This window comes from Desulfitobacterium chlororespirans DSM 11544, assembly GCF_900143285.1.
Taxonomy (GTDB): Bacteria; Bacillota; Desulfitobacteriia; order Desulfitobacteriales; family Desulfitobacteriaceae; genus Desulfitobacterium; species Desulfitobacterium chlororespirans.
The window spans coordinates 526,365-584,035 of the sequence record NZ_FRDN01000004.1 but is presented as its reverse complement, the minus strand read 5'-3'; the positions used below and the strand labels follow the sequence as shown (position 1 = coordinate 584,035).

Annotated in this window: 48 protein-coding genes, 2 pseudogenes and 1 riboswitch (2 of these 51 cut by a window edge); of the genes and pseudogenes, 40 read left to right on the top strand and 10 right to left on the bottom strand. The window is 46.9% G+C overall.

Features of this window, described 5'->3' with window-relative positions:
* Both BUA14_RS05550 and BUA14_RS05545 read right to left on the bottom strand, forming a co-directional pair.
* A protein-coding gene (locus tag BUA14_RS05550; protein ID WP_427846679.1) for a catalase crosses the window boundary here: on the bottom strand, positions 1–1,117 show its 5' portion. Its footprint begins 944 nt before the window's first position; 1,117 of the gene's 2,061 nt are visible here — the first part of the coding sequence; its start codon is at positions 1,115–1,117; the stop codon falls past the left edge of the window.
* Between the two features lie 111 nt (positions 1,118–1,228).
* A complete protein-coding gene (locus BUA14_RS05545; RefSeq protein ID WP_072771654.1) occupies positions 1,229–2,497 on the bottom strand; it encodes a D-alanyl-D-alanine carboxypeptidase family protein in 1,269 nt (422 codons plus the stop codon).
* A gap of 240 nt (positions 2,498–2,737) precedes the next feature.
* On the opposite strand from BUA14_RS05545, the gene BUA14_RS05540 reads away from it, so the two are divergent.
* The 5 genes from BUA14_RS05540 (at position 2,738) to BUA14_RS05520 (ending at position 7,647) form a co-directional block, all read left to right on the top strand.
* Positions 2,738–3,280, top strand: a complete 543-nt coding sequence (locus BUA14_RS05540; RefSeq protein WP_072771653.1) for a DUF4256 domain-containing protein — start codon at positions 2,738–2,740, stop codon at positions 3,278–3,280.
* Between the two features lie 63 nt (positions 3,281–3,343).
* Positions 3,344–3,946 (top strand): class I SAM-dependent methyltransferase, encoded by a 603-nt coding sequence (locus BUA14_RS05535; RefSeq protein WP_072771652.1) that lies wholly within the window; start codon positions 3,344–3,346, stop codon positions 3,944–3,946.
* Between the two features lie 62 nt (positions 3,947–4,008).
* Positions 4,009–4,620 carry a DNA-3-methyladenine glycosylase gene (locus BUA14_RS05530; protein WP_072771651.1) on the top strand — a complete coding sequence of 204 codons (612 nt, stop codon included), beginning with the start codon at positions 4,009–4,011 and terminating at the stop codon, positions 4,618–4,620.
* Between the two features lie 325 nt (positions 4,621–4,945).
* A complete protein-coding gene (locus tag BUA14_RS05525; RefSeq protein WP_072771650.1) occupies positions 4,946–6,310 on the top strand; it encodes an MATE family efflux transporter in 1,365 nt (454 codons plus the stop codon).
* A 188-nt stretch (positions 6,311–6,498) separates the two neighbouring features.
* Positions 6,499–7,647: an MFS transporter gene (locus BUA14_RS05520; RefSeq protein ID WP_178371632.1), complete on the top strand. Its 1,149-nt coding sequence runs from the start codon at positions 6,499–6,501 to the stop codon at positions 7,645–7,647.
* Positions 7,648–7,660: 13 nt separating this feature from the next.
* On the opposite strand, the gene BUA14_RS05515 is transcribed toward BUA14_RS05520, so the two are convergent.
* On the bottom strand, positions 7,661–8,521 hold the full coding sequence (locus BUA14_RS05515; protein WP_072771649.1) for a LysR family transcriptional regulator: 861 nt from the start codon (positions 8,519–8,521) through the stop codon (positions 7,661–7,663).
* A 340-nt stretch (positions 8,522–8,861) separates the two neighbouring features.
* Here BUA14_RS05515 and BUA14_RS05510 point away from each other — a divergent pair, with 340 nt between their 5' ends.
* Positions 8,862–10,772: an FAD-binding protein gene (locus tag BUA14_RS05510; protein WP_072771648.1), complete on the top strand. Its 1,911-nt coding sequence runs from the start codon at positions 8,862–8,864 to the stop codon at positions 10,770–10,772.
* A gap of 216 nt (positions 10,773–10,988) precedes the next feature.
* Here BUA14_RS05510 and BUA14_RS05505 read toward each other — a convergent pair whose 3' ends face one another.
* Complete coding sequence (locus BUA14_RS05505; RefSeq protein ID WP_072771647.1) at positions 10,989–11,822, bottom strand: MerR family transcriptional regulator; 834 nt, start codon at positions 11,820–11,822, stop codon at positions 10,989–10,991.
* A 302-nt stretch (positions 11,823–12,124) separates the two neighbouring features.
* Here BUA14_RS05505 and BUA14_RS05500 point away from each other — a divergent pair, with 302 nt between their 5' ends.
* Together BUA14_RS05500 and BUA14_RS05495 are read left to right on the top strand one after the other, a co-directional pair.
* Positions 12,125–14,281 (top strand): FAD-binding protein, encoded by a 2,157-nt coding sequence (locus BUA14_RS05500; protein ID WP_072771646.1) that lies wholly within the window; start codon positions 12,125–12,127, stop codon positions 14,279–14,281.
* Between the two features lie 43 nt (positions 14,282–14,324).
* Positions 14,325–16,571 carry an oxidoreductase gene (locus tag BUA14_RS05495; protein WP_072771645.1) on the top strand — a complete coding sequence of 749 codons (2,247 nt, stop codon included), beginning with the start codon at positions 14,325–14,327 and terminating at the stop codon, positions 16,569–16,571.
* 229 nt (positions 16,572–16,800) lie between these two features.
* Here BUA14_RS05495 and BUA14_RS05490 read toward each other — a convergent pair whose 3' ends face one another.
* Positions 16,801–17,763, bottom strand: coding sequence for a DMT family transporter (locus BUA14_RS05490; protein ID WP_072771644.1), 963 nt, complete (start codon positions 17,761–17,763; stop codon positions 16,801–16,803).
* A gap of 139 nt (positions 17,764–17,902) precedes the next feature.
* Positions 17,903–18,052, bottom strand: a riboswitch (FMN riboswitch).
* Between the two features lie 142 nt (positions 18,053–18,194).
* On the bottom strand, positions 18,195–18,899 hold the full coding sequence (locus BUA14_RS05485; RefSeq protein ID WP_242954573.1) for a VanZ family protein: 705 nt from the start codon (positions 18,897–18,899) through the stop codon (positions 18,195–18,197).
* A 302-nt stretch (positions 18,900–19,201) separates the two neighbouring features.
* Here BUA14_RS05485 and vanX point away from each other — a divergent pair, with 302 nt between their 5' ends.
* From vanX to lepB, 16 genes and pseudogenes are all read left to right on the top strand, one after another.
* The gene (gene vanX / locus BUA14_RS05480) at positions 19,202–19,810 is read left to right on the top strand and encodes a D-Ala-D-Ala dipeptidase VanX (protein WP_072771643.1); all 609 of its coding nucleotides are present in this window, start codon (positions 19,202–19,204) and stop codon (positions 19,808–19,810) included.
* 155 nt (positions 19,811–19,965) lie between these two features.
* The gene (locus tag BUA14_RS05475) at positions 19,966–21,327 is read left to right on the top strand and encodes a UDP-N-acetylmuramoyl-tripeptide--D-alanyl-D-alanine ligase (protein ID WP_072771642.1); all 1,362 of its coding nucleotides are present in this window, start codon (positions 19,966–19,968) and stop codon (positions 21,325–21,327) included.
* Between the two features lie 92 nt (positions 21,328–21,419).
* Complete coding sequence (gene vanK-I / locus BUA14_RS05470) at positions 21,420–22,547, top strand: peptidoglycan bridge formation peptidyltransferase VanK-I (protein WP_084078450.1); 1,128 nt, start codon at positions 21,420–21,422, stop codon at positions 22,545–22,547.
* A gap of 35 nt (positions 22,548–22,582) precedes the next feature.
* The gene (gene vanW, locus BUA14_RS05465) at positions 22,583–23,413 is read left to right on the top strand and encodes a glycopeptide resistance accessory protein VanW (protein WP_072771640.1); all 831 of its coding nucleotides are present in this window, start codon (positions 22,583–22,585) and stop codon (positions 23,411–23,413) included.
* A 13-nt stretch (positions 23,414–23,426) separates the two neighbouring features.
* On the top strand, positions 23,427–24,452 hold the full coding sequence (gene vanI / locus BUA14_RS05460; protein WP_072771639.1) for a D-alanine--(R)-lactate ligase VanI: 1,026 nt from the start codon (positions 23,427–23,429) through the stop codon (positions 24,450–24,452).
* Positions 24,453–24,649: 197 nt separating this feature from the next.
* The gene (gene vanR / locus BUA14_RS05455) at positions 24,650–25,348 is read left to right on the top strand and encodes a VanR-ABDEGLN family response regulator transcription factor (protein ID WP_072771638.1); all 699 of its coding nucleotides are present in this window, start codon (positions 24,650–24,652) and stop codon (positions 25,346–25,348) included.
* A complete protein-coding gene (vanS, locus tag BUA14_RS05450) occupies positions 25,326–26,471 on the top strand; it encodes a vancomycin resistance histidine kinase VanS (RefSeq protein WP_072771637.1) in 1,146 nt (381 codons plus the stop codon). Before vanR ends, vanS begins: the two co-directional genes overlap by 23 nt.
* 285 nt (positions 26,472–26,756) lie before the next feature.
* A complete protein-coding gene (locus BUA14_RS05445) occupies positions 26,757–27,629 on the top strand; it encodes a carbohydrate ABC transporter permease (RefSeq protein WP_072771636.1) in 873 nt (290 codons plus the stop codon).
* A gap of 24 nt (positions 27,630–27,653) precedes the next feature.
* Entirely contained in the window at positions 27,654–28,538 is an 885-nt protein-coding gene (locus BUA14_RS05440; protein ID WP_072771635.1) for a carbohydrate ABC transporter permease, read from the top strand.
* A gap of 93 nt (positions 28,539–28,631) precedes the next feature.
* Positions 28,632–29,798, top strand: coding sequence for an efflux RND transporter periplasmic adaptor subunit (locus tag BUA14_RS05435; RefSeq protein ID WP_072771634.1), 1,167 nt, complete (start codon positions 28,632–28,634; stop codon positions 29,796–29,798).
* Positions 29,795–31,225: an ABC transporter permease gene (locus BUA14_RS05430; RefSeq protein WP_072771633.1), complete on the top strand. Its 1,431-nt coding sequence runs from the start codon at positions 29,795–29,797 to the stop codon at positions 31,223–31,225. The genes BUA14_RS05435 and BUA14_RS05430 overlap by 4 nt, the downstream gene beginning before the upstream one ends.
* Positions 31,194–32,300, top strand: a complete 1,107-nt coding sequence (locus BUA14_RS05425; RefSeq protein WP_018305059.1) for an ABC transporter ATP-binding protein — start codon at positions 31,194–31,196, stop codon at positions 32,298–32,300. The genes BUA14_RS05430 and BUA14_RS05425 overlap by 32 nt, the downstream gene beginning before the upstream one ends.
* 33 nt (positions 32,301–32,333) lie before the next feature.
* Positions 32,334–33,713: an ABC transporter substrate-binding protein gene (locus BUA14_RS05420; protein WP_072771632.1), complete on the top strand. Its 1,380-nt coding sequence runs from the start codon at positions 32,334–32,336 to the stop codon at positions 33,711–33,713.
* A gap of 264 nt (positions 33,714–33,977) precedes the next feature.
* Positions 33,978–34,678, top strand: a pseudogene (locus tag BUA14_RS05415) (response regulator).
* Complete coding sequence (locus BUA14_RS05410; RefSeq protein WP_072771631.1) at positions 34,675–35,742, top strand: sensor histidine kinase; 1,068 nt, start codon at positions 34,675–34,677, stop codon at positions 35,740–35,742. The pseudogene BUA14_RS05415 and the gene BUA14_RS05410 overlap by 4 nt, the downstream one beginning before the upstream one ends.
* Positions 35,743–35,860: 118 nt before the next feature.
* On the top strand, positions 35,861–36,436 hold the full coding sequence (gene lepB / locus BUA14_RS05405; protein WP_072771630.1) for a signal peptidase I: 576 nt from the start codon (positions 35,861–35,863) through the stop codon (positions 36,434–36,436).
* Positions 36,437–36,564: 128 nt separating this feature from the next.
* On the opposite strand, the gene BUA14_RS05400 is transcribed toward lepB, so the two are convergent.
* The gene (locus BUA14_RS05400) at positions 36,565–37,470 is read right to left on the bottom strand and encodes a LysR family transcriptional regulator (RefSeq protein ID WP_072771629.1); all 906 of its coding nucleotides are present in this window, start codon (positions 37,468–37,470) and stop codon (positions 36,565–36,567) included.
* 764 nt (positions 37,471–38,234) lie between these two features.
* On the opposite strand from BUA14_RS05400, the gene BUA14_RS05390 reads away from it, so the two are divergent.
* The 9 genes and pseudogenes from BUA14_RS05390 to BUA14_RS05355 all read left to right on the top strand — a co-directional run bounded on the left by BUA14_RS05390 (position 38,235) and on the right by BUA14_RS05355 (position 48,074).
* Positions 38,235–39,602, top strand: a complete 1,368-nt coding sequence (locus BUA14_RS05390) for an MFS transporter (RefSeq protein ID WP_072771627.1) — start codon at positions 38,235–38,237, stop codon at positions 39,600–39,602.
* 53 nt (positions 39,603–39,655) lie between these two features.
* A complete protein-coding gene (locus BUA14_RS05385) occupies positions 39,656–41,743 on the top strand; it encodes an alkaline phosphatase family protein (protein ID WP_072771626.1) in 2,088 nt (695 codons plus the stop codon).
* Between the two features lie 299 nt (positions 41,744–42,042).
* On the top strand, positions 42,043–44,085 hold the full coding sequence (locus BUA14_RS05380) for an alkaline phosphatase family protein (protein ID WP_242954562.1): 2,043 nt from the start codon (positions 42,043–42,045) through the stop codon (positions 44,083–44,085).
* 110 nt (positions 44,086–44,195) lie between these two features.
* Positions 44,196–44,690, top strand: coding sequence for a hypothetical protein (locus BUA14_RS05375; RefSeq protein ID WP_072771625.1), 495 nt, complete (start codon positions 44,196–44,198; stop codon positions 44,688–44,690).
* Between the two features lie 12 nt (positions 44,691–44,702).
* Positions 44,703–45,536 (top strand): ABC transporter ATP-binding protein, encoded by an 834-nt coding sequence (locus BUA14_RS05370; RefSeq protein ID WP_072771624.1) that lies wholly within the window; start codon positions 44,703–44,705, stop codon positions 45,534–45,536.
* Positions 45,526–46,497: a hypothetical protein gene (locus BUA14_RS05365; protein WP_072771623.1), complete on the top strand. Its 972-nt coding sequence runs from the start codon at positions 45,526–45,528 to the stop codon at positions 46,495–46,497. The genes BUA14_RS05370 and BUA14_RS05365 overlap by 11 nt, the downstream gene beginning before the upstream one ends.
* 75 nt (positions 46,498–46,572) lie before the next feature.
* A complete protein-coding gene (locus BUA14_RS05360; RefSeq protein WP_072771622.1) occupies positions 46,573–46,899 on the top strand; it encodes a thioredoxin family protein in 327 nt (108 codons plus the stop codon).
* Positions 46,900–46,958: 59 nt separating this feature from the next.
* Positions 46,959–47,166 (top strand): annotated as a pseudogene (locus tag BUA14_RS28420) (hypothetical protein); the annotation flags it as partial.
* Positions 47,167–47,360: 194 nt separating this feature from the next.
* Positions 47,361–48,074, top strand: coding sequence for a TVP38/TMEM64 family protein (locus BUA14_RS05355; RefSeq protein ID WP_072771621.1), 714 nt, complete (start codon positions 47,361–47,363; stop codon positions 48,072–48,074).
* A 107-nt stretch (positions 48,075–48,181) separates the two neighbouring features.
* Here the strand turns inward: BUA14_RS05355 and BUA14_RS05350 are convergent, their stop codons facing one another.
* Positions 48,182–50,050, bottom strand: a complete 1,869-nt coding sequence (locus BUA14_RS05350) for an MDR family MFS transporter (RefSeq protein ID WP_072771620.1) — start codon at positions 50,048–50,050, stop codon at positions 48,182–48,184.
* A gap of 460 nt (positions 50,051–50,510) precedes the next feature.
* Between BUA14_RS05350 and BUA14_RS05340 the strand changes: the two genes are divergently transcribed.
* From BUA14_RS05340 to BUA14_RS05310, 7 genes are all read left to right on the top strand, one after another.
* A complete protein-coding gene (locus BUA14_RS05340) occupies positions 50,511–51,011 on the top strand; it encodes a GNAT family N-acetyltransferase (RefSeq protein WP_072771619.1) in 501 nt (166 codons plus the stop codon).
* Positions 51,004–51,771, top strand: a complete 768-nt coding sequence (locus tag BUA14_RS05335) for a sulfite exporter TauE/SafE family protein (RefSeq protein ID WP_072771618.1) — start codon at positions 51,004–51,006, stop codon at positions 51,769–51,771. Before BUA14_RS05340 ends, BUA14_RS05335 begins: the two co-directional genes overlap by 8 nt.
* A gap of 97 nt (positions 51,772–51,868) precedes the next feature.
* Positions 51,869–52,147, top strand: coding sequence for a type II toxin-antitoxin system Phd/YefM family antitoxin (locus BUA14_RS05330; RefSeq protein WP_072771617.1), 279 nt, complete (start codon positions 51,869–51,871; stop codon positions 52,145–52,147).
* Positions 52,144–52,455 carry a type II toxin-antitoxin system RelE/ParE family toxin gene (locus BUA14_RS05325; RefSeq protein WP_072771616.1) on the top strand — a complete coding sequence of 104 codons (312 nt, stop codon included), beginning with the start codon at positions 52,144–52,146 and terminating at the stop codon, positions 52,453–52,455. Before BUA14_RS05330 ends, BUA14_RS05325 begins: the two co-directional genes overlap by 4 nt.
* Before the next feature lie 329 nt (positions 52,456–52,784).
* Positions 52,785–53,483 (top strand): TetR/AcrR family transcriptional regulator, encoded by a 699-nt coding sequence (locus tag BUA14_RS05320; protein ID WP_072771615.1) that lies wholly within the window; start codon positions 52,785–52,787, stop codon positions 53,481–53,483.
* A complete protein-coding gene (locus BUA14_RS05315) occupies positions 53,473–54,171 on the top strand; it encodes an ABC transporter ATP-binding protein (RefSeq protein WP_072771614.1) in 699 nt (232 codons plus the stop codon). The genes BUA14_RS05320 and BUA14_RS05315 overlap by 11 nt, the downstream gene beginning before the upstream one ends.
* Positions 54,171–56,420: an ABC transporter permease gene (locus tag BUA14_RS05310; RefSeq protein WP_072771613.1), complete on the top strand. Its 2,250-nt coding sequence runs from the start codon at positions 54,171–54,173 to the stop codon at positions 56,418–56,420. Before BUA14_RS05315 ends, BUA14_RS05310 begins: the two co-directional genes overlap by 1 nt.
* Here the strand turns inward: BUA14_RS05310 and BUA14_RS05305 are convergent.
* Positions 56,342–56,923 (bottom strand): Hsp20/alpha crystallin family protein, encoded by a 582-nt coding sequence (locus BUA14_RS05305; protein WP_486598956.1) that lies wholly within the window; start codon positions 56,921–56,923, stop codon positions 56,342–56,344. The two genes, BUA14_RS05310 and BUA14_RS05305, sit on opposite strands and share 79 nt — an antisense overlap.
* A gap of 476 nt (positions 56,924–57,399) precedes the next feature.
* Positions 57,400–57,671 carry the 3' portion of a GNAT family N-acetyltransferase gene (locus BUA14_RS05300; RefSeq protein ID WP_072771612.1) on the bottom strand. Its footprint extends 220 nt past the window's final position, so 272 of the gene's 492 nt are visible here — the last part of the coding sequence; the start codon falls outside the window, past its right edge — the gene reads right to left on this strand; its stop codon occupies positions 57,400–57,402.

Sequence of the window (57,671 nt, the reverse complement as noted above, 5' to 3'; positions counted from 1 at the left end):
AGTTGGGACCTCCCAGACGGGAGAGCTGAGTGTCCAGATAGGAGAACAACCGACCCTGGAGCAAAGGATCATTGCTGAAATCAATGCCGGGTACCACATTGGCCGGACAAAAAGCCACCTGTTCCGTTTCGGCGAAAAAATTGTCCGGGTTCTGGTTCAGTGTCATCTTGCCGATTTTCTGAACGGGGATTAATTCCTCAGGCCAAAGCTTGGTGGGATCCAGAATATCGAAATCAAACCTGAACTCATCATCCGGTTTCAGCACCTGAATGCCGAGTTCAAATTCGACGGTCTGGCCCTGTGCAATAGTCTCCCAAAGGTCCCTGCGGTTGAAATCAGGATCCTTGCCGGCCACCTTCTGGGCTTCATCCCAGACCAGGGAATGGACACCCAGAACAGGCTTCCAGTGAAATTTTACAAATTTAAATTCACCTTTGGCGTTGACCAGACGGAAGGTGTTGATGCCAAAGCCTTCCATCATGCGAAAACTTTTGGGAACAGCGCGGGGAGACATCAGCCACATGACATTGTGCATGGTCTCCGGAGTATTCACCACAAAGTCCCAGAAGGTGTCGTGGGCTGAGGCCGCCTGGGGCATCTCATTGTTGGGCTCAGGTTTTAGGGAATGGATGAGATCGGGGAACTTAATAGCATCCTGGATAAAGAATACCGGCATGTTGTTGCCCACGATATCATAATTGCCTTCCTGTGTGTAGAATTTAACCGCAAAACCACGGACATCCCGCACGGTATCCGAGGAGCCGCGAAATCCTGCAACGGTGGAAAAACGGACGAAGACCGGTGTAATCAGATTGGGATCGCTGAGAAAATGAGCCTTGGTCAGATGAGACAGGTTCTCGTAAACCTGGAAGTAACCATGGGCACCTGAGCCCCGGGCGTGAACAACCCGCTCGGGAATCCGTTCATGGTCAAAATGGGTAACCTTTTCCCGAAAGATAAAATCCTCCATGAGGGTAGGGCCCCGTTTGCCTGCTTTGAGAGAGTCATCCGTATTGCTAACCCCGACCCCCTGGTTGGTAGTGAGATACCCCTTGTTATGACTGACCCGAGCGGCATCAAGATCTAAGGATTTCTGGTTTGTTTGCTGATTCTCCATAGTGTACCTCCCTGTAGAAATTGCCATATAGCCATAGTGTCCCCCAAAAGGGTGAATTCATGTGAACAGTGCTGAAAAAGGCAGCGAATCCGCTGCCTTTAAACACTATCCTTAAAAGAGATCCCTGTCCCGGTATCTTCCGGCTGTCATTTTCCGCTCGATGCTTCGATGTCTTCTTAGATAGGATACTCTCCTATATACCATATAGAGAAATAATAATAAGATTAAGCTAATTGGCGCCACCCAGTTTAAGGACTTTTTACTTTCACTGGACGGCTGCGGGGGTATAACGCTGCTGTCGGCCATTAAGGCAAAGGAATTAAGAACCCTATCCTCCTCTACGGTTTGGACGCTGGTTAGAACCTGATCTTTCATTATTTCTTTGAGCTCGGAAGCAATCGGCAGTACATGAAGGGATATATCCGGGGGGGCGGTACTGCCAATCTCCCTGGTATGGATTATCTCGTCGGTAAGAATGAGATTAACGGGGGTATCACCTACCATTAGACTGGAAAGCGCTGTGCCTTTGGGCTTATAGACTACATTTTCAAAGTTGGTAAAACCATATTCAAAAAGTTTTCTCATATCCGTATAGATACTTGTCTTGCTTGGCGACTTTAAAACAACGCCAAGTAAGGCACGTCCATCTCTCTCAGCAGTGGCGACGTAGGTATTGCCGGCTGAAGAGGTATAACCGGTTTTCATACCGGTTACGGTAGGCTCGGTCCATATAAACTCATTGATGTTATACATTTCCGTGGGAATATTTTCTCTGTTTCTAGGGATAATCTTTGTCTTCGTCTTGACGTAATCTCTGAAAACAGGATTTTGATAAGCAAAACGGGCAATCATTGCCAGATCCCGGGCTGTAGTTAGATGACCGTCCGCGCTTAAACCGCTGGGATTCTTAAAAGAGGTGTTTAATGCTCCGATTTCTTTGGCCTTAGCGTTCATCAAATCTGTGAAGCCTTGGATATCGCCGCCAATATGCTCCGCAATTGCCACCGCTGCGTCGTTAGCAGAGTTAAGCAACAAAGCATAGAGAAGATTTTCCAGGGTCACTTGCTCACCTGGTTCCAGATAGATACGTGTTCCCTGGGTCAATTCCTGATCCAGCACGGAGGGACCGGCGGTCACCAGATCATTTAGATTTCCTTTTTCCAGAGCAATGAGAGCGCTCATAATTTTGGTAGTGCTGGCCGGTTCATAAGGATGATCGGGATTTTTGGCAAATAGGGTCTGGCCTGTGGTAATATCAATTAAAATGGCACCTTCGCTGCTTATTTCCGGAACCGGAACTTTATCTGGAGAGCCGAAGACAGGTACTGCGAAGTTTAGTAGCATAGCCAGGGCTATGAATAGTACTGTAATTAATCTCAAAGCTAAAACCTCCAAGGAACAAAATAATAGTCGATAAGCGTTACCTAAGAAGCTTATCAAAAATTGATAAAATAATCTATCTTACCGTACATATTTTTACCTCTTCAGGGTATGTGGGAGCTACTTAGTGTCCAGTTTATCACACCCACACCACTATCATGGGCATGAAAAATCAGCAATCGAAAAAAATACAAACCATAGTACGGAATTAGATAATGAGATGAAGATGGAGGGATAGCAGTGACAAACAGCGAATTAATCGGACTACTAAAGAAACGCTTTGAGGAAAATATGAACCGGCATAACGGCCTTGAATGGGCTGTAGTGCAGGCAAGGTTGGAAGAGAGTGGGGAAAAACTTTGGTCACTCAGTGAAATGGAAAGAACCGGGGGTGAACCCGATGTCGTTGCTCAGGATGGAGTGACGGGTGAATACATTTTTTACGATTGTTCACCGGAAACGCCAAGCGGACGCAGGAATATTTGTTATGACGGTAAAGGCCAGGAAGAGAGAAACAAGAAAGGAATATTTCCGGAGGGCAATGCCGTTGATATGGCAGCGGCCATGGGCATTGAGCTGCTAACGGAAGAACAATACAAAGAGTTGCAGAGACACGGCAATTTCGATCTGAAGACGTCCAGCTGGCTGAAGACACCTTCCGACATTAGAAAGCTCGGCGGAGCTATCTTTGCTGACCGTCGCTACGACCATGTCTTCGTTTATCATAACAGTGCACCCTCCTTCTATAGCAGCAGGGCATTTCGTGGCTGCCTGAGGGTCTGAATGTTTCAAAAGGCTGTTTAATATAGCAACAACAATTTGCCAAAGTAGATTGGAGAGGTGATCATGGGGAATACGGATAAGTTTGAAATGATAGCTGATAGATATGACACACCTGAAAGAGTCGAAATTGCCAAGGTATCATCAGATGCTATTCGTGAATATCTCGTTGAGGCTAAAAGCAAAAATGCTATTGATTTTGGGTGTGGAACCGGCCTTGTGGGCATGAACTTATTGAATGAGTTTGATTCGATGCTTTTTCTGGATACATCACAAGGCATGATTGAACAAATTAAGCAGAAAATAGCCAGTTCTAATCTACAGAAAGCAACCACATTATGCTTTGACTTTGAAAAAGACAGCTTTGCGGGCTTGCACGCCGACTATATTTTTATGGCTCAGGTGTTGCTTCATATCCCTGATGTTGGATTGGTTTTATCAAGATTGTATGAGGTACTAAAAGAAGGCGGACACTTATTGATCGTGGATTTTGATAAAAATGAAAAAGTAGTTTCCGATCAGGTTCATAACGGATTTGAGCAAGCAGAGCTGGCTGAGCTCATGGCTGAAATAGGCTACAGGAAGATTCAAACCAGGACTTTTTATACCGGAGCTAAATTAATGGGGCAGGAGGCATCTTTGTTTATCCTTGATGGGCAGAAACTCTAAATCTTCTTAATAAGATTGATTGCCCGGGGCAAATCGGGTAAAAAAGCAGAGAGGAAGATATGATGAAACGATTAGGCAGAGAATTCTATAATAGAGATTCATTGATCGTCGCCAGAGAACTGCTGGGGAAGGTCCTCGTACACGAAATAGGAGGGCAAAAAGTTTCGGCAAGAATTGTTGAGACAGAAGCCTATAGAGGTATTGAAGATAAAGCGGCACATTCCTATAGCGGAAAAAGAACGCCAAGAGTAGAGGTGATGTATGGCGGGCCAGGGTTTTCTTATGTATTTATTGTCTACGGTATGCACTATTGCTTTAATGTGGTTACCAGAGAAGAAGGAAACCCGCAAGCTGTTTTGATCAGGGCGGCTGAACCAAGGGAAGGATTTGAGCTAATGGCCCAAAATCGGTTTAAAAAGTCATATCATCAGCTAAACAAGAGCCAAATACTTGGGCTGACGAATGGACCGGGGAAGTTATGCAGGGCCTTATCAATTGATAAAAGCTTAAATGGAGAAGATTTGTGCGGCAGTAAATTATATGTGGAAGAGGGAAACCAGGAAAGCTTGAGCATAGTAACTGCTAAACGGGTGGGAATTGATTACGCTGAGGAAGCTAAAGATTATCCCTGGAGATTTTATATAGAAGATAGCAAGTATGTTTCAGTGAGGTAAAAAACAAGACATAAACACAACTGCTTGGGAAGATAAAGGTTACCACACCAACCTGGTTTTGCTGACGGAAAAAGGTAGAAATTAAAAGTTACCCGATATAATTGTCTTGACAATTATATCGGGGTGGTGTAATAATAATAACTTCCGGACCTGATAATTCAAAGGCATTTATCTTAAATCGGTCCAATAACAAACTTAAAAATGCTTTGATTTAATATTTTTTCGACAAATCCTTGTTGCGACAAGTATATGCCGATAGGTTATAGGAACTTGTCAGGTACCAATATAGTTTAGAATAATAAAAAGAGTTTAGAGGGGACAGATAATGAATAGAAATATGGAAATGCGTGATGAAAAAATCGACAAACTTCTTTGGAAGTTCTCTTTGCCGGCGATTATCGGCATGCTGGTTAATGCCTTATACAATATCGTGGATCGGATCTTTGTCGGTCAGGGCGTCGGCTATATCGGAATTGCCGCCACCACGGTGGCCTTTCCGATTATGATTATCAATATGGCTACTTCGATGCTGATCGCTATTGGCGCCACGGCCCTGATCTCCATCCGACTGGGCGAACAGAAAAAAGAAGAAGCAGAAAAGATTGCCGGCAATGCTACCGGGCTGCTTATTCTGCTGCCCTTGCTACTCACCATTGTTTATCTCATATTTACCGACCCGATTTTGAAATTGTTCGGCGCCAGTGCGGAAGTGCTGCCTTATGCCCGGGATTTTACCCATATTATTATGCTGGGTTCAGTCTCCGGTTCTATTGCCTTTGGCATGAATAACTTTATTCGGGCGGAAGGAAATCCCCGCTATGCTATGCTCACTCAGATCATCGGTGCAGTCTTGAATGTCATTTTGAATTATACGTTCATTTTCAAATTGGGCTTGGGGATCAAGGGCTCAGCTTTGGCTTCCGTCTGCAGTCAAACCGTCTCAGCGCTTTTTGTCCTGGGGTATTACTTTACTAACCGGAGCACGATCAAAATTCACCTTAGAAACCTTAAACCCCAGCCATCTATCGTTTTCGGCATTCTGGTGATCGGCTTTGCTCCTTTCGCTATGCAAATTGCCAACAGTATTCAGCAAACGATTTTAAATAAGACCCTGATGGTCTACGGCGGTGATTTAGCCCTTTCGGCAGTAGGAATCATCATGAGCATCTCTACCATCATCTTTATGCCCATCGTCGGCATCAGCCAGGGTGCTCAGCCGCTTATCGGCTTTAACTACGGGGCCAAGCAGTATGACCGGATCAAAGAAACCTTGAAGAAATCCGTTCTTTTCAGCACCATCCTGGCCGTCGTCGGCTATGTGGTAATCCGGATCTGGCCCTATCAAATTATCGGTCTTTTCAGCAAAGATGATGTGGCTCTTACCCAGCTTACCGTTCATGCCATGTTGGTCTTCTTTGCGCTTTTGCCCCTGATCGGAATTCAAATTCTCTGCTCCAGTTATTTTCAGGCTGTGGGCAAGCCGCTTCAATCCACCTTGCTCAACTTATCCCGGCAGGTGCTGCTCTTCATTCCGCTGCTGCTGATTCTGCCGAATTTTTGGGGAATCGAAGGGGTATGGAGAACAGCTCCCATCGCTGATAGTTTAGCGGTCCTGATTACCTCCACCGTTATCCTTTTCGAGATGAAAAAGCTTCCCAAAAGCGTGCCAATTCCCCAGGAAAGTGTCTAAGCCAAAATCTTCTGCAGCCAATCTCCCGGCTAAGGTGTATGAAAAAATCTCCACCTACTTGATGAAGTGGAGATTTTTTCATTTCCTGACGGGCCGGGTCATGCAAATTCGTCACCAGTGTCGAATTTGGCTTACGCTATCCTAAGATATATTCATAAATAAACTATATGCCAATATAGTGTTTATGGGTGATTAATATTCGAATTAGCTTAAAAGAAGCCATTTATCTTTTTACAGGGTGGCTTACCTTATTTATCATTGGTACTGATTTGTTTGTAATATCTCCCTTGTTACCGTCTATTGCTCAGGAATATGAAATAACTCCTGCTGTTGCAGGATGGCTGGTTACTGTATTTTCACTAATGTATGCCATGAGTGCCCCGCTTTTTGGATGGCTTTCAGACCGCAAAGGCCGCCGTCTTTTGATTGTTTGCGGTTTATTATCCTTTGGCATAGCCAATTTTTTGACAGCCATTTCTCAATCGTTGGCCATGCTAATAACCAGCCGTATTTTTGCTGGTTTATCTGTTGCGTCAATAACCCCTTTAGTCTATGCAATTATTGGCGATACAGCATTACCTGAACGTAGGGGAGTATGGCTTTCTATTGTCGTATCAGGACATCTTACGGCTTTATGGGCAGGAGCACCGATCGGAACTCTGTTGGGACAATTTCTGGGGTGGCGTTCTGTTTTTATTAGTTTAACGATAATTGCTGCTTTACTGTCAATCTTAAACGTCAGAGCCTGGGCATCAATAAATAAAGCACATCCACTAGAAGCACAGACAAAAGGAAGTGCCATAAAAATTATTTCTGCTGTAAGTGTCACTGCTTTTTGGGCAATTGCCATGTATGCTCTTTATGTATTTCTCGGCACGGGATTAGTTTTAGAGAACCATTTTTCTCCAAGTGAACTTGCGGCTTCAATTACTGCCTATGGCATAGGAGCTGTGGTTGGCAGTCTGTCCAGTGGAAGAGTTACAGATAAAATTGGTGCTAAAAAGGTTTCCATATTCAGTACTGCCATGCTGATTGGCATACTTGCTTTATTGGGTTTTTTCTTTACATCGGGAACTTTGGTTTATTTTTTGTTGTTTTTGTGGGCACTGATTGGATATGCTTCCTTTACTTCATACCAAGCCCGTTTGGCGGAAGAATTTCCAGAAACTCGTGGTATGGCCCTTGCCTTAAATAACACAGCCTTATATATTGGGATTACCCTCGGCTCCATGATGGGCGGTTTTATTATTACAAAATGGGGGTTCTTTACTTTGCCATTTATCTGTAGCGGGGCAGCCTTAATAAGCTGCTTAATAAGCGCCAAAAGGAAAATATGAATGACGAATAGTATCATTCATTCTGGCAAACTTCTTTGGCGACTTTAATAAATTTCTCAACAGCAGCCGAGGGGCTTTTACGCCAGATAAGCCCAAAATCCCACTGGAAAGGCACATCAAGAGGAACCGATACAAGTGGGGCAAAATAGGAGGTATAGCAATGGGGTATAAGGTAAATGCCATTTGCAAAGCAAACGTTAAATACGCTCTCGATTTCACATGAGATTTCAATGAATTTAAAACCGGGAACTTCCTGTTCCATAGCCGCTGCTAATTCAGGCATCCAGCTAAGATTGTTCACAACAACTCGTTGATCCGCTAATTCCGACAGGCGGATCATGTTTTTGGCAGCATAAGGGTGTGTTTTGGCCAGCAGGCAAACTCTATGTTGGCGCACCAGGGGAATAAATTCCAAGCCGTGTAAAGATGCCTGGGGTAAATGTGCCCATTCAGAAATATCAGCGACGCCGGAGAGGACATTTTCAATATTAGTCTTATTGCTGGAGGTGATAAATTGCTGTTGGATTTTCGGATGGCGTTCGGCAAAAACACTGTAGACTTTGTGCATGGACAAAGAAAACGGTACCTGCAATATGCGAATAGCCACATCGTTCCCGTCAATTTCTTTACAGTGCGATAAAACTTGCTGAGACAAGGCCAGCATCTGTTGAGCGCCTTTGTAAAACTCTCTGCCCACTGATGTGGGAATGATTCCCTTTGGCGTCCGAATCAGCAATTGCAGACCGGTATCACGCTCAAGTGCATTGATTTGCTTGAGTAATGCCTGGGGAGATATGTATTTAGCCTCAGCTGCTTTGTTAATACTCCCTTTGTCAACAATCGAAATAAAGGAACGCAAATGTTCATTGTTCATTTTTGCATCCTCCGACAATTATTAACCTTCAAGTTTAGATGAACTGTTTACAAAGATTGGTGATGAGCCGGTCTTTTGTATTTATAAGGCCTATTTAGATTAGATATCAGTAATGCTCTTTTTTATAATACGCCAGAAAAATGAGTAAATCAATCGGCAAGCGGGTTACCAGAGCTACGGTTTACAAATAGCTTCTCAACCTTCAGTTTAGTAGTAACCTTTAGGTTGTAACCCTATTAGCACAAATCTGCTACTTCGGCAAATGATAATAAGTTATATTGATAGTGAAATTGGTAACGATATATGGTTGCCGGAACGCAAACTATAGGGAGGATAAAAGATGAAAAATCACATGTCACGCAGAAACTTTCTGAAGGGAGCCGCCACCGGCGCATTAGGGATGGCTACTGTCGGCCTTGTCGGGTGCGGTACTTCAGCAGTGTCGGGGAGCGCTGCCGGCACGGCTTCTCTTCCCTTCGAAAAAACAATATCATGGAATGCCGAATATGATGTCATCGTGCTCGGGCTCGGTTTAGCAGGGGGTGCAGCTGCTATGGCAGCCGCTGACCAAGGGGCAAAAGTTTTAATCATGGAGAAAGCGTCCAAGGGTGAAGACGGGGGCAACAGCAAATATGCCGGCCAAGGTGTTCTCTACGTCAAACCCGAAAACCGTGACGGTGCAATCAAGTATTTTCAAACTATCCGCGGGATGTACAATACCCCGGGCGACGATATCCTTGAAGCATTTACGGATATGATCATTACCAACCAGGACTGGATGATCAAACACGGCGCAAATGCTTTGCATTTTGCTGATGCTATCGGTGAATTCACTGATATTCCGGGGTATGACCTGATGGACTGCTGGTCTATTGACGCTACTATCCATGATGGTAAATTATTTAACTTTGTCCGTAACTATGGGCTTAAGAGTGATTCAATTGACGTATGGTTTGAGGTTCCTGCACAGGCTTTTATACAGGATCCTGAGACCGGAATTGTCCATGGCGTCAGGACTTCCGTAAACGGTCAGGAATACAATATCCGCGCTCTCAACGGTATCGTTCTCTGCACCGGCGGTTTTGAGAATAACATTCAGATGATCCAGGATTACCATCAATTGCCCTACGCATACGCCAAGGGTGGTCTTTACAATACCGGCGACGGAATCAAGATGGCTATGGATATCGGCGCAGACCTTTGGCACATGAGCAACATTGCCGGTCCCGACCTCAATGCGATCGATCCGACCACCAAGCGTGCTTTAGGCTACGCTATGATGGGATATCATCCGCTCCTCTCAACCGCGTTTACCTGTGGGACAGCAAGCATCATTGTCGGTGCGGACGGTACCCGCTTTGTGGATGAAGGCACGATTCCCGGACACGGCTTTATTCATTTCCATGGCATGAAACTCAGAATGCCTGTGTCTCTGCCGGCGTATTGCGTCTTTGACAGCACCGCCATCAATAAAACCATCTATAAAGTGTGGGATAATCAAGACAAGGTGAAGGACGGTACGATTATCACGGCGGACACCCTTGATGAACTTGCGGCCAAATTGGGGCTGCCCGAGGGCAGTCTATCTTCTACGGTCACACAATACAATGAATTTTGTGCCAAAGGCCAGGATGTTGTATTTCACAAGAAAGCCGAATACCTTGTTCCTTTCAGCGGGAAAGGTCCTTACTACGGGTTTGAAGTTTATCCTACTTACACCAATACACAAGGCGGCCCGCGGCGGAGTGCAAAAGGAGAAATTATGAATGTTGCCGGTAAACCTATTCCTCACCTCTACAGCGCCGGTGAGTGCGGTTCAATCTGGGGTGACATTTATCAAGGCGCCGGCAATCTGGCTGAATGCATTTCCTTTGGCCGTATCTCCGGTGCCAATGCAGCCGCCGCCAAAACAGACAACCTGCGTGAATCCGCAATAACCGGTACTCCTGTCAATTTCAATACTGCCGCAGAGGCTGATCATACTACGGCCGCTAATGAATTTATAGGAACCGGAAACGGTATCGGCGGAGACGTAACCGTAAAAATGACTGTAAATGATGGAAAGATAACCTCTATTGATGTATTAGAGCACAGCGAAACAGAAAACATCGGCGGTGCGGCTCTGAATAAGCTTGTAGAACAGGCCCTTACCGCTCAGGGGCCGAAAATCGATGGCGTATCAGGCGCAACCGTTACCAGCGACGCATTTAAAGCTGCATTGACGGAAGCTATGACCAAAGCAGGAATATAGTTCGGCACGGAAAATACTCCGGCTTTATTTGGAGGCTGCTGCCTATTGGAGCAGTATCTAATAAGCGGGTCACCAGGGTGCAGCTGAAGATATGTTTGGACGTGAGAGGGTACTTTCACGTCTTTTTCCTTTTCATTTATCAGCAGATAATAGCTAAAGCCCACCATTGATTGCGCGGACAACGGAGATGGAACCTGGATACGGAGGACAAGGTTTTTAGGTCATGGGTAAACCAGCTCCCTGGACAGGGATGTATATTTCAATATAGGAGATGCGTAGCCCTTTTTTTATCGATGTAAAAATCAACTTGCCGACAATATCTCCCTTAATAATGGCATAGAGATGTTCATCGATATGATTCATGATCAAGGTTCTTGAATTACTTAGGAAATATTCACGATTCGTGCTGGATAATACCGTAGATAAGTAAGTCTGCGGGGGTATATATTCAATATCCTCATTGATTTCCAGATCAACATACTCTAATTCATTTTCCCAAATAGCCTGCCCCCAGTTATAGTCATAACTATTCGGCCCGGATAAAAATTCTGCCGTTTTAATCCTAAAACTAGAAAATGTATATGGTAAGGCGTTCATCCAACTACTTACAGCATTTTCGATGCAGCTATGGTTTAACAATTTATCTTTATCCGTATGCTGCAGGCGATACAGCCCAGGCAGGGACTTAAGTTTAAATTTATGCAATGATGAATTAATGGCGATTATTTCGTTCTGAACCTCTGTCATTTTATTCAGAAGCAGAGTGTTTTTATGAATTTGTTCCTTTAAAGCCTGTTTTGATTCTTCCATTTTCTCAATGACATCTGCCGTCGAATCACTTTCCATGAGTTTTGCCACATCGTCTAAAGGTAAGTTCAGGCTTCTCAGAGTTCTGCTCTTAATAATGGTTCTGGCATCATAATCGTCAAAGTAACGATAATTGTTTTTCTCATCCTTAAGCGGTTCAATGATTTGCAATGATTCGTAATGTTTCAGCGTATCCACTGTAACCCCTAGCAGCTTAGAAAATTCGCCTATACGATATTTCATGACTATTCTCTCCTTGCTTTAAAGAAATCTAAGGGTGTAACTTTATCATACAATATTGTTAAAAAGAGTACAATTAAATATAAATACTTTCACAAATAGTGTTGACTCCTGTGTAACCCCCAAGTTTATGATTTATATAGTGGTACAGCTTTGCATTTAACAATCCAGGAGAACATCGGATCGAGAGAGGAAGGAATTCCCGGATGATTGCGAATGTATGAAAGTGATTTCTGGTATAAGCTGTATCTTTTTATAAGCTCGATTATCAAATCAAGAAGGAGAAGAATGGAAGGAAAGGGAGAATGAAAGGAATGAAAAAGTATTGCTGCACACTCTTGGTCTGCTTGTTGGTACTGAGTCTGGTACTGACCGGCTGTTCCGGCTCCGGAGTTAAAACAGGAACGAAAGCAGGAATTTATACCCCTGGCACCTATACTGCCCAGGCAGCGGGATTCGGCGGCAAGGTCTCCGTCACCATGACGTTTGATGCTAATGCCATCACCGACGTTAAGATTGAGGGAGCTGACGAGACTCCCGCCGTCGGCGGCAAAGCCATCGAAGAGTTTCCCGGGATGCTCATGGAGGCGCAGTCTGCTGACATCGACGGCATAAGCGGCGCGAGCTACACAAGCAAGGCCGTTCTGGCCGCCGCGGCGAACTGCGTGGCCCAGGCCAAAGGGGAGGATCCCAACCAGAAGACCTCTGTAGCCGACGGTACTTACAGCGGTCAAGCCCCCGGTTTCAGTTGGACGGGAATGATTAAGGCGGATGTGACTTTCAAGGATAACGCCATTACGGACATCAAAGTTGTAGAGGAGCAAGAGACCTACACCGGCGAGATTTTCTATACCATTCTTGACAATTATATTCCCCGGATTCTGGAGGCCCAATCTCTGGCGGTGGATGGCATCAGTGGAGCTACCCTCTCCTCCAACGGCGTGCGCGGCTGTGTGGAGCAGGCCATTGAGGCCGCCGGCGGTAGGAGCTCTGAGTGGTACGGCGAAGTAGCGAAGTCCACCAAGATTGTGAAAAAGGAGGGCTACGATGTCATTGTCGTAGGCATGGGTGGCTCCGGCATCACCTCCTTCCTGTCCGCTGCCCAAGCGGGGGCCAAGGTTTTCGGCATTGAGACCACGGCTAAGCTGGGCGGACAGAGCGCCACCACCAGCGGTCCCATGGCCGCAAACTCCAAGGTTAAGATGGATGAGGAGTTCGGCGGCAAAGAGTACATCGACGCCGACGCCCTTTACAAGGCCTGGAACGACTATTGCGGCGCCGACGCCAAGCCGGAGATGATCCGTATGGCCATCGACGAGTCTGGTGAGACCCTGGATTGGATGATCATGGACTGGGGCTTCCAGTTCTCCCCCATGAGCAGCTTTATCCTCAGCCCCTATCCTGACTGGAAAATTTGGTGCTACTATGGCGGTGAAACCAAGAACCGTTTCGGTACCAACAAGACCTATATGTTCGAAAACGCGGTCAAAAAGGCCCAGGATAAGAATCCTGCCGCCGAATATATGCTGGAACTCACTGCTCAGGAACTGCTGATGGACGGCGACAAGGTGGCCGGGGTGAAGGCCGTCTACCACGACGGCACCATTTATGAGATCTATGGCAAGACCGTCATTTTGGCCACCGGCGGCTTTATTGGCAATACTGACATGATGAACGAATACCTGGATGGCCCTGCCAACACTGTCGCCATGACGGTGGACGACGGCGACGGCATCAAACTTGGCCTCTCTGCCGGCGGTGCGCTTATGAATCCCGATATTCCCCCTATGGTGCACATCAACCAGGTGGCCAATCTCATTAAGAACAACGATCTGGATGCCGATGGGAAGCAGGTTCTCACTTCTCTGGCTATCGCCACTGACGCTCTGGCCGTGGATGGGACAGGGAAGCTGTGGAACACGAGAGAGGAGATCTGCCTGGCACCCCAGTATCGGTACTATAATATCTACACCGCCGCTCAGATCGAGGAGATCAAGACCAAGGGCCTGGCCAAGGTCAATAAGTCCATGTTCATGGATCAGGGGGGAACCGTGGAGGCGGGCAAGCCCATCGCTAATATCGATGAAATCCTCAAGGTGGGAGCCGACTATAAGAACGTCCTCGTCGCGGAAAGCGCCGACGACCTGGCCAAGGCCATCGGCTGCGATGGGGCCGCCCTGAAAGGCAGCTTGAACGGCGCCGGGGGACCTTACTACGCAGTGATCTGCTCCGGTTACGCCTACGCCACCTGCGGCGGCTTGAACGTGGACGACGCTATGAACGTGCTGCAGGCCGACGGTTCCCCCATCAGGAATCTCTATGCCGTGGGTCAGGACTCCATGGGTGTTCTGTTCTCCAGCGACGTTCCTTACACCCCATACGGCGGTCAGGCCCAGAGCTGGGCGTTAACCTCCGGCCGGCTGGCCGGTGCCAACGCGGCTAAGTACGCTATGGGCAAATAACCATCGAGGTTGGCAGACGTCATCTTAGAAGGGAGAAAGAATTATGAGTTTATCAAGACGTCAATTTCTGAAAGGTGTCGGAGTGGCCGGTGTGGTTGCCGCGGGAGCAGGCCTTAGCGGGTGCTCGCCCGCCGCGCCGGCAGGCAGCGGTTCCGGCTCCGGCAGCCCCGCGGAAGGTGCCCCGGGAAGCGTGGCCGGAGCTGCAGCTGCAAGTGAACTGATTGCGGCGGCCTATCTCAATCCGCAGGATTATGACTACCGTCAAAACACCACCGATTTCAAGACCCTGTTTTCGCCGCTGAAGATCGGCCCGCTTAACCTCAACCACCGCATGGTCAAGTCCGCCGCCGGCTCGGCCACTTACCTGGCCGGGCTTACCGACGAGCTCCTCCAGTACTACGTGCAGTTCGCCAAGGGCGGCGTTGAGCTCATCTGGGTGGAAATGGTTGCCGCCTTAGAGCCGCCTTCCGACGGCAGCCCGGTGTCTGCGGCAGCAATTGAATTCGGCAGAAAGCTCGTCGCCGAGTGCGGCAAATACGGCGCTAAGCTCGGTTATCAGACGTACGGGTTTCCGCTGAAGCCGGTTAACGACATGACGAAAGAAGACATTATTGCATTCCAGGCCCGCTATGTGAGCACCGCTCGGCAGATCAAGCAAATGGGCTTTGCTGCTTTCGAGATCAACGCCGCCGGCTTTAACCTCGGCGAGCATTTCCTTTCCCGTTTCCACAATGCCCGCACGGATGAATACGGCCCAGGCAGCCTGGAAAACCGGGCGCGCTTCGTGACCGAATGCATCCAAAAAATTAAACAAGCCTGCGGCAACGACTTTGTTGTTCAAGTCTTGATCGACTGCATCGAGGAAAATGACAACCTTACCAACAACGCCACCCTGGCGACGTTAGACAATGCGGTGACTGCGCCACACAATAAAGTAACGACGATTGAAGAAGGCATCGGCCTGGCCAAGTTGATCGAGGCCGCCGGCTGCGATGCCATGCACCTGCGCTTAGGCCCTCTCGACAATCACCCTTGTCAATTCGGCAGCGACCTTTACTTTATTTTGAACGGAATTGAGGGCGCCACCGGTTACGGCACCCAGTGGGATTTCTCCAGGCATTGGCAAGGCCAGCTGATTGCCAACCACAGCGGCGCCGGCATGCTGATCGACATTGTCGGGCGTTACAAAGAAGCGCTGAAGATTCCTTGCGGCACCGTTACCTACATGGATCCTGCCCACGCCCCGGATTACTTCGAGAAGGCCTTGGCCGAGGGCAAAGTCGACTTCTATCTTATGAACCGCCCCCTTACCGTTGACACCGAATACGTCAACAAACTGAAGGAGGGACGCAGCGATGAAATCGCCCCCTGCACCCGCTGCCTGCACTGCCACATTGGCTCCAACGAGATGAACCGCCAGATGGGTTATTGCCGCGTTAACGCCCTGACGCAACGGGTAATGACCGACAAAGGTCCGAAGACCTATGAGCTCCAACCGGCTGCAGTGCCGAAGAAGGTCATGGTCATTGGCGGCGGCCCGGCTGGTATGGAAGCCGCCCGCATCGCAGCCGCTCGCGGCCACCAAGTCACTCTCTATGAAAAGACCGGTGTCCTCGGCGGCAAGCTCACTTTTGCCGGTATGGTCAAAGGACCTCACGAAAACCTCGGGGACCTTAAGGCTTACCTGGCCAGTCAGTTGGAGCTTAACGGCGTAACCGTCGTTTTGAGCAAGGAAGTCGACGCCGCCCTGATCGCCGGCGAAGCCCCCGATGCCGTAATCCTTGCCGTCGGCTCCTTGCCGGGCGAGGTGGGCGTAAGCGGCGGCAGTGTGCCGACTATCGATTATGACCGATTCATGGGCAACAACACCGGTGAAAACGTGGTGGTATTCGGTTCCAATGCTCAGGCCTTTGACGCCGCTTTGTGGCTGACGGTGCGCAAGAAGAAGGTCACCATTGTGACACCGAATCCCAACGAGGATCTCGACAAGCAACAGTCTCATCACGCCCAGCGCTTTATGACTACAGCCCTCTATGCTCTGGGTGTCAAAGCCTATCCGGGATCCATGATCAAGGAAATCGGGGACGGCAAGATTACTATTGCCTCGGACTACGGAGTGGAAACCGTGATCGCCGCCGACTCGATCATCAACGCCGCCGACTTGCTGCCGAACAAGTCTTTGCTTGACGGTGTTGCGGTGAAGGAGACTTACGCTATCGGGGACTGCAATGAGCCTTATAACATCGCTTTGGCCATCCGGGCCGGAAACGATGTGGGCCGCGCTGTGTAGTACAACGTGGTTGCCGTGGTTGCGCTCTGCTTTTCAAGCAATGACCTTTTCTATCGTCAGCAGTAATTAGATACGTCATTGTTGAGGGAAAGAGTGGATACCGTAATTTAATTTAGAAACTAAAAACTGCCGCCAAAGCCCATCAAGGCTTAGGCGGCAGTTTTTGTATCCTTAAAGAAATGGTATTTGTTTAGCTCAGGCTTCGGCATAAGGCATAAGATATAAAGTGCTATAGGCCTGCCAGGTTGGCTCTTTCAGAAGTTTTCACCGCAGACTTGGGATCATTAGGCAACCGCGACAGTTGCAGTACGACAAGCCAAACGATGGCAAAGCCCAGCCATTGCCCCAAATCGATGGTTTGGTGGAGAATCAGCCAGTTTACGAGCAGGCCGGTGGCCGGGAAAGCCAGTTCGGCAATGGTGGCATGGGAAGCCCGGACGCCGTTCAAGCCGCGGTAATAGAGCAAGAGGCTTAAAAGGCTGGGCACGAGGGTCTGGTACAACAGGTTGGCCCAGACCGGAGCCAGATGGAGACTTTGACCGAGATCGGCCCAGTTGGGTTGCTGTACCAGGACAATGACGGTTAAGAGCGGCAGCGCGACAGCAAATCTCAGGGCAGTCAAGGTGGTGAAGGATAATTTTCCGATCAGACGCTTGCCCATGACGGTGGATCCGCCCCAGAGAGCGGCTGCTCCGATGGCACATAAGGAACCGAGCAATTGTGCTAAGCTGACTTCGGAAGTTGGCAGGTGCAGGCCGAAAGTAAGCAGGTAGGCGCCGATCAGGGCCACAACAAACAGGGCATAGAAATCTTTTCTCATCCGTTCCTTAAGCATCCAGGAGGCGAGAAGAATAACAAAGATGGGCTGAACTTTCTGCAGGAGCAGGACCACATTGGGATTACCATAAGTAAATCCGGCGGTGAACAGAATGGAGGCCAAGGCTGAGCCGCCCCAGCCGATAAATAAGACAGCCAGCCAGTCTCCGCCATTGAGTTGCTTCAGCTCCTGACGCTTCCAGATGAGCACAGGTGCGGCAAATAAGAATAGTAACAGGTGCTCCAACCAGACGATTTGTGAAGATGACACATGTTGCAATAAGGATACGATGAAGACCCCGTCCAGGCCCCACATGGCTGCCCCCAGGGCGATGAGCCAGATGCTCCGATTGGATGATTGCTTTGATTGCTGCATTGATAAATCCCCCAATAGTGAATGTGTGAGAATAAAACCCTCTGAATCGGAAAGAACAAAAATGCCTCGAGGAAATCGTGTTCCTCGAGGCATAAACATACAAACATAACAAACATAAGGCCACTTGTCCTAAGCTAGTTTGTACCTTCTCCCATCCGGACTATACCGTCGGCCTTGGAGTCTCACCAAGTCAGTCGGTGCAGCACTGGCGCTGCACTGAGTTGCGGGCTGAATTGCACGGGCAATCATTACCGCCGGTCGGGAATTTCACCCTACCTCGAAGGTTCGTATTCATCTAAAAAGAGTATAGCACATTGTTGGCTTCAGTGGTAGATACCTTAGGCATAGAGTTGCTATCCATTCCATGCCAAAGGACAGCTTTGACTGCCGCCTTTCCGCAAGAGCAAGAAGGGATAAATTATCTGCTTACTTCAGATAACTTGTCTAAGTAAAGACCAGAAGAATGAATAATACACAAAGAACATACCGGCGAAGGCGCTGGCCAGATAAAACCATGCCTCTTCGCGAAGGAGCAAGGGGATTTTTTTGATCTGGGTACTTTGGACAGAAACCTTGTCCTGTAATTTTGCCAGATGTTTTTTCAGCAGTCTGAAAATTCCCCATCCGATTAACGCTCCGAGAGTATTCATCAGTAAATCATCAAGATCCGTTATTCTGCTATTGAACAATTGACTCAATTCTATGATCAGTGAGAATACAAAACCGGATAATGCTGTTTTCCATAACACTTCATACTTCTTCCAAATCAATGGCAGTATAAATCCAAAAGGGACGAAGAGCAACATATTTTCTATATAGGGGCGAACACCCTCTGTAAGCCAAAAAAACGGCATCCAATTAATCTCATCCGGTGGAAAATTCAACCCCGTTGATGTTACTATACCAAAGCGGTTTTGAACAATATCCATTAGGGAAGGAATACCAGTAATACTCAGCACACCGGTAAGGTAGTAGACAAAGATACAAACGATTGCCATATGCCCCTTTGACAGTGTATAGCCCATCTTTTTGCTTTGAGAGGTCAGTAGGGTATGATAGGGAACCAAGAATGGCAAAGTACTGATGAACCATGTCATTGACGCTATAATAAGCCTTAAAATAAACATCAAAATCATATTGCTCACTAATGCACCTCCGTTGTAATTAACTTGGTTCATTATAGGGTATTTAAAAAAGAAATATCTTAATAAACCCTTAAGATAGGGTGATTTTCTCCTTAATCTGAATCTCCGGATATGGAAATAAGGAAATCTTAAGAAATCCATAAGTTAAAATTCCAACATCGCCTGCCTGATTTCGCTAAGATAAAAATGTCGAATCGGACAGGTTTTTATATTCCTGGAAGGGGGTCTCGGACAAAAGCAAAGAAAAATGTAACTATGCAAGGATGAATCGTGTCGTTGAAAGGAGAAAGACCATGAAAAGTGATTTTGTCTTTGTGGACGAGTTTGTATCAGGAATACGTTGGGATGCTAAATACGCCACCTGGGATAATTTTACCGGCAAACCGGTGGACGGCTATGCAGCCAATCGAATTGTCGGTACGAGAGCGTTGTGCGCGGCCTTGGAAAAAGCACGGGAAAACGCCGCATCCTTGGGCTTTGGCTTGCTTCTTTGGGATGGTTACCGCCCTCAATGCGCCGTAGATTGCTTTCTGCGCTGGTCTAAACAGCCGGAAGATGGCCGGACGAAACAGAAACACTATCCGAATATTGACCGATCCGAGATCATCGAAAAAGGATATGTGGCTGCCAAGTCGGGCCACAGCCGGGGCAGCGCCATTGATTTAACCCTTTATCATTTAGCTTCCGGAACACTTGTACCCATGGGCGGTGATTTTGATTTGATGGATTCAGTCTCACATCATGGCGCACATGGAATCAGCCAAGCCGAAGCGAGAAACCGTCAATATCTTTGTTCGATCATGGAGGCCAGCGGTTTTGTTTCCTACGCTTGCGAGTGGTGGCATTACAGCCTGAAACACGAACCTTATCCCAACACTTACTTTGATTTTCTCATCGCCTAGCTGAGCCGGAGCTCAGCGTGCGGCGGCATTTGGGGATGCCGGCGGAAGTGAGCATAAGACCTGGCGGAATACATACAGTGCAAAACATGCTGTTCCGCTAGTGCAAAACCGGAAATATCAATCTTAACGACGAGAACTGTGAGGTGCCTTTTGCAATGGAAATGACGGTATGCGAAATCGTCGCCGCCTGCGGCGGAAAATTACTCTGCGGGGACCTGGATACGGTGGTGACCTCGGTGGTGACCGACAGCCGGAAAGTGACCGACGGTTCCCTGTTTGTCCCCCTCAAAGGCGAAAAGGCGGATGCCCACACCTTTCTGCACGCCGCATTCGCCTCGGGCGCAGTCGCGGCACTGACCCAGGAGCATACGCGGATGGAGGCGGAAGAAGCCTGGATCGCGGTGGATTCGACGCAGCTGGCGCTCCAGCATATTGCCGCCGCCTATCGGCAGAGATTTTCAATCCCTGTCATTGGGATCACGGGGAGCGCCGGGAAGACAACGACGAAAGAAATGACCGCGCTGGCACTTTCCGCAGGATACAAGGTGATGAAGACGGGAGGAAACCATAACAGCCAGATCGGGCTGCCACTGATGATGTTTCAGTTTTCCAGGGAACACGAAGCGGCGGTGGTGGAGATGGGGATAAGCGATTTCGGCGAAATGGCGCGCCTGGCTCAGGTCGCCGCGCCGAATTATGCCGTCATGACCAATCTCGGCATTACTCACATCGGCCAGCTCAAAACCCAGGAGAACATCCTGGGGGAGAAGCTGCACATCACCGACCGGTTCACCCAGGGTTCCGTTCTGTTTTTAAACGGGGACGATCCGATGCTGGGCGGGCTCCGCGGCAAGACAGCGTATGAGACCGTCTTTTACGGCAGGTTGCCCTGGTGTGATTTCCGCGCGGAGGGGGTTACGGTTCAAGAGGAAACCACCGCTTTCCGCTGCCTTGTTCCAGGAAGAGAGAGCGTGGATGTGACCCTGCCGGTACTGGGAATGCACCATGTTCTGGATGCCCTGGCCGCTCTTGCGGTGGCGGAGCGGCTGGGCGTGCCCCTGGACCGGGCCGCCGCCGCACTCAGGGATTACCGCCCCCTGGCCATGCGCCAGCAGATTTACCATGTCAACGAGGTCACCGTCATTGATGATTCCTACAACTCCAGTCCCGGCGCGGCCAAAAGCAGCCTGAGTGTTCTTGCGGGGTTCCGGGGCGGCCGCAGAGTAGCCGTGCTGGCGGATATGCTGGAACTGGGGGAGTATTCCCGGCAGGCGCATTTTGAAGTCGGCGTCCGCGCTGCGGAAACCGGAGTGGATATTTTACTCACTGTCGGTCCGGAGGCGAAAGCCGTGGCCGAGGGTGCCCGCTCCGTCCGGTCCGGGATCGATTGCCGCGTTTTGGACAATAACCATCAGGCCGCAGCGGAATTGAAATCCTTTCTGTCTCCTGGTGACGCAGTTCTGGTCAAAGGCTCCCGCGGCATGCATATGGAGGAGATCGTCCGCGCCTTGCTGTAGTTTCCCGCTCCGGTAGGGACCGTCCGGCCAACCCAATAATTCTCGCCTGAAAAATATTAAAGAAAACCCGGCTTATAATGGAGTGTTTTTTAATGTTGAAAGTTGACAAAATAAGTGAAGAGACCTATTATTCATTCATTTCTCAAGCCGATTTAGGGAATTTTATGCAGTATCCTTCCTGGGCCAAGGTCAAAACCGAGTGGACCAGCGATTTATTGGGCTGGTTCACCCCGGATAATAAATTGGCAGGGTGTGGTTTGGTCTTATACCGGAAAATGCCCTGCCTTAACCGGTACCTGGCGTATTGTCCCCGCGGCCCGCTTATTGACTGGCAGAGCCCTAACCTCAGGGAATGGTTCGAACCTTTTGTGGCTTATTTGCAAAGCAAGCAGGTTTTTAGTATCAAAATCGATCCGCCAGTGGTCCAGGCAAAATGGTATACTCCTACAATTAAAAAGTTTTTAGAGCAAGCTCGTGAACAGGGCAGCAAAGGTAAAGTTTTGCGTGATATGCCACCGGATGAGGACTGCGCAATGGCCCAACAGGCGCAGCAGCAATTACGGCAAATCGGTTGGCAGAAGCAGCGGGGTGCTAGGGGTTTCGCCGCGACCCAGCCCGAATATGTATACCGCCTGCCTTTAAAGGGGCGCGGCTTGGAGGAGGTCTTCGCCAGTTTTCATACCAACTGGAGGCGCAACGTTAAAAAGGCTGAGCGTTTAGGCGTTAAGGTCCGGGTCGGGACAGAACAGGATTTAGCGGCTTTTTATGAGTTGCTGAAGATAACTTCAGAACGGGATCACTTCAAGGTGCGCAATTTCTCCTACTTTTCCAATCTGTACCGGTCCTTAAAGGCCGAAGCGGCAGACCGTATTGTTCTTTATCTGGCGGAAGATGAAGAGGAATTATTGGCTGCTACCTTAGCCGTCCATTCCAACGCCCACTCATGGTATCTTTACGGGGCCAGCAGCAATCTAAAACGGGAGAAGGCTCCTAATCATGCTATCCAGTGGCGGATGATTCAAGATGCTTATCAGCTTAAGGCCCACACCTATGATTTTAGAGGCATCAGCCCTACCCTGGATGAATCTGACCCCCTATTTGGGTTGTTGCGATTTAAATTGGGCTTTGGAGGCGAGGCTTGTGAAATGATCAGTGCTTGGGACTACCCCCTGCAGCCTTTGTTATACAGGGCTTTCCAGCTGTACTTAAAACGGCGGTAGGGTGGTGAAACCATATTCCTGAAAGGGGTCTCGACATGAAAAGAAAAAGATTGACTCAGTTATTTCCATTCCTGCTGCCGGTCCGCAGGACACAACGGAAATTATGCTTCTATACCAAGATGTACCTTGACCGGAACCACTATGCCAAAGCAAAGGCTCCAGAGTTTTTGCCTTTTTGCATTTATGAAACCAAGTCGAAGCTTCTCAATGAAAATACCGGCATGGATATGAAATACCAGGAGAACAAGGTGTTTAATCTGCGCCTTGCTGCGGAGCCCGTCAATGGCCTATTGATCCGCCCTGGCGAAACATTTTCATTTTGGCAGCGGGTGAGATATGCCGAGAAAAATGAGCGCTACAAGGACGGTCTATGCGTGGTCAATGACGAATTGGTTACGGTTCCGGGAGGCGGTTTGTGTCATCTCAGCAATTTGCTGTTTTGGCTCTTTCTGCATACTCCTCTCACGATTGTCGAACGGCATGCTCATGAGATTAAAGATTTTCCTTCTCCTGATGAGGATGAACCGGATGGTGTGGACGCGACAATCCACGAAGGGTGGTTGGATTTAAAGGTCAAAAACGATACCAATCTTACCTTCCAAATTGAACTATCCATTGATGGGCCTTACATCTATGGCCGTATTTTTATGGATCAGGCTAAAGGGTATAGTTACGAGGTTGTTAATCGTGATAAGCGCTTTCTCCAAAAAGAGGGAAAAATATTTGAGCGGGTTTCTGTTTGCCGGCAGGTGATCGACAACCAATCCAAGCAAGTTATTTCCGAAAATATGCTTTATACGGATGTATTTGAAATCGGGTATCCGCTTCCGGAAGGAACTGCTATCGCAGCGGAAAAGGAAATTTGAAAGGAGAAAGCTTATGAGTAAGTTGAAAATGGCAATTATCTTCGGAGGCTGTTCCGAAGAACATCCCGTCTCCGTTAAATCTGCTGGGGAGGTGGCCAAAAACCTGGATCTCGAGAAGTATGAACCCTTCTATATTGGGATTACGAAAGATGGGGTTTGGCAGCTTTGCCACTACCCTGAGGCCAATTGGGAAAAGGGCAGTTGCCGTCCGGCTATCCTGTCACCGGACAGAAGCGTCCAGGGATTGCTTGTTCTGGAGCAGGGACAATACCAAAGGATCCCTTTGGATCTGGTGTTTCCCGTTCTGCATGGCAAATTTGGCGAGGATGGCGCGATACAGGGGTTGTTGGAGCTCTCCGGCATCCCCTATGTGGGCTGCGATATCCCAAGTTCGGCTCTGTGTATGGACAAATCCCTTGCTTATATCGTCGCTGGAAACGCAGGAGTTGCGACGCCAAAGTTCCGGACGGTCACGGCGAAGGAGACTATTGATGCCCACCGGCTTGCTTATCCCGTTTATGTCAAGCCGGCCCGTTCGGGTTCGTCCTTCGGCGTCACTAAGGTATGCCGCCAAGAAGAATTGCTGAGTGCGGTGGAAATCGCCAGACAGTATGACTCGAAGGTGCTGATTGAAGAGGCTGTCGTCGGCAGCGAGGTAGGCTGTGCGATATTTGGGAATGACCTGGATTTGATTGCCGGCGAAGTTGATCAGATTTGTCTGTCTCACGGTTTTTTCAGAATCCATCAGGAGAATGAGCCGGAAAAGGGTTCCGAAAACTCAACACTAATCGTTCCCGCTGACCTTTCGGCAGAGGCGCGCTCGCGCGTTCAGGAGACGGCAAAGGCTATCTATCGCGCTTTGGGCTGCAGGGGACTGGCGCGGGTGGATATGTTCCTGAAAGAAGATGGAACAGTAATCCTCAACGAGGTTAATACTTTGCCCGGCATGACCTCATACAGTCGTTTTCCGAGAATGATGGCGGCCGCAGGCTTGCCCTTTGCCGAAGTGATCGACCGGCTTGTCTCGTTGGCCTTTTAATTTCCCCATCACCTAATTGAGCAGGACAAGAAAATTGCCAAAGGGACAGTTTGCCGATAGGGTGGGCTGTCCCTTATCGGTATTGTGATATTCAGAAAATCTTAAGATTTTCATAAGCAAAAAGCTGCAAAATGGATTTTTGGCTTTGCGGTATAATAATATGGGGTTATATACTTAAAAGAAAGAAGTTGACGCTTTTGGCTGCCAATATTTTGATTGTTGATGATGAACAAGCTATTGCCGATCTGGTTGAAGTTTATCTGAAAAATGAGAACTTTAATCTCTTTAAATTTTATAACGGCAAGGATGCCCTTGACTGTATTGCCAAGGAAAAACTGGATCTCGCCATTTTGGATGTCATGCTCCCTGATGTAGACGGTTTTTCAATCTGCCGGCAAATCCGGGAAAAGCATAATTTTCCCGTGATCATGCTGACAGCCAAGGAAGAGGAAATCGATAAGATTACCGGGCTGACCTTAGGCGCGGACGACTATATCACCAAGCCCTTCCGTCCCTTGGAGCTGATTGCCCGCGTCAAGGCGCAGCTGCGGAGATTTACCAAATATAATTCTTCAGAGCCAAACCAAGAGGAACACGTGATTGCCTTTTCCGGCTTGGTCTTAGACATAGATACCCATGAATGTACCTTGAATGAAAAAAAACTATCCCTCACGCCTACGGAGTTTTCCATTCTTTGGGTTCTTTGCTCCAACCGCGGCCGGGTAGTCAGTTCGGAAGAATTGTTCAATGTGGTATGGGGAGACAAATATTTCACCAACAGCAATAATACGGTCATGGTTCATATCCGGCATTTAAGGGAAAAAATGCAAGACAGCACGGAACATCCTAAATATATCAAAACGGTATGGGGGGTTGGCTATAAAATTGAAAAGTGAGAGAGATAGAAGAAGGAATGATTATACAAAGTTAAAAAGGGAATTATTTCTTCGCATGCTCTTGATTGTTTTTGCCACGGCTGCAACGGTTATCTTCCTGCGTTTTATCATTCAAAAAAACTTCAGTGTTGGCGACAGCATGGTCCATTTTTTAATGACTGCGTTTGATTTGCGCGAAAACGTGGCTGTACTAATTTATCGGTCTGTATTTTACAATAATATAGAAATGATTACCTTTATTGTGATTCTCATATTTTTAGTTATTTTGCTTAACTTATCGATTTCCTGGTTTACTAAATATTTTGATGAAGTCAGTGCCGGAATGGATAAACTTGTTGAGGAATCCGCTGCTGAAATAGCCTTATCACCGGAATTGGATTTTATGGAAAATAAGCTGAATCAGATCAAAAACAATCTGGAAAAACAAAAGAAAGCCGCCCTGGAGGCCGAGCAGCGCAAAAATGATTTAGTCGTTTATTTGGCTCATGATATCAAGACACCTCTGACCTCCGTGATCGGCTACTTAAGTCTTCTCGATGAAGCACCTGATATGCCTCCGGAACAGAAGGCCAAATATGTAGGTATTACCTTGGAAAAGGCTTATCGATTAGAACAATTAATCAATGAGTTTTTTGAGATCACAAGATTTAATCTGCAAACAATTGTTTTGAATAAAGAAAAAATCAATTTACAGTTCATGCTCCAGCAGCTGGCCGATGAATTCTATCCCATGCTGGCTCCCCAGGCCAAGCAGGTGTCAGTCAATGTGCCTGATGGCCTCACTCTATGGGGAGATGCCGACAAACTGGCCCGTGTATTCAATAACATTCTGAAAAACGCCATAGCTTACAGCTATGAAAACAGCGTCATTGACATTGCTGCCGGGCCCCAGGACAAGACTATGGTGATAACATTTACGAATCAGGGAGACCCCATCCCGCAGAAAAAGCTGGAAACTATTTTTGAGAAATTTTACCGCTTAGATTCCGCACGTTCCACAAACACCGGCGGAGCAGGACTGGGTTTAGCTATTGCCCAAGAAATTGTCAAGGCTCACGACGGCACTATCTCTGTGGAAAGCAACCCGGAAAATACGACATTTACAGTAAAAATTCCATTATAACAATAAGAAAATTTTAAGAAGTCCATAAGCTGGAAGTCCTATATAGCTCCTTGTTCTGTGGTTAAGTACAGAATAAGGAGCTGTTTTATTATGGAAATCATCAGCTTAAGAAAAGAATAAGTACTTCGTAAGCACTTCTTAAGATTTTGCTAAGTTAAAATTCCAACATCGCCTGCCTGATTTCGGTAAGATGAACTTGCCCAAGCGAACGGGCTTTGATATTCCGGAAAGGGGTCTCGGACATGGAAAGAAAAAGAATGACTCAGCTGGTTTAGGGTGGTCAGGATGAGAACTGGAAAATTAAAAACGAATAATGGCGGCCTGGCCTGGTTTTTCCTGGGGCCCAGCCTGCTGGGCTTTGCTCTTTTTTATTTGCTCCCCTTTGTCACCGGCTTTTACTATTCCCTGGTGTACAGTCCCCTTAACGGTACGTTTGTCGGACTACATAATTATGGTGCTTTATTAAAAAACCCCAGCTTTTTAGCAGCTCTGGCCAATACAGCCAAGTTTACTTTAATCTGTGTACCCCTTAATCTGATGCTCTCCCTGGGAGCGGCCATGTTATTGAATCAAAAATTACCGGGCCGGAACCTGTTCCGCACCATTATGATCACGCCTTTGGTGGTGCCCGTAGCTTCGGTGGTTTTAGTCTGGCAGGTATTCTTTGATTTGAACGGTGTTTTAAATTCCCTGATCCATGCCCTGGGTTACCCGCCCGTGGACTGGATGAAAACCAACTGGTCCAGAGTGGTGGTCCTGGTGATTTATCTATGGAAAAACATCGGTTACAGCGTCATCCTGTTTCTGGCCGGATTGCAGAATATACCGGCTGAATACTACGAAGCGGCCAGGATCGACGGGGCCAGCCGCTATCAGGAGTTTTTTCGAATAACCCTGATCTATTTGACCCCCACGACTTTTTTTGTTTTTGTAATCTCGATGATCAATTCCTTTAAAGTGTTCCGGGAGACGTATCTTATCTCCGGAGACTATCCCCACAACAGCATCTATATGCTGCAGCACTACATGAACAATATGTTCATGGCTCTGGACTATCAGAAATTGACTTCCGCGGCCTTCATTATGGCTGCCTTTATTGTGGCCGTCGTTTTACTGCTTTTTATCGTGGAGAGAAAGATCACCAATATGATTAATTAGACCCGGCGAGAGGGGGGTGTGTGTTTGAAGCGTAACCACCGGATCAGAAATCTGCTCCATTTTGCAATTTTGCTGGTATTGGCTGTCCTGTTGATGTTTCCCCTGGCTGTAACCGTCACCAATTCACTGATGAGTGAACAGGAAATCGCCGACCATTATGGCCCGGTGACGGACAAAGATTTAAGCAGCTATCAGGATGACACCGGGAATCACTTTGCCCAGTTCCGGCTGATACCCGAGGTGGTGGTGCTGAAGCAGTATTATAACGTACTCATCAAAAAGACCCAGTTTCTGTTCATGTTCTGGAATTCCGTGTTGATCACCTTTCCGATCGTCATCGGGCAAACGGTTGTGGCGACCCTGGCGGCCTATGCCTTTGCCAAGCTGAAGTTCAGGGGCAGGAATTTCCTGTTTTTTTTGTATATCACCGTGATGCTGATGCCGTTCCAGGTCACACTTGTGCCCAACTATTTAATGGCCGGCCAGCTGGGCCTGCTCAACAGCCACTGGTCCATTATCCTGCCCGGCATCTTCAGCACCTTTGGCGTATTTCTCTTAAAACAGTATATGGAGCAAATACCGGACTCCTATCTTGAAGCGGCCCGGGTGGACGGAGCCAGCCAGCTACAGGTTTTCCTCAAAATCATCCTGCCCATGTCCAGGGGCGGCATAGCAGCCATGGCCATCCTTGTGTTTATCGATAACTGGAACATGGTGGAACAGCCCTTGATTTTTTTACAGGATGCGGCCAAACAGCCTCTTTCCCTCTACCTTTCCAGAATCATCGACGGTGAAAAAGGATTGGCCTTTGCCGCGTCCGTTTTATATATGCTGCCGATGCTGCTGAACTTCCTCTACGCCGAAAAATACTTGCTGGAAGGAATCCGGCTTTCTGGAATCAAAGGCTGAGCAAGGAGGGCCTTGCTCTATAAATTCTTGCACATTTACTCGACAAGGGCTATTGTGTCGCCGCTGCACTAGTCCAGGAAGGGAGACGGGAAATTGGGGAATGAAGCAATCGCAGGTGATGCGCAAAGAAAAAAGGTGATCGGAAAGTTGAGCCTGCTGTTCCTGATGACGATGATCGGGCTGACGTTCTTCTCCAATACCATCAATAACTTTGCTCTGCCCAGGGTCCAAACGGTCCGGCCAACCAACGGGGCGTTAATCAAAGAAATATTCGGGGAAGGGACGGTGGAGGTCAAATCAACCCGGGAGGAATACGCAGATGCCAATTTGCGGGTCAAGGAGGTCAGGGTGGAGCAGGGGGACAGGGTCAGTAAAGGCCAGCCCATCATCATCCTGGACGTGGACGGTCTGAAGTCGGATTATCAGGATGAACAGGCCCGCTACCGGCAGCTCCAGTTGTCCCTGGCCGGGGCCCAGGCAGAGCAGGCGCAACAACAAGGGGACTACGATAAGCTGAAGGTCCTGTTTGATCATGGAGCAGAAACAGCGGTAAACCTGGAAAACGCCGCCAAGAACCTGGCGGACGCGCAAAGACACTGTGAGGACATTCAGCTTAATCTGGAAATACACGCCAGAAAGGTGGCTGCCCTGGCCCAACAGGTGGCCGACAACGGCGTGTATACAGCGCCTGTGGACGGCCTGATCACAGAACTGAATTTTGCCACCGGGTCGATGACCAATAGCTCCCTGCCTTTGTTTAAATTGGCTGACCTGGGGCAGGGGTTCCGGCTGATCGTGTCCATTGACAAGGATTTGCTTGATTATGTCAAACCCGGAGATACGGTGAGTGTGAATATTCTCTCCCTGGGGGATCAGAAAACCGAGGGAACAATCGACAAGATAGTGGAAAACAGCCGGCATAACGGGGAGGAGAAGGATCTGTGGATCGACGTCTCTCTGGAAGGCCTGACCGGCGGCGAAAAGGGCGAAATCTATTTAAGCAAAAAAACCAAGCCTTACGATACCCTCGTACCGAACAGTGCGGTTTATGACGACAGCAGCGGCTCCTATGTCTTCGTTCTGGAATCAAGAAAAGGGCCTTTAGGGACGGAGAACTATCTGCAAAAGGTAAACGTCAATGTGGAAGACAGCGATCGTGAAATGTCCGCGCTTACAGATGGGGTGATGGGCGAAGTGGTGTGGCAAAGCAATAAACCGGTGGAGGACGGGGACAGAGTTCTGAAGGAGGGGGCAAATTGAAACCGGCTCAATTGAAACAGGATAAATCAGCCTACCCGGCCTATCTTGTTCTGGGCCTGGGACTATTGGTCTTAACCTGGAGCACCCTTCTGGGGCCATCCCTGCCCGCTCAATTGGCGGATCTTGGCGGCCCGCACCAAACCGGCAAAATCACCGCCACCTGGCTGGGCGACTCCCATCAGCCGGAAGAAGGGTCTTTTTCCCTGCAGGATCTGAGGCAGCTCAGCCAATACAGCCTCCGGGACTACGATCTGGCTTACGCCATGGAAGCTTCAACTTCTGCCGCTTATCAAAAGAATCAGAGCCCGGCCCAGGTGCTGGGGGTGAATGACCGATATGCTCAATTCCAGCAAATGAACCTGCGCTCAGGCCGTTTTTTGAGCTTCGAACAGGAAAACCAGCAGGTGGCCGTCATTGATGAAGAGCTGGCCCAGGCTCTTTTTCAGAACGGCAATGTGGTGGGCCTGGAGATAGAACTGTATGGCCGGGAATTTAAAATAGTCGGAGTGGCCGGGAAGGACCGTTCCCTGATCGGGACTCTGACAGACCGGGGCTACGGCACAGTGTACATACCGGCGAAAATACTGTTGGAACTGGAAGCGGATGCCCGCATAACCTCATTGGCAGTGGCAACCAAGGATGCCGGCACCACAGGCCGCAATACCGCTGTTTTGGCAACGGCCCTGGCCTCCGTCGGCCAGGACCCGGCAAACTACAAAATCATCGATTATAATCTGGCCGGTCTTCTGATGGAACAAGGGAACCTGCTGCGCAATTTCCTGGCGGGGACGGTGGCCATGGTAATGCTTTTCAGCTTGCTCAGACGAAAAATAAAGGGTATTGCTCGTTTCTGCCGCCTGAGACTCCGGGATAAGTATTGGTGGGAGATGATCAAGGGGGACGCCGCCAGCCTTATGCTCGGTATGGCGGAGGTATCAGCGCTTGCTGCCGTGATGCTGCTGATATGGAAATCAATCAGCTTTACCTTATATATTCCGCCGGAAAACATCCCCAATGAACTGATTGATGTTTCATTTTGGGCCGACCTCATTAAGAAGGGGATTGAAACCGGGATGCAAAGCGCCGGTTATGCAGCACCGCCTGGAGAAGTTCAGTTGAATATCCTGAATACCGTCCGTAACTGGAATTTGTTTTTAAACATCTTTCTGGGTTGGCCGCTGTTTTTGCTGGGACTTTACCAGACCCGGCTGTTGCAGGAAAAACTGCTCAAAGTGGAAGTGTTCTGCAGTATTTTCCTGCTGGCCGCCTTAAGCCTGGGCACTGCCTTGCTATGGCTCATCAAAATGCCCCTTGTGATTGAGACCGGGGAGGTGTTGCTGATATTCAGCTCTGTATTTTTAACCGTGGTCACTTTTATTGATAGGAGGGCAGCGGATGGCGGGTTTACATCTGAAAAATCTAGCTAAGACCTACCCCGGCGGGGTTGCGGCAGTCAGGGATTTCTCTCTGGAAATAAAGGATCAGGAATTCTTAATCCTGGTAGGTCCCTCCGGCTGTGGCAAAACAACCGTTTTAAGGATGGTGGCCGGGCTGGAGGAAATTTCAGCCGGTGAATTATATATTGATGACCGGCTGGTTAATGACGTGGCTGCCAAGGACCGGGATATTGCCATGGTTTTTCAAAATTATGCTCTTTATCCCCATCTGTCGGTCTATGACAATATGGCCTTTGGGCTTAAGCTGAGAAAGCTGCCCAAGGCTGAGATCAGGGAAAATGTGCAGGAAGCGGCCAGGATTCTGGGACTTGAAGATCTTCTCCAACGCAAACCCAAGGAACTTTCCGGCGGGCAAAGGCAAAGGGTGGCCCTGGGGCGGGCCATTGTCAGGAAACCCAAGGTCTTCCTGATGGATGAGCCGCTGTCCAACCTGGATGCCCAGTTGAGAACCCAGATGAGAATAGAAATTGCCAAGCTCCATAAAAATCTGCAGACAACCTTTGTTTATGTAACCCATGATCAAACCGAGGCCATGACCATGGGCACCAGAATCGTGGTGATGAAGGACGGCCTGATCCAGCAAATCGACAGCCCCCAGGCCATCTATGACCATCCGGTCAATGTGTTTGTGGCCGGTTTTCTCGGCAGCCCGGGGATGAACTTTCTGGAAGTTCTAATGATCGAGGAAAAGGGCTGTATTTATGCCCAACTGGCCGATGCCTTGTTGCCTGTTCCCGCTGCCGTAGGACAAAGGTTAAAGGGGCAGGGGTATCTGGACCGGAAAGTGGTCCTGGGGATCAGAGCGGAGCATCTCTGGGGCAGCGGAGATTTTTTGGACCTTCATCCTCAGTGTACTTTGCCCGGGAGGTTGGAGTTCAGCGAATTAAGAGGGGCGGAAACTTACCATTATGTAAGGATCGCCGGCAGAGAGGTGGTTGTCAGGGTGAGTCCGGAGCTGCGCGCCGCAACCGGACAGGAAGTCAGGGTGGGGTTTAATATGGCCAAGGCCCATTTTTTCGATCAGGAAAGTGGGGTGAATATCTGAATTTTGAATAATTAAAGGAAAAGGGGTGTTTTGATGATCAAAAATAAATGCGGAGTTGTTTTAAGCCTGGTTCTGGTCTTCGGCATAGGGGTATTTACTGCCGGCTGCGGCAATACTCAGGCTGCCGGGGGAGCAAATGATCCTAATTCCCTGACCATTGCGGTGGTGAGCAAAGATACGTACCTGGATACGGCAGTAAAAAAGTTTGCGGAACTTCATCCCGGCGTTAGGGTGGAAGTGAAAGAATACACCTCCAGTACTTCGGAAAGAGGTGAAGGTGTCAGGGCGGCGGAGTCCGGGGATATTGAAAAATATGTCACGGCTATGAATACCCAGCTCATGTCCGGCCAGGGCAGCGATATTATTTTATTAAATAACCTGCCCTATCAGACCTATGCGGATAAGAATCTTTTAGTTGATTTGGGCGGACTGATGCAGTCGGATCAAAGCTTCGACAGCAGTAAATACTACCAGAATATTTTCAAGGCTTTAGAGTATAAAGAAAAACTCTATGGGCTGCCGGTTAATATCAGCATCGATATGATTGCCGCCGATCAAACCTTACTGGCTGATTCTCAGGTGTCAATCGACGATAGCAACTGGGATTGGCACGATTTTGTCAAGACGGCGGAAAAGATCATGAACGACAACCAAAACGGGGAAACCCAGGAGATGTATGCCTTGGCCGGGATGGATGAAAAAAGACTGATTGAGACGCTGGTTAAAGAAAACTATGCTAAACTGGTCGATCCGGAGAAGAAGACTGCCAATTTTACCGGTCAGGAATTTCTTGATTTACTTTCCTTAAGTAACTATCTGATTGACCACAAACTGGTGAATACGGATACGGCCCAGACCAACATTATGGACATGGCCGCCCGGGGTAAACTTGTTTTTAATTTCACTTCTCTCCAAGGGTTTTGGGCCCTGCAAACGACCAAAGCGATTTTCAGCGAGGGTGTTCAGCTTTTAAAGCCCCCCGGAAACGTGTCCTTTGCCACGGACTCCCTGTATGGGATCAGCAGTCAATCGGACCATCAGGAACTGGCCTGGGAATTTTTGAAATTTTTGGTCTCTGATGAGATGATGATTCAGGGAGGAATGCCGATTAATAAGAGTGTGCTTCTCCAGGTTGCCCAGAATTTCACCCAGGCTATCCAAACAAGAGGTGGGAAAATGATGATCAAGGAGGACGGCATTCCCGGTCAATCAATAACACTGCAGCCCCCCACCCAGGAGGATGTGGATTATCTGGAAAACCTGCTCAGTCAAGCGAAGGTCTACATCGGAACGGATCAGAAGATTATTGCCATTGTTCAGGAGGAAACCGCGGCCTTCTTTACAGGACAGAAGACAGCGGAAGTGACTGCCCAATTGATTCAGGACAGGGTGAGCACCTACTTAAATGAATAATCGCCAAGGTTTTTAATAGATCTTGAAAAATTAATGTGAGCGAAAGAGCACCGAGCAGTTCGGTGCTCTTAGTTCAAACGCGAGTTTATCAAATTTTCATAAATTACATAGTAATTTTTCACTTTTGCCAAGGTGGTAGTTTATTTTTGGCTGTAATAATTAAGAATGTAAATTCTGCAGCTCGATTACGTCTTTTTGCCTGTTTGTCGCGAGCTTGTTCTATTTAGAAAAAAGGACATGCTAACCTAAGGGAGGGGTGTCTGGATGACAAAAGAAAAAATTCTGATCGCCGACGATGAGGTAGAGCTTGCGGAACTGGTCAAAGACTTTTTAAGCGACGAACAGTATGAGGCTTTGGTCGCCAGGGATGGTCATGAGGCCCTGGAGCTGTTCAGGATGAACCAGCCCCAGCTGGTGATTCTGGATATCATGATGCCCGGCCTTGATGGGATGGAGGTCTGCCGGAGGATCCGCGCCGAATCCAATGTCCCCATCATCATGTTAAGCGCGAAAAAGGCCGAGGTGGATAAAATCCTCGGCTTGGGACTGGGGGCGGACGACTATATTGTCAAGCCCTTCAGCCCCGGTGAAGTGGTGGCCAGGGTGAAGGCTCAATTGCGCAGATTCAAGATGAGCGCTGTTCCCGAGCCCAAAACCCGGCTCTTGTCATACAGCGGTCTGGAAATTGATGTGCAGGGGTATGAGGCGGTCTTGGCCGGCCGTCCTCTGGAGCTGACCACCAAAGAATTCGAATTGTTGCGGTTTCTGGCCCTGCACCCCAATCAGGTCTTGACCCGGGAGCAAATCTTTGCCAATGTTTGGGGGTTTAATGAAAGCGGTGATTTAAATACCGTGACCGTCCACATTAAGAAACTGAGAGAAAAAATCGAAGCGGACCCCGCCAATCCCACTTTATCAAAACCGTTTGGGGCGTGGGCTACAAGTTCAGCGGAGGGGCAAAATGAAGCTGGATATTCGGGTAAAATTCATCCTGTCCTTTTTTGTTATCCTCTTGATTCCGGTGTTAATGACTCCGGCGGCAGTTGGCAGTAATTTGGATGCCGGCAGGCAAGATATATCTTTACGAATTGTCATAATCGGGATACCCTTTGTGGTTTACTTTGCAGTCTTATCCTGGTATCTGACCAGGAATTATCTGCTCCCACTGCAACAATTGCTGGAAGCTACCAAAAATATTGCCGAGGGGAATCTGGACTTTTCCATCCCTTATCAAAGGGAAAACGAAATGGGAGCTTTATGTGAGGCTTTTGACCTGATGCGGCAGAACTTAAAGACTTCCCTGGAACAGCAAAATCATTTGAATCATTCCCGCCAAGAGCTGATTGCCAGCATTTCTCATGATTTGAGAACTCCGTTGTCCTCCATCAGGGGATATGTGGAAGGTTTGCCGAAAGCCGTTCATGATCCGGAGAAACTGAACCGCTATCTGAGTGTGCTTAAGAATAAAACCGCGCTGCTGGATACTTTGATTGAAAGGCTCTTTGAGTATTCCCAGCTGGACATGGACGATTCCCAAGGGGCTTTCTGCCTCTGGGATGCCAAGGAAATGCTGGAATCCACCCTTGCCCCTGTGGAACTGGAATTTGTTGATCAGCCGGTTCAACTGCTGCTGGCCAGACCGTTTCCCTCGGTGCCCATTGAGGCCAATCCGGACCAGGTCGCCCAGGTGTTTGATAATTTAATCAGCAACGCCAGACGATATCTGGGGGAAAAAGGAACGATAGCTATTGGAGCCAAAGTGGAGGGGGCTGATTTGCATATTTCCGTAACGGATGATGGGACAGGCATAGCCCCGGAAGATTTGCCCCATATGTTTGAGCAATTTTACCGGGCGGAAAAATCCCGCTCCAGGAGCTTCGGGGGCGCGGGACTGGGCCTGGCCATCTGTCAAAAGATCATCGAAAACCACGGAGGGGAAATATGGGTGGAAAGTGAAGTGGGGGTTGGGACCCGGTTTAACTTCAGGCTGCCTGTTCTCACCCATCGCCCGTCGGCATACCGGCATTAGACTGATTAAAGAAAGGGCGGGAACATGGAGTGAATGATTGTGTGGCCGAACGGAGAACCTTTGTGATTGTGGCTAAAAACGACTTTGGAGCAGCAGCTTCTAAAATGAGGTGACTAACATGGAAAACGCAAAAAATATCAAACCCACCGGCAAAAGCACAGTCCGCAACATCCTGGAATGGGTCGTGGTTATAGTTATCGCTTTTGCTTTATCCTGGCTGATTCGCACCTTTGTCATCGAACCGCGTTATGTTCCCAGCGGCTCCATGCTGCCGACAATTCAGCTTCAGGACCGGCTCATCGTGGATAAATTCTTTTTCAAGTATTTCGGTGAGCTTCATCCAGGAGATATTATTGTTTTCCACCCGCCAAGCGAAGCCCATGCTTCCGATGATTTTATCAAGCGGCTGATCGCTCTGCCCGGGGATACTGTGGGAATCCGCAATCATCAGACCTATATTAACGGGCAGGCTATTGATGAGCCTTATCTGGCGGAACCTCAGATTAAAACTATGGAACCGGTGGTGGTTCCGGAAGGGTACGTTTTTGTGATGGGGGATAACCGCAATGATAGCAAAGACTCCCGGGAGTGGGGCTTTTTGCCTATGGACAGCATCACGGGGAGAACCCTTTTCCGCTATTGGCCTTTGGAACATTTCGGGGTTAAAGTTCAAGGGTATGTGGTAAACGTCTAGATACAAACGTTTACCACACACCCTGATTTATTTCTCAAAAGGGTTATAGCGGCTATGCTTAATCCCATTGCCAGAGCCCCAACGAAGGATAATGGATTTGCTATGGCTATGAACTTACAAGAGAAGGGTCAGGAAAGAAATTTTCTAAATAAGTTAATAAATTTCTCCATATAAGGAGGTATCGCGTCTTGCTGTTTGATAATGTATGCATAGGCAAGGGGACTTACCATAGTTTCATCTATTTGCATGGTAAAGATATTAGCAGATTTATGAAAAAAGTTTTTATACTCAAATTCGGATAGAATTCCTACACCTTGTTTATTTAATACAAGCTTTCTCATAGATTCTAAATTAGATACAATATAATTGCCCCTGTAATTGTCAGGCAGTAACTTAATACTATATCCAAAATGGATTTTAGGGATTGAGTTAATATTGATGTTATTAGAATCAAGATCTACCCATTTTGAGTTCTTGTGCATGATCAATATGTTTTTAGAAGATGAGATAACTTCTATTTTTAGATTTCTTGACTCAATCGATTTGCTAAAAGATTCATTTTGCAAATCTTCTTCCATTATAGCAATTAGTCCAATAGTAGAATCATTATATTCATGGCCAAACAAAATATTTTGATGAGATTCTGTTTTAAATGAAATATTTAAAGCCGGAAAGCCTGAATAAAAACTGGTAATTATCGAAGGCAAATTAATCTCTAAAAATTTGGGAATAGTCAGGATTGCAAATTCTCCGCGAACTGATTGTTTTTTTTCAATCTGAAATGGTTCCAGTAATTCAGTGAGCTCTTTATATTTCTCTAAAATTTCCGAAGATTTATTAATGAAAATTTTACCGGCATCAGTTAGTTCGATGCCTTTTTTTGTGCGAATTAATAAATTGACTGAAAAATCATGCTCAATTTTTTTTATTGCCTTACTAATAGCCTGGTGGGTCATAAAGAATCTCTCCGCTGTTTGGCTGAGCGATTTGGTTTCTGCTAAATCTACCAGATATTTAAAATATTCTACCTGCATTTTGCAATTAGACCTCCCCTTCCCATACTCTTGCTTTTGAGTGATTTCATGTAAAGTGAGTTTTAAAGAGCATTTCTGAAACGTTAGAGGGCAAGCGCTTTAATCTTCGGGAAATCTGACTGTGGCTCATGCTTTCTAATCCGATGGCTTGACCAAGGGGGCGCTCTGGATGTTCGCACAGATCTCTTGTAAAGCGGGTATAGTCTTGAAGTTGAGCATGACTGGTGAGAGAGTGAGCCGATGTGTTGCTAGTTTTGAATTTCACAATCGAGGCCAGGGATTTGGCGAGGACTGCCCTATCTCTTATTATAAGGACTTTTTATTGGCATTGATAGAGTTAATCAGGAACATGGTCGTTTTTTGTTGTTTTTGCTTGAATTCGAGCTGGTTTAGACTTTGACATTTTTGGGGTTGTTAGCTTTAGGCAACGCTGCTGTTTTAATATAAAGGTCATCAAAGATGATGCAACTAAAAGTTACCTATTAATCATAAGAAAATGTGATGCTTCCGATAAAAAAAATTTATTTATATAATTAAAACGACATGGTTGCTGATTTTAGAAATAATTTAAATTAATAGGAGGTATTGAACTATTGTTAAAAAATTAAATAGGATATTTTAATTTTTATCGCAAAAATAAGAAATTATCTGAACTTCCCCTGGAATTAATCTTATCATAATGTTTCATTTTATTAATAATTTTTGAGATTAGCAATCATTACCTTTCGGTATGGTCAATAAATTTTGGAGGTGTACTCAAAATTATGACAAATCCAGTTCAAAGCGGAGCAGATAATAGGACATACTTCGATGGCCATAAGCTGAGTAAAGTTCAAAAAAGATTTCTCATTATAGCTGCATTTTTCTATGTGTTTGATCAAATGGACGTGTCAAATTTCGGCTTTGCCGCTCCCTCACTAATTGCCCAGTACGGTTGGAATATGCAGCAAATTACGAACATAGGTGCTCTCAATATGCTGGGGATGTGCATAGGAGCAGTCATTGGCGGGTGGACCGCAGACATTATCGGACGCAAGAAATCCTTACTATTATATGGTTTCATTTTTTCCATATCTTCTTTAGCCAACGCTGTTTTTACCGATTATATGGCCTTTGCCTTTTTCCGCACCTTAACCGGAGTAGGCACGATTGCCTTGGTAACTATCGCTATGGCTTATATCTCGGAAATGATGCCCTCAGAATCACGGGGAAAATATCAGGCGCTGGCAATTGCCGGCGGAACAGCCGGAATACCTTTAATGGCGATCTTGGCCAGAATCGTTGTGCCCATGTCACCGGACGGCTGGCGCTTTATCTTTATCTTAGGCGGGGTTGGTATTGTTGTCTGTCTGCTCGGGATTCCGTGGATCAAGGAATCACCGCGCTGGTTGGTTTCCAAGGGCCGTATTGAGGAGGCTGAGAGAGTTCTCGCAGAAATTTTGCCGGAAGCTAAGCTCCCTGCCAATGTCGGTGCGGCTGATAAGCCTAAAAATTCGGGTATTATCGAAGCTTGCAAAGTAATGTTCAGCGGCGCTTATATCAAACGGACGGTTGGCCTGCTATTTGTCGTAACGGGCGTTACGCTGGGAAACTTCTATCTCGCCAACTTGTATCAGGCTGTGCATACGACAATGGGGTTTTCCCTGAATGATGCCTTAACCATCAACATGGTAGCAGCTTTGGTGGTACCCATTGGCAACCTTATTGTTTCCCGGGTTACCGACAAAGGGGGCAGAAAGATCCCGATCATCATCTGGTTTATAGTCATAGGCGGGCTATTTATAATTCAAGGGCTTTTCAGCAGTGTTTTGCCGATTGCCATATGTATGGTCTTGAAAGGCCTTCTTATGTCGGCTGCCATGACTCTGGCCTGGACTTATACGGCGGAATCCTATCCGACGCAAGTCAGAACCAGCGCGGGTGGTATTGCCCTGGGCCTGGGGAGAATGATTTCCGCCTGGGCAATGGTTTCGGCATCGCCAATATTCCTTACCTACGGATACTTTGGGGCTAACTTAGTCAATGGCTTATTCTTTATTGTTCCGGCTCTCATCTTTTTGGTACTTGGAGAAAAAACCGCTGGGGCTTCTCTGGAGAAATTGAATCCTGTGCATAAAACACAGGCCATCTAATTTGTCCTATAGTCATAGTTGCCCTGACAAAATCTTATCAGGAGGACTTTATTATGAACAGCAAAAAAGTAATTGTGCTTGGTATTGACGGCATGGACCCGAAGATGACCAAACGTTTGGTTGATGAAGGGAAATTGCCTCATCTTAAAAAGATGATTGAACTGGGCAGCGCCCGCAAGGATTTAGTCATGTTAGGCGCGCAGCCAACCATTACTCCGCCAATGTGGACGACCTTATCAACCGGTGCCTATCCAATGACTCATGGGGTGACATGCTATTGGAATTCCCACCCATCGGATATTGGTAAAATTGTTAATAATTTTAACTCGGCCCAGGTGAAAGCTGAACAGATTTGGGAATGTACAGTTAAAGCCGACAAGAAAACTCTGGTTTGGACCTGGCCCTGTTCGTGGCCACCTATTAGTGATAGTGATAATTTGCATATAGTCGGCGGGTTGGTGCCGCTTGGACCTAATGCCGGTGTTTCTGTCGTAGAGGATGAGCATATTACCTATGCTTCGGCAGAATGTAAAGAAATCCGCAATCGTTTACATGTGGAGTCAAAAGGTGGAGCCGGATGTGTCATGACCGAGGATATGAAGGAGTCCAATGCAGCTTTTGCTCCCCAAAGCCGTTCTGATTTGTTAAAGAGTATGACGGAAGTTTCAGTTGGCGATGGAGATTGGCAGGAAACTGCCCGAGAAGCTGCCTCAGGCAAGACACCTGATGCCTGGCTGTTGCTTGACCATCTGGAAGGGGAAGAAAACGGTGAAACGGATAGACCTTGTTTTAATTTCGACTCTCCAATTAAAGAGCCTAAAAATTGGGGGCATGAATTGCCGGATGGTGCTAAAGAATTTACTGTAATTGTATCTAAAGGTTTGAAACGATACCCGGCTTTGCTGCTTAAGAATGAAGGCGGAGAATATAACGAAGTAGAAATATATGGGAGTAAAAAAGATGAAAAACCATTCGTTGCCATAAAAGAAGGCGAATTTTATCCTCTGGTCATCACGGATGTAATTACTGGAGAAGAGAAGGTGGAGACAACCCGTCATTTTGCAATTTTAAGAATAGATCATGAGGGTAAGTTTGTAACGATATCAGCAGGCAGTGCCTTAGATATTGAAACTGGACGTAAAGATTTTAATTGGTCGCCCCAGTCATTATATCAACAAACGATTGAGATCGCAGGTTTAGTGCCATGTGCTGTAGCATTGGGCGGTGGCTATCCGGAAATGATCAGCAGACGTTCTTTGCCAAGCTGGGATGTATTTAATAAGTGGCAGGCCAAGGCCTTGTTGGGATTGATTGAAGCGAATGAATATGAAGCGGTATTTACACATAATCATGCTTGCGATCATATTGGTCATCCCTGCTGGAGATGGGCCAAGACCAGAGCTAAGTACGGATACAATGATGAAAAAGTATATCAGGGGTTTTTAGAAGAAATTTATTGCCAAGTTGATGAATATATTGGGGAATTTTTGCCTCTGATTGACAAGGGGTGGGCGATTATTGTCACCAGTGACCACGGCCTTTTGTGCAGTGAAGAGGATGAGCTGCCTTTCTTGGGTGAAGGTTTTGTTATGAATATTGGGGTTCTGCGCGATTTGGGCTATACAGTAATGAAAAAGGATGCTAATGGCAACGATATTCGTGGGATTGATTGGACAAAGACCAAAGCGGTAGCACCTCGCGGCAACCATATTTATATTAACTTGAAAGGGAGAAACCCATACGGTAGCGTGGAGCCTGCTGATAAATATGAGTTGGAAAGAAAGATTATTGATGACTTATACAGCTACCGCCTGGATGGTAAGCGCATTGTCAATATAGCTTTGCGCAATAAAGATGCAGCTGTTTTGGGTATGAGTGGTCCAGAATGTGGAGATATTATCTATTTCCTGGAGGAAGGATTCAATCGTTTACATGGTGATGCTTTATCTACAACGGAAGGATATTTCGGCACATCTGTATCGCCGATTTTTATAGCGGCAGGTGCAGGAATTAAAAAGGGTTGTGAAACAGAACGTGTCATTCGTGAGGTCGATGTAGCTCCTACCGTAGCAACTCTTATGAATATTGATATGCCGGCCCAATGTGAAGGGGCTCCAGTATATCAAATTTTGGAGAAGTAATGATCAAGAAACGCAAGCAGCAGACCAGCTGTGCAGATAGAATATAGGAATCTCACCCCAATGATATCACGGGATGGGATTTTCCAGGGCTGGAACCAGCCCATTGGGACGCCTCAAATAAAATGGGGCGTCTTTGCTTTTTCTGGCCATTTCTCGTCAACCATGCAACTATTAGTTGCAGAAGATTTAATGAAAAATAAGCTGCTGTTCATCAAATTTATCTGGATCTAAAATTAATACAGGATAGGGTTCCTGCTTAAGGCCTATAAAAATTACTTTGAAGGAAAGGGATGAACAGAATGTTGCAGAGAAAAGCGGCAACAGAGAAGCTTCTTTTATTGGGTGTTGACGGGATGGATCCCAGCCTGACCAGCAAGTATCTGGCACAGGGAAAACTGCCTAATATTAAGAAAATGCTCGAAAGAGGTGCCTCAGGCAAAGACCTGATCATGCTTGGCGGGCATCCGACAGTGACCCCTCCAATGTGGACTACTTTGGCTACCGGCTGTTACGCCAATGTTCATGGAATTACCGGATTCTGGCGGAGTCCTGATACCAAAACCAAGGATTATGTAGAGTATAATCTCGATTCCCGGAATTGCACGGCTGAACCCCTTTGGAATGTTTTAGCCGACGCAGGCAAGAAAACTCTGGTTTGGCATTGGCCGGGGAGCGCTTGGCCTCCGACTTCGGATAACCCGAATCTGATGGTTGTCGACGGAACTTCCCCCGGGAGTGTGGGGATGGCTACGACTACAGTTGACGGGGAATTCTTTGTGGGCGCCAATGTTGAAATCCCGGAACTGACCTTTGCCACCAGAGCAGCGACCAACTCTGTTGCTCCTTGCGTTGTGGAGAATCTTGATCTTGAAAGCAGCAAAGAAGCGGGCATCAGCGATACGAGTATTGCCGAATCGGACATGTCGGCAGGTCTGCGCTTAATAGTTGTCAATGAATCCATGCAAACAACCTCGATAACTGAAGCACCAAGCGATGCGGTAAGATCGCCGATCAAAGAGCCCAGTGGCTGGGAACACGCTCCTGAGGGCGCAAAAGAATTTTTCATTATGTATTCTAAAGGTTTAATCCGCCGTCCCTGCTTAATCTTAAAAGGTGCAAACGGCGATTACAACCGCGTTGCTGTCTATAAGAGCAAGAAGGATGCCGAACCGCTCGTCGTTCTGGAGCCGGGTATTATGGCCAGAGAAGTTATCGATGAAGCGGTTAAAGCTGACGGCAAAAGATTCCGCGCCAACCGGAATATGAAGCTATTATCCATTAAACCTGACGGCAGCCAATTGACTATGTGGGTATCCGCTGGTATGGATACGGAAAATGACAGTGTCTGGCATCCCAAGCGAATCTTCAAAGAAGTAACTGAAAATGTCGGCTATCCCACCCCGACCACGATGCTGGGCTGCCAGGATAAACAAATGATCACGGACTGCATGCTGGACAACTGGTACACAACAGCGGATTGGCAGGCGGCGGCGATTTTACACTTGATTGAAACGGAAAAATTGGATGCTGTATTCTCCCATTTCCATGCTCCCGATCTGCAATGCCATATGTTTATTAAACATTTGGCGGAAAAAGACTTCAATAGATTGCCGCATGAAGATTATGAAAAATTCATCGAAGATATCTATCTGCAAGTCGATTACTATCTGGGCAAGTTCATTCATCTGTTTGATGAAGGCTGGACGATCTCGGTATTCTCCGATCATGCCCAAGTGTCTCCGAAGCACGATATGCAATGGCTGGGTGAGCTGGGCGGCGTCAATGTGCGTTTAATGCAGGAACTTGGGTTTACCGTGTTAAAGACCGATGAAAACGGCAAAGAACTGCCGGAAATCGATTGGTCGAAGACCAAAGCCATTGCCGTACGTGAACAGCACATTTACATCAACCTCAAAGGCCGGGAACCCTATGGTATAGTTGAGCCGGCTGACCAATACGAGTTGGAAGAAGAAATTATGACGGCTTTATACGGGTATAAGGACAAGAAGACAGGGCACCGTGTCGTATCCGTCGCCTTAAGAAACCGGGATGCCGTACTTCTTGGTCAAGGCGGCCCCCATGCCGGGGATATCTGCTACTGGCTGGCTGAAGGTTATAACTATGACCATGCCGACTGCTTGTCGACAACCTTAGGGGAAGCCGATACCTCCGTATCCCCGATATTCTTTATCGCAGGCAAAGGCGTCAAACAAGGATTTGTCACGGATCGGATCATCCGCCAGGTTGACTTTGTGCCAACCCTGGCTGTTCTGGCAGGGGTGAGAATGCCGGCACAGTGCGAAGGCGCTCCGGCTTATCAGATTCTGGAACAAGAATATTAAGCTGATTTTCATTTAAAGCAAGTTGATTTTTTCAATAGAACACAAAGTGCTTGATAATGAAGCACTGCGTGTTCTATTGAATTCTTAAGAACTCATGAGGTGATTGAATTATGAACTATGCTCATAACACCGGAACCCGTATAGAATCCCTGAAGAAACGGAGCAAACGCTGTTTATGCAAATACTGCGGCAGTAAGCTCTCCTTACGAAGAATTATCTTCAATGACCTGGAAGCAGCCCGTCTGGAAATTATGTGTGAAGAGTGCGGGCGAATCGAATTTGGGGTGGAACCGGAGATATATGCCAGTGGCAAATATTTTGTCGAGGAACTGGGCTTCAACGCTTACCCGGATATGGATTACAATGAACGGACAAAACAACGATCGATAGCCAAAGTCTGTGAAATTATGACCTGGCAGGATAAAAACCTTGGCATTCTAAATGAAGACGGCTTTCAGGTTCCCATCACCATGAATCAAAATATCATGGGGGAATGTATTGTCTTGGACGACGAAGATGTCAATAACTTTACTGAAAAAGAAGCCAAAGATTTTGATATCACCCAGGTTGAGGCTGTTGATTTGGTGGAGATTCTGAATAAGTAAGGTGGGTTTAACTTGAATGAGCCGATCATTTCACTCAGACAGCTATCCTATAAAGTAGGCAGCAAATACCTGGTCCAGGATATAAACTGGGATGTTCTTCCCGGGGAACACTGGGCCGTTTTTGGGATGAACGGAAGCGGTAAAACGACCCTGTTAACGATATTAGCCGGTTTCCGGCCCTTTACCCATGGCTTCTTAGAAGTATTCGGACAACCCTATACCAATGAAAATGTCCTTGAGATTCGCAAGCGTATCGGCCTGGTAAGTTCTTCGTTTTTTGATAAGTACTACGCCAAGGAATCAGCACTGGATATCGTCTTATCCGGTAAGTTTGGGACTTTTGGCACCCATTATGAAATTAACGATGAGGATGTTGTCAAAGCGAGAAAACTACTAACTGAACTGCACCTCAAAGACAAAATCGACCAATCCTTCGATATGATGTCCAGAGGAGAACGGCAAAATGTCCTGATCGCCCGGGCCATGTTTACGAACCCGGAAATATTGATTCTGGATGAGCCATGTACCGGCCTGGATGTCTACGCCCGCGAGCATCTCTTAAACACTGTCCGGGACTTAGCAGAGAATACGGACATCGCCATCGTTTATGTAACTCACTATACTGATGAAATAATTGATGTCTTTGACCGGTGTTTATTGCTGCGCAACGGCTATTGCTATACCCAGGGGCAGACAAAAGAAATATTTAACACGGAAAAGCTAAGCGATTTTTTGCGTTATCCGGTGAAAGTGTCAGAAGTTGCCGGTGAAAAAATCAGTGTTAATATGGATATAAAATCAAATGTGCGTGATTTAATGCTGGGGAGTGAAATAAATGACCGCTAGAATGGATCAAATAAATGTTGTTTACAGCGGAAGTGCCGTAAACAAAGACTTGCAGATCGCTGAAGACTTTTCGAAGATGGCGGAATTCGGGTATCTTGATCAAGAGTTTACCATGTATGGGGCAGCTTATCTGGGAACAGATGAGCAAATGAAATATCTTATCAGCAGTAAGCGGGATGAGATCTATAGATTTATGGCAATGAGTGCCTACCAGGGCTTGTGTCCGACCCCGGCAAGTTCTTATACCGAAATCTGCCCGGTTCCTTCCGGATATGAAGAAGATATAGCACTACAGGTAAAATTCCGCTTAGCCAAAAAACTCCAGCAGGACTATCAAAAACCTTTATTGGCAGCCCTGAGAGAATTGGCCGCGGTCGACGGCAATGATGCCGCCTATGAATTGCTGGTGAAGGAGCAGGAAAAGGTCGAGGATTTATATGATCGGGATATCCTGCTGGTCTATGAAGGATTAGTCGATATGGCCTTTAAGAAAAAGCTGCTTAGCCTGAGAAGTCTAAATGAATTCAATAGGTGGATAAATAAAATCAAAAAACAAATGGAAGATGACTTGGTAGTCAATGATATCCTGGAAAAGACATTTTACGGATATGTCTACCAAGGGGGGGATGGCACACTTAAATATAGAGTCAACGCTCAGTATGAGAGTATTTATAATTTTACTTTAGAGACAGAGGAACAGGGTTGCCGGCCAAGTCCGATTTTCCACAAAAAATACTTTTATAACTATAGATATACATTAGGAGAAGCTAAAAATGACTTCAACGTGTTTTTAAAAAAACTATTGAATAGAGACTACATGGAAATAATTAATGCTCTGAACCGGATGCCTTCCCCTATAGATAGGGTCAAATTTAAAAATCTTTCCGAGCATTACAGAGCCCAAAATGATCATAAGGCATTAGAAACACTCGGTTATTATGAAAGAAGATGGTTTAATTGAAGCCAGTGCAAAAGTACTGGATACATGATGATTTGCTCAAGCTTTATAAATTAATTTTAACAAGGAGTGAAGGATATGTCATTGAGACATCTGGATGCAAATGATTTTGAAGAAGTTATTTATAATAATGGGGAAGCTTGCCTGGTTATATTTTCAAGAAAAACATGTCATGTCTGTCAAGGCGTTGTCCCGATTCTGGAAGAACTGCAACCTACATATGAGGGTAAGTTTGGTTTCTATTATGTCGACGTGGAAGAGCAGAAACCGCTCTACCAAAGATTTTCGCTTAAAGGGGTTCCTCAGATCCTTTTCTTCGCCGCAGGAGAATATCAAGGAAAATTAGCGGGCGCTGCTGACGAAGAAAAGGTGATTGATAAAATCAGCGAAGTGACTGAAGCATGAGTCTAAACGAGCTTTAAAGGGGGGAATATGAGTATAGGAGACATGACGAATTCTATGATTTGGTCGTCATTGGCGGTGGCCCTGCTGGACTCACGGCAGCAAGCTATGGCGGAAGAGCCAAGCTGAAGAGATAAGAACATCCGAACCCAAAAAAGAAGGTACAGCTAAGGCTGTAATTATTGCCTGCGGTAGTGAACCAAGACTTTTAGATATTCCAGGTGAAAACGGTTCCAAGGCAACGGCGCCGCCTATTGTAGTGAGCCTGACCATGGAGATGTAATAGGATAACAGTAAAAGTCTTTCCGGCAGATCTATCGGCCGGTTTTTTGTTGTTATTTTTTGTTATAAAAATTGCTTAAAGGATAAATTGAGGTTTTCTTAAGACTTTTTTTATTAATTCTTAAATTCTATAGCTCATAATGAAGCCATCGGCAGTATGAAAAGGCAAACAAGGAGGCTAAATGGGCTATATGAATAAACCTAAGGATAGAATAAAATTTTGTGTTTACTTGCTGGCAGTGATTGCCGGACTCATAGGGATAGTTGTTTACATGAAATCAAGCGGTATCTTAACTTACATGTCCTCTGCTGAAGAATTTAAGAACTATATTGAGGGGTACGGGGAAAAAGCTTATTTAGTGTTTTTTATTCTTCAATTAATATCGGTTATTATTGCACCAATACCCAGCAATGTAAGTGCTGTAGTAGGTGGAACAGTATTTGGTATGATGGGTTCATTTTTGATCAGTATGCTGGCAATTATCATTGGTTCTTCTATAGTGTTTATGCTTGGTAAAAAATTCGGAAGAACGTTTGCGGAGAGGTTTGTAAGTCCTAAAGTTTTAGATAAGTACGAACAGTATTTTTCATCCAGGGAGGGGGAACTGCTGCTCATATTACTCTTATTTCTGCCCTTTTTCCCCGATGATGCGATGGGCTTTGTAGCCGGACTCAGCAAGATAAGTTTAGGAAGATATGTAGTCATCATGCTGCTGACAAGGCCTTGGGAAATACTGGCCGCCTCAGCCCTGGGTTCTTTTAATATCACAATGCCGTTGTGGGGGTGGGGGGTCATGGCTTTGGTTATTATTGGTATAGCTAAAAATAGTGAGAAACTGGAGAAAAAACTGGTTGCCGCTGTTCAAGGAGCTAAAAATCAGGCAGGTGTTAAGTAATTGAAAAACACAAAGGTATTGATAAACTCTGGAATGAGGAGTTTATCAATACCTTTGTGTTTTCGGCGCTCAGTCAACTACAGTTGACGGTGTATCCGGGGCAACTGTTACAAGCAATCTTCGCCACCCAATGGCAACCGGGTCATCAAAGCCCGCATAATATCGCCTCTGCTGATCGTACCAATGAGGATGTCGTTTTGAGTTACAGGAAGTTTGTTTATCTTACGTCTGCTGAATATCTCACAGACTTCAAGAAGCGGTGTGTCATGTGAAACGGCAATAGCATTTGGGGAAGCGATCTCCATGACATTCATGCTTAACAGCTTTCTCGCTTTGGAGTTAAGAGTGTCCGTATCGGGAATAACGGCTGAATAGAATTCGGCGACAAATCGTAGGTCTTGTTTGGTGAAATACCGCATAACATCGCCGTCCGAAACAAATCCGATTAAGTGTTTCTGCGCATCAATAATCGGCAATCCGCTTGTTTTGTAACCTATGAACTTTTCGACAACCTGCTTCAGATTATCATCACAGGAAACCGTGTAAGGGTCGGCTCTCATAGCTATATCAAGTTCATAAACGGCTTCGGTGACGGCTGCGACGGTTTTTTTTCTGTTTTTTACCTTGACGGCTACCAAAATAAGCGCAACAAGCCCGATAACGACGCTTAACCAGTAAGTCATGCTAATACCGTACATCTGTGACTGTATTTCCCCTTTTGCGGCATATACCGAAGAGGCGAACGACATTACGGAGACCATGACTGCAGTGCAAAGGGTTGTGGCAACTTGACGAAGGGTGATTCCGACGGCGTTCCCGTGGTGGAGAATTTCATCCGGCAGCTTCTTTATAGACCACATATTGATGGGAGTGTTGGCTAGCATAAGCCCGACGGAGCGTAAGGTGTAAGCGGCTGTCATAAACCCAATTGTCGTATCAAAATCAAATAATGCCATGCCTAAAGAACCGAGAAGCAGCAAAAACCCGCCGAAAAGTCCGACATATCTTGCGCCGAAGGCATCGTAGAGCTTTCCTGCAAAATAACCAAATACAGCTCCCAAAATTGCGCCCGGCATCATGACCATACCCGAAACGGTGGCGGACATTCCCCGTACGGTTTGGATGTAGATCGGCAAGGTAATGGTTGCTGCGGCGAGGGAAGCCTGGATAAGCATTAAAATTATCGTACCGTTGCGGTATTGAGCATTGCCAAGGACTTTAATCTGCAAGAAGGGTTGCGTAAGGCTTAATTGCCTGCGGACAAACAGAAACAGAATCACGACCCCAGCGAGAACTAAAGCGGAAGCGGTTAAAATCATGGATATATTCCCTAACAGGGAAAAACCGTACAATAAGGCCAATAAGCCAAGGGAAGCCATCGTGAAGGATGGTTTATCAAGGGTTGTTTGTTTTACATCACCGTAATTTTTCATGATCAGCGAGGCCAGCAATATTATCGCCCCTGCAAGCACCGCCATGACAAGGAACATAATCCGCCAACCGACTTTATCGGTAAGCACTCCTGCCAAGACAGGTCCAATGGCAGGCGCAACCATAATGACCAAGCTGTACATGCCCATAGCTGAGCCGCGTTTTTCGTGGGGGAACAAGAGAAGTATTATGGTCATGGACAGCGGCATCATGATCCCCGCGCATATGGCTTGCAGTAAACGCCCTATGAGCAAAACAGTAAAATTCACTCCCCAGGAGGCCAGCAGGCTCCCGGCGAGAAACAGGACAAAAATAGAGAGGAAGAGTTGTTTCGTCCGGAATCTATCCATTAAAAATGCGGATATGGCGATAACGATGGCGTTGACGAGGGTAAATCCTGATACGAGCCACTGGGCTGTCGTTGCCTCAATGTGGAGTTCTTCCATAATCGTCGGTAAGGCAGGATTAATGAGAGTTTGGTTAAGTACGGAAATAAATGCACCGAGCATTAGAACTACAGCGGTTATTTTTGCTTGTTTGTTCATGTATAAAAGCGACCTTTCTACAGATATTATTAATGATAAATTATGATATTGGCACACCAATTACACAACCTATCATTATACTCTGAATTACTCGATAGTTCAATCTGTAATTTCCAGAATATCTGCCCCGTTGCCTACCGGCTTGCCCCGGAAGGCAACGGGGTTTTTAATGTGAGCGCGTTTATCAAATTATGGGCAGGTTTAGTCATATGTAAAATCATCGAAAACCATGGAGGAGAAATATGGCTGGAAAGAAATGGGTGTAAGGACGCGCTTTCGAATATCGTCGTGAAGTATGCTGACAAACAATGTTCTGATGCCGATAACCGGACTGATTACAGCACAGCTTGCTTTGGAAGACAGCTTTCAGAAATGCAATGGCTAAGCTGCCTGGTTATACTTATAGGTTAGTGATAACTAATTTGGGGATTTTTTAATAGGAGAGGAAAGGTAAATAACAGTGGATACAAAGTTAGAGGATTTTAAATTAAGATTTGCGGAAATCAATGACGCTCCGCTAATTCTGGAATTGATAAGGGAATTAGCCGACTATGAAAAAATGGCCCATGAGGTTGTAGCGACAGAAGAAGTATTAATAGAGTCTCTATTTGAACGCAAAATGGCTGAGGTTGTAATCGGTGAATACAAAAATACACCGGTTGCTTTCGCCTTGTTCTTCCATAACTTTTCCACCTTCCTGGGCAGACCGGGTATTTATCTGGAGGATTTATATGTGAAGCCTGACATGAGAGGAAAGGGTATCGGCAAGATGATACTTGCTTTCCTTGCTAAACTGGCTTTAGAGAGAAACTGTGGAAGGTTGGAATGGTGGTGCTTGGATTGGAATGAGCCGTCCATTCAATTTTATAAACAGTTAGGTGCGGTTCCCATGGATGAATGGACAGTATATCGGTTACACGATGAGGCCTTAGCTGAATTGGCAGTGAAATTTGATGGATAAGATGGATTATGTTCTACATATGCTGGACCTGACCGGGATACAAGGCATGGTCGTGATGTTAACGGCCTTTTTAGTTGGCTTTTCCAAGACAGGTGTCAGCGGTGTGCTCATGCTTGTGATACCTGTTCTGGCTACTGTTTTTGGCGGGAAAGATTCGACAGGGGTTCTGCTCCCTATATTGTTAGTGGGAGATATTTTTGCTGTCTGGTCTTATCGCAGGAATATTGATTGGAAAAAGGTTTTGGCACCTCTGCCCTGGGCCTTGATCGGTCTGTTCCTTGGTGCTGTCGTTGGCAGAGTCATCGCTGATCAGGTGTTTGTGATCTTGATCGGAACGATTATTTTATTCTGTCTGGGAATTTTAGTGTACACAGAAAAAATGGGAAAGAATTTTACCGTGCCTACCGGGACATGGTTTTATATTACGGCGGGAATTTTAAGCGGGTTCGCTACCATGATCGGCAACGCGGCCGGTCCGATTTTCAGCGTCTATCTATTGGCCCTGGGACTACACAAGAATGATTTTATGGGGACCAATGCCTTGTTTTTTTTCATTATTAATTCTATCAAGGTGCCCGTTCAGGTATTTGCCTGGCATAATATGGAGCTGCAGTCCTTCATACTGGCAGGGGTGATGGTACCGATGGTCGCTTTAGGAGCGGCTTTGGGGCTTTGGGTCATTAAAAAAATCAATGAGAGGTTTTTCCGGTATCTGATTATCTGCATGACGGCACTGTCAGCCTTACGGCTGTTGATATGAACAGCGCTTTATCACAGCGCTGCAGCATGTGATCGACAAAATAGTCGTTCTAAGATATAATATGACTATAAAATATATGGAAAAAGAAGGTGAGCGTATGAGGGAAGTAATTCGGCCATCTGCAGATTTAAGAAATCATTATAGTGAGATATCCAAGCAGTGTAAAGAAACAAGGGAGGCCGTTATTATTACGGTAAACGGGCGTGGGGATACGGCGGTTCTTGGGTTGCAGGACTACTATCAGATGAAATCAGAATTGGAGCTGTTGAAAACGCTGGCAGAGGCGGAAGATGATGTGAGAGCCGGCCGTGTAGCGTTGATGAAGGATTCATTCGATGAACTTCGTGCCTCTTTGCTAGAGAGGAAGAATGTATGAAGTATCAAATCCTACGGACGGATAAGGCGGAAGAGCAGCTCCGTAATATCATATTCTATATAGCAGATGATTCCGGAGATGTGGATGTGGCACTCAAATATCTGGATAAAATAGAAACAGCAATCAATCGGCTGCAAGATTTTCCGGAATCGGGAAGTGTACCAAGATATTCGGCTTTGAGGAAGCAGGGTTATAGAGTAATAATAGTTGAAAAACATCTTGTGTTTTACAAAATAGATCAGGAAGAAAAAGCAGTAATTATATACGCCATTGTTGATGGAAGAAGAGAATACCATAATTTATTATAGAAATTATAGTCTGCCGCCAGGCCCTTCAGGCCCGAGCGGCTTTTTTTGCAAAGATCTATTGTGAACGTTTAGAGGCATGGATACGCGGAAGATTGCCATGTGCTGATAAAGAGTAAATAGGCGGGTAAAATAAAGGTGCGTCTTATTAAGGTTTAGAGATGAAGGACCCTTTGCGGCATTAACGCTGTGCTGTGGTTGGGAATCAGAAAATGCCGCCAAAGCTTCGTCAGGCTTAGGCGGCATTTTTTTGTATTTTCAAGGCGAACAGAAATGGTTTGCTGCACGCGGAAGTATCTTGACCCAAGTGGTCATTTTGCAGTATTATAAAAATGACCACTTGGGTCATTGTGATTTATCTCAATATAGAACTAGATAGAAATGAGGTGGCTGTCATTTATCCAAAATTCTATAGCTTAGAAGCGGAGAAAAGGGAACGTATCATTAATGCGGCCCTTAAAGAATTTGCCCGCAATGGTTATGAAAAGGCATCGACCAATGAGATGACCAAAGAAGCAGACATCTCCAAAGGCTCATTGTTCAGCTATTTTAACACGAAAAAGGAGCTGTATTTGTTTCTGCTGGACTATGTGGTAGAGGTCATCGAAAGCATTTATGATGAGGTGGATTGGCAGGAAACCGATCTTTTTGAAAGAATGAGGAAAATCGGCCTGGTTAAATTCAAGATTTACAAAAAGTTTCCCCATGCCATTAATTTTCTCAAAGTCGCAGCCCATGAGGATGCAGGGGAAGTGAAAGCGGAAATCGCTGAAACGGGCAGGCATCTCATTGCCGACGGTCTGGGCAGAGGGTATGAAAATATTGATTGGACAAAATTTCGTGAAGATATGGAGCGGGAAAAAATGCTCAATATTATTACCTGGACTATCTTAAGTTTTGCCGAACAGCAAAGGGACCGGGTCGAGTCCTTTGAAGATCTGAGCCTTGACCTGCTTCGGGAGTGGGATGGGTATTTCGATATATTGAAGCGCTGTTTCTATAAGAAGGAGGAGCAGGAGCATGTTTATTGAGGTTTCGAACCTAAAGAAAAGCTACGCATCCGGCGCCATGACCAATGAAGTTTTGAAAGGAATCGGGATGAAGCTGGGAAAGGGGGAGATCGGTGTCATCCTCGGACCCTCAGGTTCAGGCAAATCGACCTTGATGAATATCATTGGCGGTGTGGATCGCGGCGACAGCGGGGAGGTCATGGTTGGCGGGGTTGAGATCAACCATTTGAACGATGACCAACTGACCGATTACAGGCGTGAAGACATCGGCTTTGTCTTCCAGTTCTATAATTTGGTCCCCAACCTTACCGTGGGGGAAAACATTGAAGTCGTCTCCAACATCAGCAAAGCGCCCTTGAACGTTGACGAGGTCTTGGCGGCGGTGGAAATGACAGATAAAAAGCGGCGTTTCCCCAGAGAACTAAGCGGTGGTGAACAGCAGAGAGTCGCTATTGCCAGAGCTATTGTCAAAAATCCGCAGCTCCTGCTGTGCGACGAGCCGACCGGCGCTCTGGATTATCAGACCTCCCGCAGCATTCTGCAGCTTTTGGAACGGGTGAACAGAGAATACGGAACTACCATTTTGATGATCACTCATAATGAAGCGATTGCCGCAATGGCCAACCGGGTGTTTAAACTGAGATCCGGGGAAATCGCGGAAGCAGCAGTCAACCAGGTAATTATTCCGGCGGAAAGGATTGAGTGGTAATGGCGCTGAACAAGAGAGTTTGGCGGATCTTGAAAGAAAACCCACTGCGCTACCTGGGCGTTCTTATGCTCATTGTTCTTGGCAGTTATACCTTTGTTGTGGCGGCAGGCATAGCCCAGAACCTTGATACGCTGATCACCACCTTTACAGAGGGACATCAGCAGGAGGATCTGTCCTTTGCAACGGACAAAGCCATTCCCGACAGCGGGGAATTGGAGAGAGCGGTTCATGCCGTCATTGAGGAGTACAGGAGTTTTGACGCTGCCCTCTCGGATTCGCTGACCCTGCGGCTCTTAAGTAAAACAGAAAAGCTGAACATCCCGGCGGTCACCGAGGGGCGGGGGCTTGCCGGCCCGGGAGAAATCCTGCTTGACCCTGCTTTTGCCAAAGCCAACGGCTATTCACTGGGAAGCAGTATCAAGGCAGCCGGTAAAAACTTTACGGTGGTGGGCTATGTATCCTTGCCTCACTATATCTATCCCTTAAAAAATGTCTACGATATCATGGTATCCCCCAGTAATTTCGGTGTGGGCGTTATCGACCCTGCGGAATTTGCGGATATCGGCAACGGGTCCCTCTTTTATTCTGTCAGGTTTCAGGACAGAACCCAGAGCCTGAACCAGCAGGCAGTGCAATTCCGGGAGCGTTTGCATGCCGAAGGCGTCACAGAATCTGAATGGGTTGACATTATGAACAATAAACGGGCCAGGATGGCCTGGGCGTCGATCACCGGTTTAAAAACCATGAGCATTCCGGTGCCGGCGGCGATGTTTTTGCTGTGCTGCCTGATTATCGGCATTATGATCTGGCGCATGATCCGCCGGGAAGGGGTGATCATCGGGACACTGTACGCCCAGGGCTACCGGCGGCGTGAGCTGATGGGCCACTATATGGCCATTCCCCTGCTGCTGGCCGTTACGGGAGGCGCGGCAGGAAGCTTGCTGGCCCTGTTGTCCGTGGCACCGTCGATCACAGGGATGGTTTCTTACTACAATGTTCCTGTTGCAGGTATTGAACTGAACCTTTGGCATGCCCTCATCGGCATACTGACGCCTGTGCTGTTTCTGGGCCTCAGCAGCTACCTGGTCATTCGCCTGGAATTGCGACGTTCCCCGGCGGAGTTGATGAAAGGGAGTGAACAAAAAACCAAAGTGAACGCTCTGGAGCGGGCCTTTAAGCTGGAGAGATTCACCTTCGGCACCAAATTCAAGCTGCGGGAGCAGCTGAGAAGCATTTCCCGTCTTTTGTTCCTTTTTTTGGGGGTCATCAGCGCTTCGGTCCTTATGCTCTTGGGTTTTACGATCATGAATTCCATGGATTATGTGTTCAAAAGCAGTACCGAAGGCACTTACCGGTTCGAATATGAATACGCCTTTAAGGACCTGCACTACGGGCAAGCGCCGGCAGGGGCGGAAGTTTTCAACGCCGGGAGGTTTTATCCTGAAGACGAGGAAGAAATAGAATTTTATGTGACCGGTGTAGAGCCGGATTCCGCGTTCTTAACGCTGACCGACAGCAAGGGCCAGCCCCTTCCCAATGATCAGATCAACATAACCAAGCCTTTGGCGGAAAAGCTGGGAATCAAGGCGGGGGACAGGGTAAGCTTGATCAGCAAGCAGGATGGGCAGCCCTATGTTTTCTCTATTGACGCGGTGGCCGATTCCTACGCAGGGCAGTTTATCTTTATGCCTGTTGAGGCATTGAACAGGCAGCTCGGATTGCCTGCCAACAGCTATACAGGACTCTGGAGCACTGAAAAATTAGCTGTTCCTGATGAACAGCTGGCAGGAACAAAATCTTTAAGTGAGACTGCGGCCGCTATGGATGAGCTGCTGGGGCCAATGCTTTCCATGGTAGGGATGATGACTCTGATCGCCTGTATGGTGAGCTTGATTATCATCTATCTGGTAACCTCCCTCACGATTGAGGAGAATAAGAATACCATCTCGTTATTTAAGATTTTTGGCTACCGGCGCCGTGAGATCAATGCTCTGATCCTGAACAGCTCGACCTTGGTGATCGTGGCCGGATTTCTGATCGGCATTCCGGCCATGGCGGCTTCCATGGGTGCCATCTACGGCTATGTGGGCGGGATGATCAATTTGGTGCTGCCGACGGTTATTAATCCAATCTATGTGATTGTTTGCTTTGGGGCGATTATGCTGACTTATCAGTTCAGCAAACTGCTGTGTGCCAGGAAGGTACACTCGGTTTCCATGAGTGAGGCTTTAAAAGCAGGAACAGAATAGAAGACAAAAAGAGCGCCGGGGAAGTCCGGCGCTCTTTTTGAAGGGGAACTACTGGATATCAATTTTTTTGCCTTTGGGCGCAGTCTTTTCATGCTTGGGCAAGGTAACGGTGAGCAGGCCGTTTTCATATTAGCCGTTATTTCCTCATGTCTGATATTGGCTATGGCAAAGGACCTGGCCATGGAGCTGGCTTTTCTTTCTTTCCTGATGTAGTTATCCTTCTGTTCTTCCGTACTTTCGGTCTTCTGGACGGTTATAGTAAGCTTATCCTCAGTACAATCAATATGGATTTTCTCTTTGTTCACACCGGGAAGTTCAGCTTCGACAATGAATTCCTTCTCATTTTCCCTGATGTCCACCCGCATTTGACCGCTTTGGTTGTAAAAGGCGGGGAATAGGGTATCGTTAAAAAAGTTTTCGAAAATGCTGTCAATGTCAAAAAGATTGCGGGATTTCCTTGGCAAACCTGAATTTCTTCCTTCAAAAGGAACTAAATCAAACATAAACAACACCTCCGTCTGTACTTTTACTTGAATTTAAGCAATGGCAGGAGTAAGGCAAGGCTCCAAAGCCTTATAGTTAACTAGAACATACAGAACCCACCTCCTTGAGTTATCTTATGTTAACTGACCAAAACTGACCTTTACAATTTATTTATATAATTTTTCTGCAGGAGCTTCAAGGCGGGGTTTTGACCTTCTTTGACTATATTTTTTTATCTTGCCCTTTTAGCCTGAAATATTTTTATCGATCACAGAAAATCGCTGCTTTTTTAAAATTTTCAACCGCTTTTGGGAGTTCAAATGATGCATTGATGCACCATTTGGACGCATACGAAAGTGTTGTTCAAGTAAAAGGAAAGAAGCGCCTTTGTGGAGGATGCCATAAGGCATAATGTGAATCAATGATAGTCAACCATCATCTTTGTGGACATTATTGTTAGGCATCGGGATGAATCGCCGGTCCACAGCCATTTCGCTTACAGCAGATAATAATGTGGAATGATATCCTCATAGGTTCCGTCTTTCATGAGAAAGCCCTTGGGAATGACCCCAAGCTGAACGAAACCCAGCTTAGCGTAGAGTTGCAGGGCTGCCGTATTGGTGCTGACGACGGCGTTGAATTGCAGGAGCTGAAACCCGATTTCCTTAGCCTTGGCGAGGCAATGCTTAACCAAAATCTCGCCGATGCGTTTTCCCCGTTCTTCGCTTTTGACGGCATAGCTGGCATTGCAGATATGTCCGCAGCGGC

Coding starts and splice junctions, on each gene's coding strand:
- BUA14_RS05535 (WP_072771652.1), top strand. CDS start 3,344: ATGGGGAATACGGATAAGTTTGAAATGATAGCTGATAGATATGACACA.
- BUA14_RS05530 (WP_072771651.1), top strand. CDS start 4,009: ATGAAACGATTAGGCAGAGAATTCTATAATAGAGATTCATTGATCGTC.
- BUA14_RS05525 (WP_072771650.1), top strand. CDS start 4,946: ATGAATAGAAATATGGAAATGCGTGATGAAAAAATCGACAAACTTCTT.
- BUA14_RS05515 (WP_072771649.1), bottom strand. CDS start 8,521: ATGAACAATGAACATTTGCGTTCCTTTATTTCGATTGTTGACAAAGGG.
- BUA14_RS05510 (WP_072771648.1), top strand. CDS start 8,862: ATGAAAAATCACATGTCACGCAGAAACTTTCTGAAGGGAGCCGCCACC.
- BUA14_RS05505 (WP_072771647.1), bottom strand. CDS start 11,822: ATGAAATATCGTATAGGCGAATTTTCTAAGCTGCTAGGGGTTACAGTG.
- BUA14_RS05500 (WP_072771646.1), top strand. CDS start 12,125: ATGAAAGGAATGAAAAAGTATTGCTGCACACTCTTGGTCTGCTTGTTG.
- BUA14_RS05495 (WP_072771645.1), top strand. CDS start 14,325: ATGAGTTTATCAAGACGTCAATTTCTGAAAGGTGTCGGAGTGGCCGGT.
- BUA14_RS05490 (WP_072771644.1), bottom strand. CDS start 17,763: ATGCAGCAATCAAAGCAATCATCCAATCGGAGCATCTGGCTCATCGCC.
- BUA14_RS05485 (WP_242954573.1), bottom strand. CDS start 18,899: ATGATTTTGATGTTTATTTTAAGGCTTATTATAGCGTCAATGACATGG.
- vanX (WP_072771643.1), top strand. CDS start 19,202: ATGAAAAGTGATTTTGTCTTTGTGGACGAGTTTGTATCAGGAATACGT.
- BUA14_RS05475 (WP_072771642.1), top strand. CDS start 19,966: ATGGAAATGACGGTATGCGAAATCGTCGCCGCCTGCGGCGGAAAATTA.
- vanK-I (WP_084078450.1), top strand. CDS start 21,420: ATGTTGAAAGTTGACAAAATAAGTGAAGAGACCTATTATTCATTCATT.
- vanW (WP_072771640.1), top strand. CDS start 22,583: ATGAAAAGAAAAAGATTGACTCAGTTATTTCCATTCCTGCTGCCGGTC.
- vanI (WP_072771639.1), top strand. CDS start 23,427: ATGAGTAAGTTGAAAATGGCAATTATCTTCGGAGGCTGTTCCGAAGAA.
- BUA14_RS05445 (WP_072771636.1), top strand. CDS start 26,757: ATGAGAACTGGAAAATTAAAAACGAATAATGGCGGCCTGGCCTGGTTT.
- BUA14_RS05425 (WP_018305059.1), top strand. CDS start 31,194: ATGGCGGGTTTACATCTGAAAAATCTAGCTAAGACCTACCCCGGCGGG.
- BUA14_RS05420 (WP_072771632.1), top strand. CDS start 32,334: ATGATCAAAAATAAATGCGGAGTTGTTTTAAGCCTGGTTCTGGTCTTC.
- BUA14_RS05410 (WP_072771631.1), top strand. CDS start 34,675: ATGAAGCTGGATATTCGGGTAAAATTCATCCTGTCCTTTTTTGTTATC.
- lepB (WP_072771630.1), top strand. CDS start 35,861: ATGGAAAACGCAAAAAATATCAAACCCACCGGCAAAAGCACAGTCCGC.
- BUA14_RS05400 (WP_072771629.1), bottom strand. CDS start 37,470: ATGCAGGTAGAATATTTTAAATATCTGGTAGATTTAGCAGAAACCAAA.
- BUA14_RS05390 (WP_072771627.1), top strand. CDS start 38,235: ATGACAAATCCAGTTCAAAGCGGAGCAGATAATAGGACATACTTCGAT.
- BUA14_RS05385 (WP_072771626.1), top strand. CDS start 39,656: ATGAACAGCAAAAAAGTAATTGTGCTTGGTATTGACGGCATGGACCCG.
- BUA14_RS05380 (WP_242954562.1), top strand. CDS start 42,043: ATGTTGCAGAGAAAAGCGGCAACAGAGAAGCTTCTTTTATTGGGTGTT.
- BUA14_RS05375 (WP_072771625.1), top strand. CDS start 44,196: ATGAACTATGCTCATAACACCGGAACCCGTATAGAATCCCTGAAGAAA.
- BUA14_RS05365 (WP_072771623.1), top strand. CDS start 45,526: ATGACCGCTAGAATGGATCAAATAAATGTTGTTTACAGCGGAAGTGCC.
- BUA14_RS05360 (WP_072771622.1), top strand. CDS start 46,573: ATGTCATTGAGACATCTGGATGCAAATGATTTTGAAGAAGTTATTTAT.
- BUA14_RS05355 (WP_072771621.1), top strand. CDS start 47,361: ATGGGCTATATGAATAAACCTAAGGATAGAATAAAATTTTGTGTTTAC.
- BUA14_RS05350 (WP_072771620.1), bottom strand. CDS start 50,050: ATGAACAAACAAGCAAAAATAACCGCTGTAGTTCTAATGCTCGGTGCA.
- BUA14_RS05335 (WP_072771618.1), top strand. CDS start 51,004: ATGGATAAGATGGATTATGTTCTACATATGCTGGACCTGACCGGGATA.
- BUA14_RS05330 (WP_072771617.1), top strand. CDS start 51,869: ATGAGGGAAGTAATTCGGCCATCTGCAGATTTAAGAAATCATTATAGT.
- BUA14_RS05325 (WP_072771616.1), top strand. CDS start 52,144: ATGAAGTATCAAATCCTACGGACGGATAAGGCGGAAGAGCAGCTCCGT.
- BUA14_RS05320 (WP_072771615.1), top strand. CDS start 52,785: ATGACCACTTGGGTCATTGTGATTTATCTCAATATAGAACTAGATAGA.
- BUA14_RS05315 (WP_072771614.1), top strand. CDS start 53,473: ATGTTTATTGAGGTTTCGAACCTAAAGAAAAGCTACGCATCCGGCGCC.
- BUA14_RS05310 (WP_072771613.1), top strand. CDS start 54,171: ATGGCGCTGAACAAGAGAGTTTGGCGGATCTTGAAAGAAAACCCACTG.
- BUA14_RS05305 (WP_486598956.1), bottom strand. CDS start 56,923: ATGTTTGATTTAGTTCCTTTTGAAGGAAGAAATTCAGGTTTGCCAAGG.